This window comes from Staphylococcus schleiferi, from assembly GCF_025558325.1.
GTDB lineage: Bacteria > Bacillota > Bacilli > Staphylococcales > Staphylococcaceae > Staphylococcus > Staphylococcus schleiferi.
In genome coordinates this window covers 1,787,815-1,845,485 of the sequence record NZ_CP094712.1, presented here as the reverse complement: position 1 = coordinate 1,845,485, position 57,671 = coordinate 1,787,815, and the positions used below count along the sequence as shown (strand labels likewise).

At 35.6% G+C, this 57,671-nt stretch carries 47 protein-coding genes, 2 pseudogenes and 1 riboswitch (2 of these 50 only partly in view); of the genes and pseudogenes, 31 read left to right on the top strand and 18 right to left on the bottom strand.

The window, feature by feature from the left end; translation table 11 throughout:
* On the top strand, positions 1-806 hold the 3' portion of the coding sequence (gene menB / locus MUA40_RS08605) for a 1,4-dihydroxy-2-naphthoyl-CoA synthase (RefSeq protein ID WP_016424699.1). 13 nt of this gene lie to the left of the window's left edge; only the last 806 of its 819 coding nucleotides appear in the window; its start codon lies beyond the left edge, outside the window; it ends in the stop codon at positions 804-806.
* Between the two features lie 205 nt (positions 807-1,011).
* Here menB and MUA40_RS08600 read toward each other — a convergent pair whose 3' ends face one another.
* Both MUA40_RS08600 and MUA40_RS08595 read right to left on the bottom strand, forming a co-directional pair.
* Entirely contained in the window at positions 1,012-2,187 is a 1,176-nt protein-coding gene (locus tag MUA40_RS08600; RefSeq protein WP_016424700.1) for an aminotransferase class I/II-fold pyridoxal phosphate-dependent enzyme, read from the bottom strand.
* Positions 2,188-2,310: 123 nt separating this feature from the next.
* On the bottom strand, positions 2,311-3,318 hold the full coding sequence (locus tag MUA40_RS08595) for an acyltransferase family protein (protein WP_016424701.1): 1,008 nt from the start codon (positions 3,316-3,318) through the stop codon (positions 2,311-2,313).
* Positions 3,319-3,585: 267 nt separating this feature from the next.
* On the opposite strand from MUA40_RS08595, the gene MUA40_RS08590 reads away from it, so the two are divergent.
* The 3 genes and pseudogenes from MUA40_RS08590 to MUA40_RS08580 all read left to right on the top strand — a co-directional run.
* A complete protein-coding gene (locus MUA40_RS08590; protein ID WP_262569414.1) occupies positions 3,586-5,394 on the top strand; it encodes an acyltransferase family protein in 1,809 nt (602 codons plus the stop codon).
* A gap of 218 nt (positions 5,395-5,612) precedes the next feature.
* Entirely contained in the window at positions 5,613-5,993 is a 381-nt protein-coding gene (locus tag MUA40_RS08585) for a transposase family protein (protein ID WP_194513262.1), read from the top strand.
* A pseudogene (locus MUA40_RS08580) lies at positions 5,957-6,118 on the top strand (transposase); the annotation flags it as partial. The gene MUA40_RS08585 and the pseudogene MUA40_RS08580, both read left to right, overlap by 37 nt.
* A gap of 255 nt (positions 6,119-6,373) precedes the next feature.
* On the opposite strand, the gene MUA40_RS08575 reads toward MUA40_RS08580, so the two are convergent.
* The 4 genes from MUA40_RS08575 to MUA40_RS08560 all read right to left on the bottom strand — a co-directional run bounded on the left by MUA40_RS08575 (position 6,374) and on the right by MUA40_RS08560 (position 13,017).
* Positions 6,374-10,345, bottom strand: coding sequence for a GW dipeptide domain-containing protein (locus MUA40_RS08575; RefSeq protein WP_016424705.1), 3,972 nt, complete (start codon positions 10,343-10,345; stop codon positions 6,374-6,376).
* 224 nt (positions 10,346-10,569) lie between these two features.
* Positions 10,570-10,992, bottom strand: coding sequence for a GNAT family N-acetyltransferase (locus tag MUA40_RS08570; RefSeq protein ID WP_016424706.1), 423 nt, complete (start codon positions 10,990-10,992; stop codon positions 10,570-10,572).
* Positions 10,993-11,302: 310 nt separating this feature from the next.
* Positions 11,303-11,773 (bottom strand): DUF2538 family protein, encoded by a 471-nt coding sequence (locus MUA40_RS08565; protein WP_016424707.1) that lies wholly within the window; start codon positions 11,771-11,773, stop codon positions 11,303-11,305.
* A 17-nt stretch (positions 11,774-11,790) separates the two neighbouring features.
* Entirely contained in the window at positions 11,791-13,017 is a 1,227-nt protein-coding gene (locus MUA40_RS08560; RefSeq protein ID WP_016424708.1) for an LCP family protein, read from the bottom strand.
* 348 nt (positions 13,018-13,365) lie between these two features.
* On the opposite strand from MUA40_RS08560, the gene MUA40_RS08555 reads away from it, so the two are divergent.
* The 13 genes from MUA40_RS08555 (at position 13,366) to MUA40_RS08495 (ending at position 29,139) form a co-directional block, all read left to right on the top strand.
* Positions 13,366-15,030 (top strand): phospho-sugar mutase, encoded by a 1,665-nt coding sequence (locus tag MUA40_RS08555; RefSeq protein WP_126496153.1) that lies wholly within the window; start codon positions 13,366-13,368, stop codon positions 15,028-15,030.
* 395 nt (positions 15,031-15,425) lie between these two features.
* Positions 15,426-16,688, top strand: a complete 1,263-nt coding sequence (locus MUA40_RS08550) for a nucleotide sugar dehydrogenase (protein ID WP_037559217.1) — start codon at positions 15,426-15,428, stop codon at positions 16,686-16,688.
* 29 nt (positions 16,689-16,717) lie between these two features.
* Positions 16,718-17,530, top strand: coding sequence for an ABC transporter permease (locus MUA40_RS08545; RefSeq protein WP_016424711.1), 813 nt, complete (start codon positions 16,718-16,720; stop codon positions 17,528-17,530).
* Between the two features lie 21 nt (positions 17,531-17,551).
* Complete coding sequence (locus MUA40_RS08540) at positions 17,552-18,745, top strand: glycosyltransferase family 4 protein (protein ID WP_262569412.1); 1,194 nt, start codon at positions 17,552-17,554, stop codon at positions 18,743-18,745.
* Positions 18,746-19,318, top strand: a complete 573-nt coding sequence (locus MUA40_RS08535) for a hypothetical protein (protein WP_016424713.1) — start codon at positions 18,746-18,748, stop codon at positions 19,316-19,318.
* The gene (locus tag MUA40_RS08530; protein WP_016424714.1) at positions 19,315-21,897 is read left to right on the top strand and encodes a glycosyltransferase; all 2,583 of its coding nucleotides are present in this window, start codon (positions 19,315-19,317) and stop codon (positions 21,895-21,897) included. Before MUA40_RS08535 ends, MUA40_RS08530 begins: the two co-directional genes overlap by 4 nt.
* Positions 21,882-23,024 (top strand): glycosyltransferase family 4 protein, encoded by a 1,143-nt coding sequence (locus tag MUA40_RS08525; RefSeq protein ID WP_016424715.1) that lies wholly within the window; start codon positions 21,882-21,884, stop codon positions 23,022-23,024. Before MUA40_RS08530 ends, MUA40_RS08525 begins: the two co-directional genes overlap by 16 nt.
* Positions 23,011-23,370: a hypothetical protein gene (locus MUA40_RS08520; RefSeq protein ID WP_016424716.1), complete on the top strand. Its 360-nt coding sequence runs from the start codon at positions 23,011-23,013 to the stop codon at positions 23,368-23,370. Before MUA40_RS08525 ends, MUA40_RS08520 begins: the two co-directional genes overlap by 14 nt.
* 15 nt (positions 23,371-23,385) lie before the next feature.
* On the top strand, positions 23,386-24,105 hold the full coding sequence (locus MUA40_RS08515; RefSeq protein WP_262569408.1) for a hypothetical protein: 720 nt from the start codon (positions 23,386-23,388) through the stop codon (positions 24,103-24,105).
* On the top strand, positions 24,102-26,120 hold the full coding sequence (locus MUA40_RS08510; RefSeq protein ID WP_167732974.1) for a hypothetical protein: 2,019 nt from the start codon (positions 24,102-24,104) through the stop codon (positions 26,118-26,120). Before MUA40_RS08515 ends, MUA40_RS08510 begins: the two co-directional genes overlap by 4 nt.
* Positions 26,117-27,028, top strand: a complete 912-nt coding sequence (locus MUA40_RS08505; RefSeq protein WP_016424719.1) for an ABC transporter ATP-binding protein — start codon at positions 26,117-26,119, stop codon at positions 27,026-27,028. Before MUA40_RS08510 ends, MUA40_RS08505 begins: the two co-directional genes overlap by 4 nt.
* 49 nt (positions 27,029-27,077) lie before the next feature.
* On the top strand, positions 27,078-28,415 hold the full coding sequence (locus MUA40_RS08500; protein WP_016424720.1) for a glycosyltransferase: 1,338 nt from the start codon (positions 27,078-27,080) through the stop codon (positions 28,413-28,415).
* 127 nt (positions 28,416-28,542) lie between these two features.
* The gene (locus MUA40_RS08495; RefSeq protein ID WP_016424721.1) at positions 28,543-29,139 is read left to right on the top strand and encodes a PepSY domain-containing protein; all 597 of its coding nucleotides are present in this window, start codon (positions 28,543-28,545) and stop codon (positions 29,137-29,139) included.
* A 352-nt stretch (positions 29,140-29,491) separates the two neighbouring features.
* On the opposite strand, the pseudogene rihC reads toward MUA40_RS08495, so the two are convergent.
* The 6 genes and pseudogenes from rihC to MUA40_RS08465 form a co-directional block, all read right to left on the bottom strand.
* Positions 29,492-30,396: pseudogene (rihC, locus tag MUA40_RS08490) on the bottom strand (ribonucleoside hydrolase RihC).
* Positions 30,397-30,476: 80 nt separating this feature from the next.
* The gene (gene qoxD / locus MUA40_RS08485) at positions 30,477-30,767 is read right to left on the bottom strand and encodes a cytochrome aa3 quinol oxidase subunit IV (RefSeq protein WP_016424723.1); all 291 of its coding nucleotides are present in this window, start codon (positions 30,765-30,767) and stop codon (positions 30,477-30,479) included.
* Positions 30,764-31,372 carry a cytochrome aa3 quinol oxidase subunit III gene (qoxC, locus tag MUA40_RS08480; RefSeq protein ID WP_016424724.1) on the bottom strand — a complete coding sequence of 203 codons (609 nt, stop codon included), beginning with the start codon at positions 31,370-31,372 and terminating at the stop codon, positions 30,764-30,766. Before qoxC ends, qoxD begins: the two co-directional genes overlap by 4 nt.
* On the bottom strand, positions 31,365-33,350 hold the full coding sequence (gene qoxB, locus MUA40_RS08475) for a cytochrome aa3 quinol oxidase subunit I (protein ID WP_037559218.1): 1,986 nt from the start codon (positions 33,348-33,350) through the stop codon (positions 31,365-31,367). Before qoxB ends, qoxC begins: the two co-directional genes overlap by 8 nt.
* A 2-nt stretch (positions 33,351-33,352) precedes the next feature.
* Positions 33,353-34,453 (bottom strand): cytochrome aa3 quinol oxidase subunit II, encoded by a 1,101-nt coding sequence (gene qoxA, locus MUA40_RS08470; protein ID WP_016424726.1) that lies wholly within the window; start codon positions 34,451-34,453, stop codon positions 33,353-33,355.
* A 522-nt stretch (positions 34,454-34,975) separates the two neighbouring features.
* On the bottom strand, positions 34,976-35,308 hold the full coding sequence (locus MUA40_RS08465) for a DUF5011 domain-containing protein (RefSeq protein WP_016424727.1): 333 nt from the start codon (positions 35,306-35,308) through the stop codon (positions 34,976-34,978).
* A gap of 224 nt (positions 35,309-35,532) precedes the next feature.
* Here MUA40_RS08465 and MUA40_RS08460 point away from each other — a divergent pair, with 224 nt between their 5' ends.
* The gene (locus MUA40_RS08460) at positions 35,533-36,678 is read left to right on the top strand and encodes a globin domain-containing protein (RefSeq protein WP_167732972.1); all 1,146 of its coding nucleotides are present in this window, start codon (positions 35,533-35,535) and stop codon (positions 36,676-36,678) included.
* A 105-nt stretch (positions 36,679-36,783) separates the two neighbouring features.
* On the opposite strand, the gene MUA40_RS08455 is transcribed toward MUA40_RS08460, so the two are convergent.
* Complete coding sequence (locus tag MUA40_RS08455; RefSeq protein ID WP_262569401.1) at positions 36,784-38,301, bottom strand: glycosyltransferase; 1,518 nt, start codon at positions 38,299-38,301, stop codon at positions 36,784-36,786.
* Positions 38,302-39,025: 724 nt separating this feature from the next.
* Complete coding sequence (folD, locus tag MUA40_RS08450; protein ID WP_167732889.1) at positions 39,026-39,883, bottom strand: bifunctional methylenetetrahydrofolate dehydrogenase/methenyltetrahydrofolate cyclohydrolase FolD; 858 nt, start codon at positions 39,881-39,883, stop codon at positions 39,026-39,028.
* Positions 39,884-40,090: 207 nt separating this feature from the next.
* On the opposite strand from folD, the gene purE reads away from it, so the two are divergent.
* Genes purE through purD form a run of 11 tightly spaced genes read left to right on the top strand, consistent with a single transcriptional unit; the run spans position 40,091 to position 51,266 of the window.
* Positions 40,091-40,573: a 5-(carboxyamino)imidazole ribonucleotide mutase gene (purE, locus tag MUA40_RS08445; RefSeq protein WP_037559084.1), complete on the top strand. Its 483-nt coding sequence runs from the start codon at positions 40,091-40,093 to the stop codon at positions 40,571-40,573.
* Positions 40,560-41,693: a 5-(carboxyamino)imidazole ribonucleotide synthase gene (gene purK / locus MUA40_RS08440; protein ID WP_016424732.1), complete on the top strand. Its 1,134-nt coding sequence runs from the start codon at positions 40,560-40,562 to the stop codon at positions 41,691-41,693. Before purE ends, purK begins: the two co-directional genes overlap by 14 nt.
* A complete protein-coding gene (gene purC / locus MUA40_RS08435; protein ID WP_016424733.1) occupies positions 41,690-42,391 on the top strand; it encodes a phosphoribosylaminoimidazolesuccinocarboxamide synthase in 702 nt (233 codons plus the stop codon). The genes purK and purC overlap by 4 nt, the downstream gene beginning before the upstream one ends.
* A gap of 2 nt (positions 42,392-42,393) precedes the next feature.
* Positions 42,394-42,654, top strand: a complete 261-nt coding sequence (purS, locus tag MUA40_RS08430) for a phosphoribosylformylglycinamidine synthase subunit PurS (RefSeq protein ID WP_016424734.1) — start codon at positions 42,394-42,396, stop codon at positions 42,652-42,654.
* 1 nt (position 42,655) lies between these two features.
* Positions 42,656-43,327 (top strand): phosphoribosylformylglycinamidine synthase I, encoded by a 672-nt coding sequence (purQ, locus tag MUA40_RS08425; protein WP_016424735.1) that lies wholly within the window; start codon positions 42,656-42,658, stop codon positions 43,325-43,327.
* Positions 43,320-45,509, top strand: coding sequence for a phosphoribosylformylglycinamidine synthase subunit PurL (gene purL, locus MUA40_RS08420; RefSeq protein ID WP_016424736.1), 2,190 nt, complete (start codon positions 43,320-43,322; stop codon positions 45,507-45,509). The genes purQ and purL overlap by 8 nt, the downstream gene beginning before the upstream one ends.
* On the top strand, positions 45,488-46,909 hold the full coding sequence (purF, locus tag MUA40_RS08415) for an amidophosphoribosyltransferase (protein ID WP_016424737.1): 1,422 nt from the start codon (positions 45,488-45,490) through the stop codon (positions 46,907-46,909). The genes purL and purF overlap by 22 nt, the downstream gene beginning before the upstream one ends.
* A gap of 3 nt (positions 46,910-46,912) precedes the next feature.
* On the top strand, positions 46,913-47,947 hold the full coding sequence (purM, locus tag MUA40_RS08410) for a phosphoribosylformylglycinamidine cyclo-ligase (RefSeq protein WP_016424738.1): 1,035 nt from the start codon (positions 46,913-46,915) through the stop codon (positions 47,945-47,947).
* Positions 47,944-48,510 (top strand): phosphoribosylglycinamide formyltransferase, encoded by a 567-nt coding sequence (purN, locus tag MUA40_RS08405; RefSeq protein ID WP_016424739.1) that lies wholly within the window; start codon positions 47,944-47,946, stop codon positions 48,508-48,510. Before purM ends, purN begins: the two co-directional genes overlap by 4 nt.
* A 16-nt stretch (positions 48,511-48,526) precedes the next feature.
* Positions 48,527-50,005 (top strand): bifunctional phosphoribosylaminoimidazolecarboxamide formyltransferase/IMP cyclohydrolase, encoded by a 1,479-nt coding sequence (gene purH, locus MUA40_RS08400; RefSeq protein ID WP_016424740.1) that lies wholly within the window; start codon positions 48,527-48,529, stop codon positions 50,003-50,005.
* Positions 50,006-50,024: 19 nt separating this feature from the next.
* On the top strand, positions 50,025-51,266 hold the full coding sequence (gene purD / locus MUA40_RS08395) for a phosphoribosylamine--glycine ligase (protein WP_016424741.1): 1,242 nt from the start codon (positions 50,025-50,027) through the stop codon (positions 51,264-51,266).
* 526 nt (positions 51,267-51,792) lie between these two features.
* Here the strand turns inward: purD and MUA40_RS08390 are convergent.
* The 4 genes from MUA40_RS08390 to graF form a co-directional block, all read right to left on the bottom strand.
* Positions 51,793-52,584 carry an energy-coupling factor transporter transmembrane component T family protein gene (locus MUA40_RS08390; protein ID WP_016424742.1) on the bottom strand — a complete coding sequence of 264 codons (792 nt, stop codon included), beginning with the start codon at positions 52,582-52,584 and terminating at the stop codon, positions 51,793-51,795.
* Entirely contained in the window at positions 52,581-53,987 is a 1,407-nt protein-coding gene (locus tag MUA40_RS08385; RefSeq protein WP_262569395.1) for an ABC transporter ATP-binding protein, read from the bottom strand. The genes MUA40_RS08390 and MUA40_RS08385 overlap by 4 nt, the downstream gene beginning before the upstream one ends.
* A 12-nt stretch (positions 53,988-53,999) precedes the next feature.
* Positions 54,000-54,575 (bottom strand): ECF transporter S component, encoded by a 576-nt coding sequence (locus MUA40_RS08380; protein ID WP_262569393.1) that lies wholly within the window; start codon positions 54,573-54,575, stop codon positions 54,000-54,002.
* 133 nt (positions 54,576-54,708) lie between these two features.
* Positions 54,709-54,808, bottom strand: a riboswitch (TPP riboswitch).
* A gap of 220 nt (positions 54,809-55,028) precedes the next feature.
* Positions 55,029-55,160 (bottom strand): glycopeptide resistance-associated protein GraF, encoded by a 132-nt coding sequence (gene graF / locus MUA40_RS08375; protein WP_016424745.1) that lies wholly within the window; start codon positions 55,158-55,160, stop codon positions 55,029-55,031.
* Between the two features lie 498 nt (positions 55,161-55,658).
* On the opposite strand from graF, the gene auxA reads away from it, so the two are divergent.
* Together auxA and MUA40_RS08365 are read left to right on the top strand one after the other, a co-directional pair.
* Complete coding sequence (gene auxA / locus MUA40_RS08370; protein WP_126496401.1) at positions 55,659-56,990, top strand: lipoteichoic acid stability factor AuxA; 1,332 nt, start codon at positions 55,659-55,661, stop codon at positions 56,988-56,990.
* Between the two features lie 306 nt (positions 56,991-57,296).
* Positions 57,297-57,671, top strand: the 5' portion of a protein-coding gene (locus MUA40_RS08365; RefSeq protein WP_016424747.1) for a class I SAM-dependent rRNA methyltransferase. The gene runs 795 nt beyond the window's last position; the window shows 375 of its 1,170 coding nt (coding positions 1-375); the start codon lies at positions 57,297-57,299; the stop codon falls past the right edge of the window.

The window sequence follows — 57,671 nt, the reverse complement described above, 5'->3', positions numbered from 1 at the left end:
GGGAAACATTAAAAGAGTATAAAGAAATTAAATACGAATTTTTTGAAGGGATTGCAAAAGTTACAATTAACCGTCCACATGTACATAACGCATTTACACCTAATACTGTACAAGAAATGATTGATGCTTTCACACGTGCGCGTGATGACGAGCGTGTAGGTGTCATCATTTTAACTGGAGAAGGCGACAAAGCGTTTTGTTCAGGTGGAGACCAAAAAGTACGCGGTCATGGGGGCTACGTTGGAGATGACCAAATCCCACGTTTGAATGTATTAGATTTACAACGTTTAATTCGTGTCATTCCAAAACCGGTTATTGCGATGGTTAAAGGTTATGCTATCGGTGGAGGAAACGTTCTTCAAGTCGTATGTGATTTAACAATTGCTGCAGATAATGCACGTTTTGGACAAACTGGACCAAAAGTGGGTTCATTTGACGCAGGTTATGGTTCAGGCTACCTTGCACGTATCGTAGGACACAAAAAAGCACGTGAAATTTGGTATTTATGTCGTCAATACGATGCACAACAAGCACTTGACATGGGTATGGCGAATACAGTCGTTCCTTTAGCAGATGTTGAAGATGAAACAGTGAAATGGTGTAAAGAAATCATGCGTCATTCTCCAACAGCTTTACGATTCTTAAAAGCAGCAATGAATGCAGATACAGATGGTTTAGCTGGATTACAACAATTTGCAGGTGACGCAACACTCTTGTATTACACAACAGATGAAGCAAAAGAAGGCAGAGACGCGTTTAAAGAAAAACGTGATCCTGATTTCGATCAATTCCCTAAATTCCCATAAGTTGAAAAGAAGGAAAAGTCATCAAAAATAAAAACCGATGGACGTGAGGTAATCAATGTGTCCATCGGCTTTTTTAGTTTGTAAAGGAAATTATAGATGAGTGTTTTTAATTATCTTAAATCACTCTGATTTTTAGTGAATAAAGTATTTTTAAGCAAACAAGCTTATTCATTATTTTAATGATATGTCTATAATGGAGACTTTTTTAGTTGATTAAACGGTCTGCATATTTGTTTTGTAGGTATTGTCTTAAGCGCGCCATGCCTTCTTCTAATGACTTCATATCATAGGCATATGAAATACGAACATAACCTTTTCCATAATCCGTAAAAGAAGATCCAGGAACCATAGCGACGCCAACGGTTTCTAAAACATCGACACAAAATGCAAAGTCATCATCGGTAAAGTTTTGAATGTTAGGAAAGATATAAAACGCTCCTTCAGGTTGCCCTTCTAATTCAAAGCCCATATCTGTTAATGATTCAATCAAGAAATCACGGCGCTTCATATATGCTGCATTCATCGTTTGAGGCGCATCTGTAGCCTCAGTTAATGCAGCAATCGTAGCCATTTGAGCCGGAACATTGGCACAAATACAATTATAAGCGTGCATAAATGTTAAACGGTCTATTAAATATTGAGGGCCAGATAAAAAGCCAATACGGATGCCTGTAGCTGAATGTGATTTGCTTAAACCATTAATCAGCAATAATTGGTCCCGAATGGATTCAAAGCGTGCAAACGACGTATGTGTGGCGTGAAATGTATTTTCTGCATAGATTTCATCACTAATAATAAAAATCGGCAATGTTTTCAAAGTGTCGACGAGTGCCGTCACTTCTGCTTCAGAAAGTATGGCGCCAGTAGGATTAGATGGATAATTGAGCAGTATCGCACGTGTTTTTGGCGTGATATGTTGTTTGATGCGTTCAGGTGTCACTTTAAAGCCACTTTGTCGCGTATCCATGAATATAGGTTTACCACCGAGCGTCTGAATTAAAGGAATATAGCCAGCATAAACAGGACCCGGAAGTAGAATTTCATCACCTGGATTGATGATACAGCGCAGTACAGTGTCTAATGCTTCAGAAGCGCCATTAGTAATAATGATTTCTTCAGGGTCGTAATGGATATTGAAACGTGTTTGATAGTATTGAGAGACTGCTTCACGTGTATCCAATCGTCCCTTATTATGTGAATAGGTCGTCTGATTATTTTCAATAGCCGTTTGATATGCCTTTTTAACAATATCGGGCATATTAAAATCAGGTTGGCCAACTGTAAGGTTAATGACATCATCTAGCTGATTAATTCGACTTGAAAATTGTCGGATACTCGGGGCTCTTAAATATTGTGCATATGTATTGAGTTCTAATTTCATTTTTAAATCACGTCCTAAAAAAAGAGAAGTTAACATTTAGAATAACATGTGTACGCATGAGAAGCTATCTAAAATGATAGTCAACGATACATACACATGATTATGTTCTAAATGGTATCTTCTCTAAAAATAAGGTTTAAACTTTGATGGCCGTTGCAAATTAATCATAGGATTCGTCCATTTCGCGACAAAATCACTCGACCATAACCAAACGATAAAGCCTGAAAGTACTATATTATAAAGTAATCCTAAAATTGGCGTATCAATAAAAGGATAAAATTGGTGGCCTCGAATGGCACCGATAAATAAGCCATGTAATAAATAAACATACATTGTTCTTGATCCTATATAAGTATACCAATGATGATGTCTTGGCACTAAGTTAAAGAAAGAGAACATCGTGACAAAGATAATACCATATAAAGATAATCTTTTTAGCGGACTCATCAGTACATGCATGCCGTCCACGTGTTTGTATGGTGTACTTGCTAATAGCCAGTCCGCATCGATAGGATGAACGATATAAATTACAAAAAAGCCTACTAAAACTAAAATAGAGATAGGAATAAAACGTTTCATCTTAACGAAATGGCTAAATTCAATGTTTAATAAATACCCAACATAAAATATAGGGAAAAATACGAGTGTACGTGACCAACTTAAATAGTCTCCTACATTTGAAGAAAAACCTGCTAATAGTGCCACAATGATGGCGATAGGTAAAACGTATTTAGGTTTAAACTGCCGGACAATCACGATAATGACGTTAAAGAAAAACAGTGTTAATAAAAACCATAGTGCAAAAACAGGTTCAAATGGATCTAAGTCTAACTCACTATTTTTTCCTGTAATAAAGTAATAAATTGAAAAGAACGCAAAAAAGATGAGATATGGACCTAACAATTTTTTGCCTACTTTTTCTATGTAACCAGATTTACCCACATTATTGGCGAAATAGCCAGAGATGAATAGAAAGGCGGGCATGTGAAAACTATAAATAAGCAAATATAATGCATTAATCGCAATATGAGTATCAACATAAGGCCTAATTAAATGTCCTAAAACGACAAGAAATATTAAAACAGCACGTGCATTATCAAAAAATGCATCTCTTTTTTTCACATTTGTCATAAATAGGTGACTCCTTTTAACAATCTCATAGTTAATGTATTATAAATATCTTCAAAAATGCAATGAAAATGTATATATGATAAATTAATAGCATACTTATTTTATACAATGCCCAAACAAAAATAAAAAAGAACTTTGAAGCATAAGATTATTTTATTTTGCAAAACCTCATCGACTCACGGTTTAAAATCTACTATTTTTGTGGTAAATTGAAGGGCGTATATCTATAAATCGTTCCTTAAAAAAATGGAATAGGAGAAATCAGCTATGTCTCATAATAATTTTACTGGAATGAAACGATTGAAGCATCCTCCACGATATTTGCCGGGTTTAGATGGTTTGCGTGCGATTTCAGTTATAGGGATTATCATTTATCATCTTAATTCTCAATGGCTATCTGGTGGTTTTTTAGGTGTAGATACGTTTTTTGTTATTTCAGGTTATTTAATTACATCTTTACTACTATTCGAATATGAAAATTACGGTGAAATCAATTTAGTGAATTTTTGGATTAAACGGTTTAAGCGTTTAATCCCAGCAATGTTATTTGTTACTTTATTTACAGTACTCTACGTCTTAGCATTTGACCCTAAGCTTTTAGAGTCAATTAAAGGTGATGCGATAGCAGCTTTACTCTACATCTCAAATTGGTGGTATATCTTCCAAGATGTTGATTATTTTGATCAATTTAAACCTATGCCACTTAAGCACTTATGGTCTTTAGCTGTAGAAGAGCAATTTTATATTTTTTATCCTATTATTTTAATGTTATTTTTTAAATTATTTAGACGAAAAAAATGGGTCGTTGTCGTATTCGCTATCATTTCTATCGCTTCAGCAGCATTAATGTTTTATTTATCCGCACCAGGTGCGAATAACTCACGTACATATTTTGGAACAGATACACGATTACAAACGCTATTATTAGGTGTTATCTTTGCATTTGTGTGGCCAGCATTTAAGTTGAAAGCTAAGCCACCACAACTTGGGAGAAATCTGATTGATATTTTTGGTATCATCGCATTAGGTGCTTTATTATGGTTATTCTATGCTGTGAATGAGCAACAGTACTTTCTGTATAGCGGTGGCTTTTACGCCATTTCATTAATGACTTTAGTTATTATTGCAAGTGTAGTACAACCATCGGGCTTACTTTCTAGATTTATGGGTAATCCACTTTTCTTATATATAGGGAAAAGATCGTATAGTTTATACTTATGGCATTTTGTCATCGTTACATTTGTACACCATCACTTTGTAGCGGGTCAGTACCCATTTTACATGTATATTATTGATGTCGTATTAACGTTTGTTATGGCAGAAATTTCTTATCGATTTGTGGAAACGCCATTCAGAAGATATGGTTTTAGAACGTTCTTCCTTAAAGAGAAAATAGTGACTTCGATTATTCGTACACCACTTGTTTTAGCTGCCATTGTGTTAACTGCATTTGTATTAACTGGACATTTTGATGGTTATGCAAAACAAGAGCAAAAAGCAACGGCTTATAAAACAAATCATAAATCGACAGAAAAACCTAAAAAGCCCGAGCCTGAAAAGCAAGATAAAACAACTGATGAAAAATCTTTTGATCCTAAAAAAGAATCACCTCTATTTATTGGGGATTCATTAACAGTAGGAATGGGCTATTATTTAGATGATTATTATCAAAAACCAACCATTGACGCAGAAGTCGGGCGTTCTATGGGTGTTGCGCTCAACGTTGCTAAGAAATATACAGATTACAATAAAGCAGGGCAACCAGTCGTCATTCAAATTGGTACAAACGGTGATTTCAATGAAGCGCAGTTAGAAGAAATTGTGAAAGATTTTGATAAAGCGGATGTTTACCTAATTAATACGACAGTGCCACGTGACTATAAAGATCATGTTAATCAGTTAATGAAAAAAGTCGCTAATAAACATAAGCATGTCACATTAGTGGATTGGAATAAAGTCGGCGTAGGCCATACGGATTACTTTGCTTATGATGGTATTCATTTAGAACATCCAGGTATTCAACGTCTCGTGAAAGAATTAGATCAAGAAATGAAAGACAATCAAGGCGATAAATAAACAACGACCATTACAAATTTGAATATCTAAAGTAAATATTATAAGTGTTAAATAGGTCCGGTGATTCAAACACTGGTCCTATTTTTGATACAAAAAACGGTTCTTCATTTTTTATGGTGGGATGACATAAGTCATCCTGCTTTTTTGTACAAAAATAGCGCAAATGCCTCTATCATTTTAAGTGACTAAACCAAAAATAAAGGAGACATATTGCGCCTATGTGTAATGATATATTAAAGTTACTAAAAATTAAAGATAATAATATTAAAATCACTAAAGTTGAAGAAGATGTAGTTATTAGAGGTAAGAAATCTAACGTCATCTTTGGTACCCTTTCATACAAGCCTATGACTTGTCCTCACTGTTATCATACGAATCCAAACCGAATACACAAACACGGAAAACGTTTATCGCGAATTACTTTTTTAAGATTCCAAGAGATAGCAGTGTATTTAAATCTGTTAAAACAATGTTTTAAATGTATGGATGGAAAGTGTTACGCTTCTACAGAAAGTATGAGGATATCATTGCTTATACGATTGGAACCCCTCAATTCAATAATGGAGCGATTGAAGGAATTAATCAAAAAGTTAAACTGATTAAAAGAGTTTCATATGGCTATCGCAACTTTTATAACTTCAAAAATCGCATTTTTATTATTTTTAGACTGTATAAAAGACCAAAGAAAAAAGCAATGCCACTTTTCAATAGTGAAATTGCTTAAATAGATTGCGTACCGAGTCGAGACTCCCGAGGCATAGAGCCGAAACCGAAAATCCATTTTGGCTTCTTATGAGCTACAATAAAAGCCAAAATTAGTTGAGGTAAGGCGCCTGGGAAAGCGAGACTCGAAGAAGCATTCGGAAGTTTGCGACTTAATTATTATAGACACATAACCACCATATAAAGTGTACAGCCCAAAAAACAAACCCCAAAAGAGGTATTAAACACACTTTTGGGGCTTTTAATATGAGCAATCTTATTTACTTTGACGATATAAATCGATATCGAAGTATTTACCAACTTCACCAATTTGATCATAGAATTGTTTCATACGTTTTGCGTTAAAGTCTGCCCATGCGATATCTGTTGCATATTGATGTGTCGCTGGGTTTTGTGGATTCCAACGCATGCGGTATAACGTGTTTTGACCTGCGTGGATGTAATTTTGACCAATAAATTTCGCACCGCCGACGATTGCTTTTTTAACAGTATTCCAGCCATATTTTTCAGCTGTTTTAAAACCACCGCGAATGGCGTCAGAGTCAACTGCCCCGATACCAAACATATTGTAGAATTTTTTAGGACCGTTAGTGATCACTTTATTGTTTTTATCTACGTATCCACCATTTGCTAATGTAGATGTACCGTTTCCAGTTTCTAAAAATGCGTGTGAGATTAAGTAGATTTCATTAATATTATTTGCTTTTGCCGCTTCTGCAAACGCAGCACCTTGGCCAGCTAAGATACCTTTACCTGCGAGTAATCGGTTCAATGCATCTGCACTTAAGCCTTGATATTGATCGAGTTTTAAGAATTGATAAATGCCTGAAGCGCTGTTTTTAATGTTTTGTGTATCCATTGCTGCTTGCACTTCTTGGCGGTTTGCATCTTCCCATTTGCCTGGTACATGTTGAACTTGTGGTTTGTATGGCAATGCCATTTGTTTATCAACGGCTTCTTTTAAAGAAGCGTTAGCATTGTAATATTTAATAAGTAATGAGCGTAAGTCACCAGATTTAATCCAACCTTGTGTGCCATTTTCAAAAGTACCGTAAAGCCATGTCACACCTTTTACATTTTGTGTACTTGTCACTTTAAATAATGTTTCATAATACGGACTTAAAGAGCCTAAAACTTGTGCATTTGGTTTGGCATAGTAATAGCCATTTCCGTTATAAACAAAGTAATCTTGAGGTTGGCTTAATTTTGTTGCTTTAGTTGCTGAAGTCGGCTTAACTGTGTAAGCAGAAGCAACAGGTTTTAAATCTTTAAGGTTAATCCAGCCCATTTTATGGTTCACTTGACCGAATAAATAAGTGTCTGGACCCGCAACAACAGATTTAACAGCACTAAATGTACGATCTTTTACGTTGCCAGATAGGGCATCGATACGTTGTTTCGCAGTACCCCATGGGATTGAATATAATCCAGCTGTTTTGTTATTAACTTTATATTGACCATGCATTGGTTTTTCAGTACCAAGTGAACGTAGAATCACATCATTCGCGTTAAACCATCCTAATGGTGTGCGGCCGTCAGCGTTTTGTAATAAAACGTAATTGTGATTTTGGTTAGATGCTGTTTTAGCAATTTTATAAGTACGGTCAGTGAATTGGGCAGCATTTTTAGCTGTCTTATCATAAATCGAAGCTCTTATTCCTTCAGTTGATGATTTTAATTGACCGATTTGAGATACACTTTGTACGGCATTTTTTGTTGCTTTTTCTTGTGATTGTGTTAATAATGATTGGTCGATCCATCCAGATAATTGATTAACAGTACCATAAACGAATGTTAAGTTTCCAACTTTTTGAGATTTTGTTGCAGCAAAGTTTTGTGCGTTCTTACCAGCGACTTTACCTGCCACTTGTGCGCTAGTACCCCAAGGGACTTTGTAAAGCGTAGCGCCTGGTTTGATTGTGTAGTTTTGTTTCACATTTTTAGCTGCTTGACCTGTACGGTAGTCAACATCTTTTTGTTGAACCCATCCAACATAAGTGCCAGTCGCATAGTCAGATACGAGATAGAATGATTTTCCATTGAGCGTTGCTTTTTTCTGAACACTTAAAGTTTGATTGGTTGCTGATGTAGGTTGGCCTTTCGCATCGTATACAGTTTTATATAAGCCGTTATTTTTATTATTAATACGACCAAAACCTGAGTCACCTGTTACTTTTAATGGTGAAGAAGGTGCAGTTGTTGATGAAGATGGTGTTTTTACAACGTTACTTGCATCAATCCAACCTGTTAAATTGTTAACTGTACCATAAAGCCAATTTGTATTTGCGACTTTCTGTTCTTTAGTTGCTTTGAAAGTTTGTTTTTTGCTACCGCTAATTGTACCTGTAGCTTGTGCTTTTGTACCCCAAGGCACTTCATAAACAGTTGTACCTGGTTTAACTTGGTATGATTGTTTCACGTTCTTTTCAGGTTGTGCACTTTGATAAGTGACATCATTGCTGCGTACCCATCCGAGTAAACCATTGTTTTTCGCAGTGGATACAAGATAAAATGATTGACCATTCAGTGTTGCTTTTTTAGTCACTTTTAATGTCACATTTGTTTGATTTGTACGTACACCAGATTGGTCATACACAGTTTTGTATAAACCGTTGTTTTTAGATGAAATACGGCTATACCCTGTATTGTCAGTCACTTTTAAATTGTTGTTTTGCGGTTTAGGTTTTGATGATTGACCTGCAGTGCTACCAGCAGGGGAAGCATAGCCCATTTTCACTTGGTATTTTTCATTTATAAGATCATACAATTCATCATAAGAATAGCCATGTGCTCTTAAATAACCGTGTGGGTCTACGTGGTCTGTACCACCTAAATATCTAGAAACAGCGTCATGTGTCCAAACGGTACCTTTACCGTCATATTCTGCACTATCAGGTTTTAAGCCATAGTATTGTAAGTTAGTTGCTGCATAATCAGCAAAGTTGTTCATTTGACGTGCAAATGAATTATAGTCATGCACATGAACAAGCTCAATATGAATAAAACGTTGGTTCGCAATAGGGCCAGCACCCCAAGCTAAATAATCAGTTGGTTGCGTTTCAATTATTCGGTTACCATCGATAAATCCGTGAACAAAAGCACTTTGATAATTATTTTTCATGTATTGTATTTCACTTGTAATTGTTGAATTATCGTTAGCTGTGTCGTGAACAACGATGCCTTCAGGTTTTCCAACACCGTAGCGATAACCATAGCGTGGAATAAAGCTTGAATAGTCTTCTTCATATTTAGGAACTTTAAATTTTTGTTTTCGTATGTAGTCGTTAATTTGTGATTTGACTTGTGGTTGATATGCTTTAGGTGTAGCGGCTACTGCACGAGCTGAATAGTTTGTAGGTTCAAGTTTAACTGTTGCAGGCCCACCTTTACCTCCAACGCGAGGCGGTGTTGGTCCATTTGGATTAGCATTGATATCTACTTTTTCATTCGTTGATGTAGATTGTTGTTTTACAGCTGGTGTTTTTTCAGCTGAACGTGCAACGACACGTGCTAAGTTTTTCTCTTGATTAGATGTAGCAGCAGCTCTCTCTTGTGCGGAAATAGCAGTTGCTTTTGATTGTACTTTTTTAGCCGTTGGTTGCGTATTGTGAGTTGGTTGTTGCGTATGAGTTGTTGGTTGCTCAGTTGTCACTTGATTATTTTGTTGTTGTACAGCGATATTTTGTGAATCATCTTTCGGTAATGCTTCAGAAGGGGATTGCTGCGACTTTGTGACATTTTGTGGTGTCTCTTGTTGTGCATCTGTTTTTTGATCTTGTGCAGCATGATACGCTTCAGTTGATACTTCAGCTTCGTGATGTGGATCGATTTCTTCAGCAGCATAAGGTGATGCAACAGGTTGTTCAGCTACGTCTGCTTGTGCATGGTTATTTTGAGAAGTTGCTTCTTGTTCGGTAGCTTGTTGCGTAGCTGATGAAGAAGCAGAAGTTTGTTCTAAAAGACTTGAGTCTGCTTTAGGTTGTGTTGGTTTTTCAATTTCAACTTGATTTGGATCTTTATACGCTTGTGTTCCAGAAATCGTAGGAGCTTTCGTTTCGTTCTTGGCCTGGTTGGCTTGCTGAACTTGTTGATGCTCGTCTAAAATATTTGTTGGTGTTTCTTGCGCTTTTGTTTGTTCAGCTGCATGTGCTTCATGCGCAGTTAATGCAGACCCCGCTAATGTTAATGCAATGATAGTGGGTGTTTTATAACCTAATTTTTTAACCATTTCATTACTCCTTTTAGATAAGTTAATATAAAGTTGATTAATGCCATTATAGAATTAAAGATACAGGAATTGTGCATTTTAACTTGATTGTAATTTAACTTTAATAATTGTCCCCGTTATTTTATGTAGATAATGCACAATTAGAAATTATAGATTATTTCAAATAAAGTAATATATATAAAGTAAGCTGAGTTATGATGATGTTCCATTAAATGCTTTCGTAATTAAAGATGTTTCTCCATGTAATAATGGGGGATACCCGCATCTAAAAACTGATCGCCATACGCTTGATAGCCTAATGATTCATAAAAAGGAATCGCATGTGTTTGGGCACCTAATTTGAAATGACGAAAACCTTGGCGTTGCGCTTCTTGCTCGAGTGCGCGCATTAATGCCTTCCCCGTCCCTTGACCTCTTTCAGATTTCAAAACTGCAACACGTTCAATTTTCGCAATGCCATTCACATCTCGAAAGCGTGCAGTTGCGATGGGTTGATGGTCATCGTTATAGGCAATCATATATTGTGCGATTGTTTCAAATTCATCAATTTCTTCTTCAAGTGACACCCCTTGTTCTTCTACAAAAACGATCTTTCTGATGTCTAATACATCTTCATATTCACGTGCTGTTTCTACTTTTTTGATCATCGTTGCACCCCTTTTTTATCAGTATGATATCGATTTTATCATAAATGATTTTGAATAGACTAAGAATGAAGTAAAATATATAAAATGTATTATCCCAATTTAGACACGTGCAAACAATAGGGGATTCAAATTGTATACTTTCTATCGTGAGCACAATGCCAAAAAACAGGTTGACGTCTAACATGTGTTTAAGACATCAACCTGTTTTTGTATTTATCGTTATGAAGTCAAAATCATTATATAATCTGCGGATTGAGCGCTAATAAAATAGAAGCTATTACAACGTATTTCGCGTTGGTAGGCGCTAAAATTACATTGCATTTTGTCGTACTAATGCGGTATATTGCCAAAAAATCCGCATTTGAATAATATTCCAATTGTTCATTCCCATTGTATAGCCAGAAGGTGTGAAAATGTTAACATCAGTTACTTCTAATGCTGCAGCAACGAGATATTGAATAGGCACACTCAAATTTTGCATCTCTGGTGTTAAACCTTTTTCATCATAAACCCATGAAAATGGGAGGGGTGATTCAAAGACATCAATCGCATCAAAAATTTCAGGAAGTGCAACGATATAACACGCACCATTGATCACCGGGTTATTCTGGCTGTCTGAATAATAAAGTAGAAGTGCTTCATAATTCTCACGGTGTGCATGATTCACATAAAATAACTCTTGTCGAAAATGCGCCATGTCTTTACTGTGAATGATTTGTTGCTCTAACATGTTGAATATCCCATTGATTTGCATGATTTTGTCGTGTGTAGGGCGTGGCATGTATAGGCACCTCCTTATTAATAAAATGTATTGTTATTTTGAGATGGGTCTGGAACCCCTTGTGACTGTTGTGATGAATCAGGCTGTTGACTTGGTGCTTGTTCAGTAACAGCGGGCTGATTTTGATTTTGATCAACTGCTGGTGACGCTTGACTATCACCATTTTGTTGTTCTGATGATGTGTTATCTTTTTGTGATTTTTGGCGTCCTTTTAATAGCTGATCATCGATTTCTGTTAATGGAGGAACTTCACCGTAAAAGGACTTCGCACGTTGTATCAGAAAGTCACTTTTATTTTTAATGGGTCTTAATTCTAAATCTTCACGTAATAAGTTTGATGTCTTAATTAAATCATCGACGTCAGGATTAATGTAGTAAATGCCGTTAAGCAATTCATTTTCACCTTTAAGTTGTTGAGATTTGATTGTGACATCATTTGCTAAATAGTTTGTTGCGAGTGCACGAATTTCAGAGTAATTTAAGTTATGTTTAGAATTTTTTCCTACAATTTCAATAATATCATCTAATTTGTGTAAAGAATTTGTCTCTTGCGCTTTACGGAAGAGAATTTTTAAAACTTCCATTTGTCTTTCGCCACGTTTTAAGTCAGAGTCTTGTTTACGTGTACGTGTGATTGCGAGTGCTTCGTCGCCGTTTAATTTTTGCTTACCTTTTTTCAGTTTGATGCGACCTTTATCTTTAGTGTTAGGTTCGTTGAGATCGTATGGCACATTATATTCAATACCACCAAGCTCATCAACTGTATCAGCAAAAGCATCCATATTAATACGAACATAATAATCAACAGGGACATTAAGCTCAGTTTCCACCGTATCCATTGAAGATTCTGGTCCTCCATATGCATGTGCATGTGTAATCTTGTCAAAGTAACCGACTTTTGGAATGTAGCTCAAAGTATCACGTGGGATACTCAGTAAACGGATTTGATGTTTATCAGGATTTAAAGTGGATAAAATCATTGCATCTGTACGTGAATGTTCTGTACTTTGTCCGTTTTCTCTTCGTGAACTACTGTCATCAATACCTAAAAATAAAATTGAAACAGGCTCCTTTGCAGCATTGACTTTACTATCTCTTAATTTAGATTGACGCTCATCAGAATGAGAAAATGAGTCGTCAAAAGCATGTTTCGATGAATTAAATAGAATAAACGCAAAAATTGTAGGAACAATTACAAGCATTAAAGCAAGTAAGTACAACAGATATTTGAGTCCTTTATTCATAATAAATTGCTCCTAAAAAGATATTTTTAACATATGATTATATATTGTAATGCAATTGATTGTAAGATTTCAATCATTTCAGATGCACCGCTTCGAAATAAATTGTTTTTTCATGTGTAGGACTTCGTGTTGGTGTATAATAGAGTTAATTAATGAAAGAAGTGGGACATCATATAATCTTTTTTGATGATTGTATCAAAATCGATACACGCGCTGTTGATGACTGGAAGTTGTGCACTTTTATACATAGCTTTCCTCAAGCGTTGTATCCTGTTGCAACATTGAGGTTGTAAAATCGATTTGATCCTGTCCCACTTCCAATGATAAAGAGCAAAATAAGGATGGTGGATGTTTTTGAAGGCACAATGGATGTCACATCTTGATGAAAGTTTAGTTAAACCCTTTTATGAAGAACAAACAAAGGAAGAACAAGAAGCGGGTTTTGAAGATGTTTTAACTTTTGGTACCGCTGGGATTCGGAGTACGTTTGGTCTCGGTCCAGGTCGTTTAAACAAGTTTACAATACGTAAAGTGGCATTAGGACTCGCACAATATTTAAAACAAAAAAATGAGCATCCAACAGTTGTGATTCACTTTGATACACGATTTTTATCACAAGAATTTTCTCAAGAAATTGCACGTGTATTAGCAACTGAAGGCGTTAGCGTCGTATTAGCGGATACTTATAAATCAACACCGGAGTTGTCATTTGCTGTACGCGAGCTAAAAGCAACAGCAGGTGTCATGATTACGGCAAGTCATAATCCAAGTCATTATAATGGTATTAAAATTTATGGTGCAGATGGTGGACAATTATTACCTGAGGCATCAGAAGACTTGAGCCAATATATTAATGCAATTGAATCTCCATTAGAAATTGAAGCACGTGATTTCAATTCGTTAAAAACAGAAAAATTGATTACGTCTTTGCCTACTGAAGTGACTGAGGCGTATAAGCAAGGCGTGAAAGATTTAGTTGGCGTAATTGAAGAAAACAATGCACGTGTTGTTTTAACAAGTTTACACGGAACAAGCTTACCTATAGCTGCAGACATACTCACAGAGCTTGGGTTTGATAACTATGTTATTGAAACAACACAGTCAGAACCTGATGGCAGATTTCCAACTGTTAAAAGTGCTAATCCAGAAGAAGAAGCTGCGTTTGAATATGGCAAACGTTTAGCAGAACAAGAAAATGCGTCACTTATCATTGCTACAGATCCAGACGCAGACCGATTCGGGTTTGTTGAGCGCTATGAAGATGGCTCAACACGTTATTTTAATGGTAATGAAATTGGCTTAATCTTACTTAAATTACGCTATCAACAGCTGCAAACATCAGGCAATGCGTTCTATATGGTTAAATCAATCGTTACGGGCGCTTTGAGTGAGGTATTAGCATCAGCGTTAGATATTAAAGTTGTAAACGTTTTGACGGGATTTAAATACATTTCTGAAGAGTTAGAACGTCGTCAACAGCAAAATGATGACGCACAGTTGGTGTTAGCGTTCGAAGAGAGTCATGGGTATTTAGCGAAAGATTTATCAAGAGATAAAGATGCAATTCAGTTTATTCCTTTACTCGTTAAATATAAACAACTGTTGCATCAAAATGGACTCACATTTAAAGCGGTACTTGAAGATATTTATAAAGAAATCGGTCGCTATGAAGATTTAACGCTTTCGCCGTCTTACGAAGGACCAAAAGGTAGACAAATAATAGAGGCCATGATGGCTCATTTTAGAAATGATACAAGCGAACACATTGCAGGATTAAAAGTAAAAACAAAAGAAGATTATTTAACGCAAAAGGCAACACATCTTTCAACAGGTGAAGAGACTGCAATCACGTTGCCACAAGCGGATTTAATTCGTTATACATTTGATGAAGGCTTTATCGCATTAAGACCTTCAGGGACAGAACCAAAAATAAAAATTTATTTTTCACTTAATGTGCCTGATTTTAATGCGTTAGTCAACAACTTTAAAGCGCTGTATTTAGCTGAATCATAATATTGTGTTGTTTAAGATGAAAAATGATGAAGGTAGCGTAATTTCGCACATGCACCTTAGCCTTTATAAGGTTGTTATAAACGCTATAATTAATCTTTTATCACCTCATCTATTGACAAATGATAAACCTCGAAAGGAATAACGCATCGTTATTTCATTTGAGGTTTTTTTGTGCTTAAAAATTTGATCTGTTTATAAAAATATTAAAGAAATGTAAAGAATGTTAAAAAGAATTTTAGCCCAGTCTAAGATAATGTAAATTTAATAATAAATTTGTATTTTTAATTGAAATCAGACCGAATTTACTTAAAGATTAATATAGATTTAATAATTTAAATAAAAATCAGTTAGATGTGATGGAATGATTAAACTATAGAGAAGAAAGGTGTATGAGCGTGAAATTAACTACGATTGGTTTAGGTTATATTGGTTTACCAACATCTATTATGTTTGCAAAACACGGGGTGGAAGTGCTTGGTGTAGATATTAATCCTCAAGCAGTAGCAAGTTTAAATCAAGGGCAAATTCATATCGAAGAACCTGGATTACAAGAAGCATATGAGGCTGTATTGGAAAAAGGGAATTTTAAAGCATCTCAAACCCCTGAAGAAGCGGATGTTTTTATCATTGCGGTTCCAACACCTAACAATGATGATACGTATGAATCATGTGATATTTCAATTGTGATGCGTGCACTTGAAAGTATTGTGCCTTATTTGAAATCTGGCAACACAGTGATTGTGGAATCAACAATCGCACCGCGCACAATTGATGACCATGTCAAACCGTTTCTTGAGCAACAAGGCTATACGATTGGTGAGGATTTGTATTTAGTCCATTGTCCTGAACGTGTACTTCCTGGAAAAATTTTAGAAGAACTTGTACATAATAATCGGATTATAGGGGGCGTCACGCCTGCATGTGTGGAAGCGGGCAAAAATGTTTACCGCACTTTTGTTCAAGGAGAAATGATTGAAACAAATGCACGTACTGCTGAAATGAGTAAGCTAATGGAAAATACGTATCGTGATTTGAATATTGCATTAGCCAATGAGCTAGCAAAGATTAGCAATCATTTAAACATTAACGTACTTGATGTCATTGAAATGGCAAACAAACATCCAAGAGTTAATATTCATTGGCCTGGACCTGGCGTAGGTGGTCACTGTTTAGCAGTAGATCCTTATTTTATTATTGCGAAAGATCCTGAACACTCTCCATTAATACAAACAGGTCGTAAAATTAATCGTTCGATGCCACAGTTTGTCGTAGATCATGTGAAAAAGATTTTACAAACAGTGAACGGTCAAAAGGTTACTGTTTTTGGTTTAACGTATAAAGGTGATGTGGATGATATACGTGAATCGCCTGCATTTGATATTTATGAATTATTAAAAGCAATCGAAGGATTAGATGTTGTTGCGTATGATCCTCACGTCCAATTGGACTTTGTTGAAAAAGACATCGCAAAGGCTGTAGAGGGCTCATCCCTTGTCATTGTCTTAAGTGATCATTCGGAATTTAAAATACTTAAAGACCAAGACTTTAGTTCAATGAAAGATAAGTTGATACTTGATACAAAAAATGTCATACCGAACACTTTTAATGAAGTTAAATACTTCAACTACGGTAATTTATACGAAATAGAAAGTATGTGAAGACTTTATAAAGATAGTAGGTTATAAGTGTGAATATATTATTTAAGATTTTAAAAGAACAAGTTGGAAATTGGCAAAAAATAATTCAATTGGCAGCATATAATATGAAATCTCAGTATTCTAATCACTATCTTGGTGTGTTTTGGAATATTTTACAACCTATGATGCAAGTCGGCGTCTATTATTTAATCTTTGGATTAGGTTTAAGAGGTGGAGGAAACCATTTAGTGGATGGCGTGCCTTTTATCGTCCATTTAATTTCTGGTTTATTTCCTTGGCTATTCATTTCTCAAAGTATTAATTCGGGCGCCAATGCGATTCAATCTAATTTAGAGTTAGTGACGAAAATGAAATTTCCATCCTCTGTCTTATTATCGATTTCATTCACCAATACGTTGTTTAATCTGTGCTTTATGACCATGATTTTATTTGTCATATCGGTCGTCAATGGTTATGTTGCGATTTGGAAGTACTTTATATTTCTTTACTTTATTTTCGCTGCATTTCCAGCAATTTTTGGGATTTCTTTATTGATGAGTTCACTTGTCATTGTTGTCAGAGACACAAGAAACCTTTTACAAAATATATTGAGATTAGGTTTCTTCATGACACCTATATTTTGGAGTCTCAATTCTGCACAGCCTATTTTACAAAAAATAGCTAAGTTAAATCCTTTTACTTATTTAGTAGAAGTCTATAGAAGTGCTTTTTTAACAAGTCCACATTTGCTATATGGGACAATGGCAGATCATTTTTATTATTGGACGTTTACATTGTTGATGTTAACTTTAGGGGCTTTAGTACATCAAAGATTTAAAGACCGATTATTAGATTTTTTATAGCACAATGCAGAAGGAGCAGGTATGAAATACAAAATTTTATTAATCAGTCAAAATTTTTATCCAGAACTTGGATCAGCAGCTAATAGGATGAAAAATATATTTGAGCAACTCCAGAAAAGGGGATTTAATCCGATGATTGTGACAACGGATCCATCTTATCCCAATAGAGAAATCTTTAAAAGCGAGCGTTATTTCGATAATGATGCTTTAAATCAACTTGAAGGCACACAAATCCATCGCATCCATATGAGATTTGATAAACAACATCCGAATTTAGTTTATCGCTTACTTTACTATCTCGAGTTGACAGTTAAATTAAAGTATTATCTTAAAAGATTAGATGGTTTTGAAAATATATTTGTCAGTAGTCCTAATATATTTATGGCTTGGGCCACTCTGTTTTTCAAAAAGAATAAGAGAGCGAAATATTTTCTAGAAATTAGAGATTTATGGCCTGACAGTTTTATAGATATTGGGAAGTTTAAACTTAAATATTCAAAGCCAATTCTAAAGTTTTTAGAAAAACAAATGTATAAACAAGCGGATGATGTGGTGATTAACAATCCTTTTTTTGAGACTTATATTAAAAATATGATTGGTAACGATAAGCATTTTATTTATATGCCAAATGCTATTACAAAAAGTGAAGTTCAACCTACCCATAAATTAGAGGCATTTTCAGTCATCTATACAGGTAATATTGGTTATGCACAAGATGTGGAACAATTAATCTCGATTGCGCGACAGCTTAACGCAAAAAAAGTTCATTTTACAGCTATTGTTTATGGTGTGAAAGCAGACCGATTTAGAAGTGCTGTCAAACAAGAGTGTATGCATTATGTTCGACTCATTCCTCCGTTAAAAAGAGAAGAATGTTTAGCAATGATTTCAACTCATCATGTTTCGTTGTCTATTTTAAAAAATACACCTGTATTTATGAATGTAATGCCTGGCAAAATTGTTGATAGCATATGTTCAGGTACACCGGTCGTCAGTAATTTAGGAGAAACGGTGTGTGACTTAATACAACAAAGTGGCGTTGGCTTTTCAAAGGAAAATGCCTCATTGGAAGAAATCGTTAACTATATTTTAGAACTGAAAAATAATCCACAATTATTGAAACAAACCATCGATAATACGCAAAGTTTAAGAGATGCGGATTTTATATGGGAAAACAATATCGAACAGTTAACGCAAAGGTTGAGGAGGGGTTAAATGGAATCGAGTTTTAAACAATTCATCTCTGAAACATCGTATGAAGGTGCTTATGTAAGATTAAAGTCTGGGAAGGTTCCAATCTATCAAGACGAAGCGATGACAATACCATTTGAATTAAATGACCCAACCTCAAAGTTATATCAAGTGTTATATGAATATGAACAGTCAACTAAGCTTGCTTTGAAACAGAGCGAGCTTGAGCTTTATGTGAATAAAAATGATGTACAGTTAATGTTATTTTTACACGTTGATTCACAGTTAAATGAGATTCATCTTGCTTATTTTGATCAAAAATGGAAGCAAGTTTACCTTGAAAATCAAGATGAGCCGTTTGATTATCAAGTCAATGATGTAGGGTACTTAATCGCAAATCATTTGAATATCCTCATGGCCATTCAAAGAAAGCAACAACTTAATGTTGTAAAAAAATTGCTCGGAGATACGATTGAAAAACGACAATCGATTGCACAATTGATGGAACAAAATAACACATTAAAAGATCGATACTTGAAGTTGCGCAATTCAAAATTGGGAAAACTTCAGATTAAATGGTGGGAGAGGCTGAAATGAATTTTAGAGAGATAAAGTATTTATTATTTGGCAATCCTAAACCATTCCGAATGACGAGAGAAAAGATTGATTTCAAAGAAGAAGAACTCACAACGCTCCAAAATATTGCGGACGTCATAGAACAAGATGAGGGTAAAGGGCTTTACGAAATCTATCGATCCCATGCGTTAAAACCTTACGTTGACTATATTCGTACTTATCATCAAGTGGGAAAAGGGGATCAAAATGCATCTTTTGACTTAGTGAACACGACAGAACAAACTTTATTAAATCAAGAGAAATTGCCTTTAACAGTAGGCATTGTCGCAGATACATTTTTATATGATGCTTTAAAAGGAGCTTGTAATTTAATTTACATTAATGAAAAACATAAGGATGAACATTATGATTTTGTCATCATTGCATCGACTTGGAAAGGTATAGATGGTTATTGGGAAGGCAATACGAACGTTCATAGTGAAAAATATGAAGAACTGAAAAGGCTTGTTAAAAATTTCCAAGATAGAGCAATTCCTATCGTATTTTTCAATAAGGAGGATCCTATTAATTTTGAGGTCTTTCAATCTCATGCACAATGGTTTGAACATGTGATAACGACGGAACAAGATTTTGTGTTAGCTTATAAAGAAAAATTAGGCATTGCAAAGGTGAAACAGATGCGGTTTCCAATCAATCCTCGAATCCATCATCCGATAGCGTCCAGCCGAGATGTTGCGGATAAAAAAATTGTTTTTGCAGGTTCTTGGCTAGATAAATATGAAGAACGTGCGGCGGATATACAAACAATTTTGGAAGGCGTCATTCAAAATAACTGGGATTTAACCATTTATGATCGAAATCTATGGACAAATAAAAAGAAGTATCAGTTTCCAGCAGCATTCTTACCCTATATTGCTGCACCGTTAAACCATATGAATACGATGAAAATGCATCGTGCCTATCCATTTGCTATTAATGTGAATACTATTAAATATTCCCAGACTATGTGTGCGAACCGAATTTTCGAGTTACAAGGCATGGGCGTGTTCATGCTATCGAATTATAACACATTTGTGAATGCACATTTTCCACAGGTACAGATGGTTTTTGAGCCTCAAGATGTGAAGAAAATTAATAGATTAGATTCCGTTTTAATTAAAAGAGCACAATCCATCGGTATTCAAAAGGTCATGCTTTCAACAGCGCATCAGTTGAAGTGGTTGAACGATGTCAGTCAATTCATTGGATTGTCTAGTCAAAGCTCAAATCTTCCTGAGCTCACGGTAGTTATCGAGGAAGCGGATACGAAAGCAATGGAAATGTTTGAAGCTCAAACTTATGAATGGAAAACATGTGTTTCCTCCACGGACGACATTCATACAGATTACTACACGTTCTTCTCATCTGATTTCAACTATGATCCCGAATACTTGAGTGACTTTGCAGCAGCGTTTATGTATACCGATGTCCGATTTATTACCAAAAGGACGGAGGGATATCGATGGGTGAGTGGTTATGACAGCCGCTATTTAACAGCATTTAATCAACAACATGACAATAATCAACGAGGTTTTGCATTAGACATCACATTTGTAGATAGTCAGAATCAGATTGAAGCAGTTCCACCTGTGAAACCTGAACTCAGTGTGATTGTGCCTGTCCATAACAATGGTACACATTTAGAGCATAAATGTTTACGTTCAATCATAAGTCATCCTTTGTTTCCAAAACTAGAAGTCATTCTTGTTGATGATGGGTCAACGGATCGTTACACCAGCAACTTAATGAAAATGTATAGTCAATGGTACAAAAATATTGAAGTGATTCATCTAGATGAAGCTTCAGGGAGTGCTTCGACGCCAAGAAATATAGGGATTGATTATGCGAAGAGTGACCTGATCACTTTTCTAGATCCTGATAATGAATGGATTGGAGAAGGAATTGACCGTTTGTTCGAGGAAATAACACAAAATGATGAGATTGATGCTGTAATTGGCAACATGTTAAAAGTAGACCAAACTGAAACGAAAAAACATGATTATTATCAACAGTTTGTTCATGTCGTGCATGCGGATATGACGCGACAGACTCACCAATTTTTACATGATATGAAACTTAAGACAGCCAGTATTCAAGCGCTCATTGTTAGGAAGTCTTTATTAAAAAAACATCAAATTAAAATGGTGCCGGGTGCTTTAGGACAAGATTCATTGTTCTTTTTAACAATGATTCATCATGCCCAAGCGATCAAAGTGGTTGATGCTACAGTGCATGTCTACTACGCAGGGATTGCCAATTCGATGACAAATCAAATTTCTGAACAATTTTTTAGAAAATATTATTTAGTTGAGCGGGAAAAGGTGAAATTTCTAAAACAGCATGGCTATTTATCAACATATATGAATCATCGTTTTAATTACTATGTTAAGCATTGGTATATTTCAAGGATAAATAGAACGACAGAGAAAGATCCAAATGTGTTGAAAGCATTTTTAGCAATCATTGATTTATATCAACATTTTGATCGTCCGTATGATGCGGAATTAGTAGATGAAATTGAAATGATGAAGAACGAGGTGAAAGAATGGGGTATTTACTGATAACCAATGCATATCCAAACAAAGATAAAATATATGCGAATGCTTTCATTCATCGAAGAGTTAAAGGCTACTTAGCACAAGGGCTCGATGTAACGGTTGTTGTTTTTACAACTAAAATCAAAAGAGATGAATACTTTGATGGTGTAAAAATCATGTATATGGATGAGGCACAATTATACAATCATCTATTATATTACCGTTACGATAAGCTGTTATTCCATTTTATTAATTATAAAATGTTTAACGCAGTAGAACGCTTAAAAGTAAAGCCGAATGTCGTTGTCTGGTTACACGGTTTTGAAGCTGAGGCATGGTATACACGTTATTATAATTACTTATCATCACCGGGGTCACTAAAAGCGCAACTACAGAAAAAAGAGCATTTTTATCCAGTTCAAAAAGCTTTTTTGAAAAAGTTAATGACACGCCAAGATATGAACGTACAGTTTATTTATGTCTCTGAAAGATTTAAGACATTGTATGTAGATCCATTTGTAGGTGTTGAGCCTGAAAACTTTGAAATCATACCGAATATGATTGATGCAGATTTATTTCCTTATCACGAAAAAACAGAAGAGGACCGCTTTCATATTGTATCGATACGCCCCTTTACTGCTAAAAATTACGCAAATGACCTAACAGTAAAAGTCATACAACAATTAGCTAAAAAGAAATACTTTAAGAAACTCAAATTTTCAATCTATGGGGATGGGCCACTGTTTGAAAAAATTACAAAGCCGCTTCAAAATAAGAAAAATGTTAATTTGAATAAGATGTTTATTCCGCAAAATGAAATCTCAAGCATCCATCGAGAGCATGGCATATATTTAGGACCTAGTCGCCATGATTCTCAAGGCGTATCAATTAATGAAGCCATGAGTTCAGGATTAGTACCCATTTCGAATGAGATTGGTGGCATCCCCAATTTTATTCAGCAAGCAGTATCTGGGTTTTTAGCACCACGAAACGATGTTGATCAAATGGTTGCTTATATTGATTATTTAATTCAACATCCAAAAGTATTTTTAGAAATGAGTAGAAACGCATCCAAAATGATACAAAGTATAACAGGTTCAGATGTTGTACTTCAAAAAGAACTTGAGGTGATTACAAATGGGGAATATTAATTATCAAGCCGCATATGAATATCTAGAATCACAATTAGAAGACATCATGCTTGAAACAGCATACTTACTCGATCATAATCCAGCAACTTTGAAAATCGATGATATCGTAACTCATCAGGAAAAAGAAGGCGAAATTGATGTAACAATATGTAGTTCGGGAGAAAAAATGAAATATGCGCTCTATATTTATAAAAAGGGTGAATCAGTAGCGATTGATAAAATCATGTATCAAGTTCAAAACCATTTTCAACTCGAATTAGAACCCGGTAAATATAGAATCAAAGCCTTTGTACAACAAAATGATCAGCAAAAAGTATCAGAATCAAAGGAAATGAGAGTCTATTAAGAAAAGAGGATAGCGATGTCTAAAAATAAGTGTATTTTTTCGTGGGATTTTAATACAAATACGCATAAACTCGAAATTCATTTTAAGAACAATCATTGGACACATAGAAGTGAAACGCAATTTAAAACAGCTTTAGAAAAAGTGACGGAAATTCAGTGCCATTTTTATGAAGTAATAGATGCGCGCACAATCGCAAATTTTAAAGCGTTATTAGCTGAGATACCGCATGTATTGAAATTTAAATGCATATTTCACGTCCTTGAGACAAATGAAACGACAATCATTAGCCTCTTATCTCAGATGCCTGAAATGTATATGCTTAACATTTACAACTTCAAGCATCAAATTCTATCTATAGATTTTATAGAAAATGAGGGGACACAGGCGCTAGTTGCTACGCATAACCAGCAATTAATTGAACAATTAAAGCTAGCAATCCAACAACAAATAGGCAGAAATACAGTGAATGAACATCAAATTAAAAATGCTTTAACACAGCTAGAGCATGACTATCAAGACTTGTACTCAGAATATATAAAGCAACATAAAAGGATGCAGTATGCATTTAGAGAATTACATCGTTTTAAACGGAGTGCTTGGAAATATAAAAAAATCTATTTAAATCATGAAAGGTTGATTGATCTTCTAGAAAAGGCAATTACTTATCAGAAAAAAGTGAACAAGAAAAATGTCAAAAAAGGGATGAAATGGTTTTGGAGGGAGGTTGTAAAATGAATGCATCGCCAGAACAATATTCACCGGAACAATTAGAAGCAATGCAAAAACCTATTGCAAGAAAACCTCATTCCTTTGCCAATTCGTTGATTAATAGTGGTGAGGTTCAAAATAACAAAAGGTTAAAAAAGGGAATTTCCTATATCTTATTTTTAAACAATCACTTAGATCAGGAAACTTTCCTACAACTTCAAAATCGCTATGACCAATTGATTTTAATATTTAAATCAAAAGAAGAGCTTTTAAATTTTAATGAGATGGCAATTCAAAAGCGTTCACAAATCTTTTGTCATTTATTCGAAAATGACTTTAACGCTTCGTTTGAATTTGCAATAAAACAGATTGAATACAGCCATGTTCTTATCACGCTGTTTCATGAGGAAATGATCAGTACATTGCCTATTGCTAATCATACATTATCACGCGATATGATTTATTTAATCGGTTCAGAATGGCTTTATCCGACACATGCGATACAAAATATCTATTTAAAGTATCCGCTTGATAGCTTTATAAAGTCATACATTAATGAAAGATGTAGTGAGTATATAGGTACTTCACAATGCAAAATAGAAGTATCGAATTTAACACAAAACCGAAAAACGAACATCGAAACGACAGCAGAAGCTTACCAAGCATTAAAAACGATTCAAGCTATTTATTCAGAGAGTCTCCTCACGGACGTTACTTATCATTTTGAAGCGAATGATTTAATCGTTAAACTTAAGGCTTTTATGGAAACGCAATCTTCAGAAGTCAATGCGCGATTAATGATGTATATCAGGGAACATTTCCAACCTTTCAATTATCATTTGTTGAATAATGGGCATGCCAAGACATTAGTGGTGGCCTATTGTTTTCCACCATTTATTGATACGAGTGGGAACGTCATGGCAAAGCGTATTCGAGATCAGGAAGAGATTGTAGATATCATATCAAATAACATGTCACGCATTAGAAACAAAGATCCGATGTTGAATACGCTAGCTGAACATTTAGTAGACACACATTACTTACTTGATGTTAAACAAGCCTTTTCTAGTTGGGAAAGTATTAGCGGATTTATCGAAGAAGGATTAAAAGTGTTAGAGGAAAATCCAAAATCTTACGAGCACCTCTATTCTCGAGCCATGTTTCCACAATCTCATTTTTTAGGATATGAAATTAAAGTTAAAAATCCGCACATCTTTTGGCGAGCTGAATTTTCAGATCCATTGCACACGACTGTAACAAGTGACTTAAGATTTGCACCCATTGAAGATGAACAGTATATATATCAAATTAAGAAATCTTTAAGACCCGAACTTGTGTCATTAGTTGACGATAATGTCTTTAATGTTTGTGAGTTACTTGCTTTATCTCATGCAGATGAATTAATTTTTACAAATGAAAATCAAATGGAGTACATGATTGAGCGATTTGATGACAATATTAAAGAAAGTATTAGAAACCGTGCAGTCATATCGAGACATCCTATCCCTCGAAAAGACGATTATTATAAAGTGATGACTACTTATGAAGTGGATGCTGAATATATCAACTTAGGTTATTTTGGTAATTTTTATGCTACGAGGGGTTTTAACGAGATTGAATTGGTATGCAAATATTTAGAATCTAAAGGGGAAACAAACTTTAGAATACATTGTTTTACAAATATTAGAGGTAATGTCTTGAATATGTACAAAAACAGTGATTTTAAAGAATATATTATTTTACACCCGCTGGTAGGTTATTTTGAATTTTTAAATCTTACTTTGTTATTCGATGGCTTACTTATTTTTGACGCACATACGATTGGTATTAAACAGTTGAATCCTTATATTCCTTCGAAGCTTAGCGATTATAAAGGCAGCGGTAATATGGTTTGGGCATTTACAGAGGAAGGAAGTGTAATGGATCAAGATCAATCGATTATTAAAACACGAATGGGAGACTTTGAAGATTACGTGAATTGCTTTCGCGAAATTAAAGCAAACGCACGAAATAACTCACATCTAAATCAGGTGATAACATGACTTATAAAGTAAAGGTAGAAAATGTCTCAAAAATATATGATTTAAATAACAGTAAAATTAGTAAAATGATTTCTTTATTTTCATTTGGTTATTTTTACAAACCTAAACCCTACTATGCGCTTTATGATATTTCATTTGAAGTCGAAAAAGGAACGTCAGTTGGACTCATTGGATTAAATGGTTCAGGGAAATCTACTTTATCAAATATTCTCGCAGAAGTATTAAAACCTTCGAGAGGGAAAGTAACGATTAATGGTAATGCTTCACTCATTGCGATTTCAGCAGGCTTGAAAAATGATTTTACGGGTGAAGAGAATATACGTTATAAATGTTTAATGCATGGTATGTCTACTAAAGAAATTAATCAAATATTCGATGATATCGTAAAATTTTCTGAGCTCGATGAATTTATTTATCAGCCCATTAAAAGTTATTCGAGTGGGATGAAAGCAAGATTAGGTTTTTCAATTGCTATTCATACAAATCCAGATGTTCTCATTGTGGATGAAGCGTTATCAGTTGGTGATGAAACGTTTGCGAATAAATGTATCGCCAAAATGAAAGAATTGCAGCAACAAGGAAAAACAATATTTTTTGTATCTCATTCAGCAGCTCAAATTAAAAATTTATGCGATAAAGCCATCTGGATTCACTATGGAGAAATGATTGAATATGGCGAAGTCAATCATGTTGTTAAGCGATATAATACGTTAATTCGTGGTTTTAAAGCACGAGATAAAAAAGGACAACTTGCTTATAAAAAGAAAATGCTTGGATTACAACAACAGAGAAGTGATTCAATTGAAGCGTCAGAATTATCACCTGTACATTGGCATACCTTTTTACCTTTAGGTGGTAGTTTCATTTTATTTTTAATCGCAATTATATGGCAAGTGGGTGGTTTTTAATATTTTAGACAGTGTTACATTTTAAAAGATATAAGAAAGGACGTTATAGATGAAAAAAGTAGGTATGTTCGTTTGGAATCACTTTACAAATGATGCGCGTGTGCATCGTGAATGTACCGCATTAGCAGATGCAGGTTACCAGGTTGATTTGATTGCGATTAATGATCCGAAAAATCCCAATATCCACCCTTATGAAAAGATTTCAGATCGTTTTAGCGTTCATCGCGTAAAACGTTATCCCACACTATTGCAAGCTTATTCAGATCATGGCAAACGCTTTTTAATCGTTGTCGGAGGTGTATGTACAGCTGTGGCAGTCGGCTTGTTTTATGTGAATTATATGTTATTAAGCAGCTATTTAGCATTATTATTAATTAGCATGGGGGCAATGAAATCCCGTTGGCTACGCAAGTGGGTAATTAATAGTGCGATTATTTTAAGAATGATTGTTAAAGGTTATCGCCTCAATCCAGACGTTTATCATGCAAACGATTTGAACACATTACCCCAAGGAATTGTGTGTGCGAAGTTGCGTCTCAAACCAAAACCGCTTGTCTATGATAGTCACGAAGTTCAATCCGATCGTACAGGGTATCGTCCTGATTTAATTAAGCGTATTGAAAGATTTCTATTACAATTTGTTGATGAAATGATAGTAGAAAATCATACGAGAGCAAAATATAATGAACACATTTACGGATTTTATCCGAAAACACTTTATAATTATTCTGAGCTGTATGATATTGAAACAAAACCTAAAATAAATTTACATCAAAAGCTTAATTTAAAACCAGATGAAAAAATATTACTCTACCAAGGGGGGCTTCAACAAGGTCGAGGTCTTGAAAAATTAATTGAAGCGATGCCTTTAATTAAGGAGGGCGTATTGGTTTTTGTCGGAGGCGGTAAATTGACAGAGACGTTGAAAACACAAGCGCAACAATCCTCTGCACGAGATTGGATTTATTTTTTAGATAAAGTCCCATTTCAAGAACTGCCAAGTATTACACGCGAAGCTTTCGTTGGTTTTCAAGTTTTACAAAATGTTTGTTTTAATCATTATTCAGCCAGTTCAAATAAATTATTTGAATATATCATGGCGCATGTCCCGGTTATTGGGTGTGATTTTCCTGAAGTTAAACGTGTTATTGTAGAAAATGAGATTGGTATTGCAATTGACCCTCATAACGCTCAGCACATCGCAAAAGCTGTTAATCAAATGATTGATGATCCGTCTTTTTATGCCCAATGTAAGGAGAATACCAAAAAGGCCAAAGTCATTTACAATTGGCAAAATGAAAAATCGAAGTTATTAGATGTTTACAACCACTTAGAGAAAGCACCACACATTATAGGCGCTATAAAAAATCGATTGCAATTACGATAGACAGCTACATCTCTCGACGGATTTTTAATATATGAAACAATAAATTGTAGCATTTCTGCATAAAAGTCTGTATAAAGGGAATGTGAAGTTTAAGTAAAGATTATGTTAAAAATTCGGAGGTTATACAATGAGGTTCAAAGTATTATCACTATTATTATCAACAGGGATTGTCCTAGCGGCTTGTGGTCATGATGATCACGACGATCACGATGACCATCAAGAGCATGCACAGAAAACTGAACAAAAATCAGACAATCAATCTAACGCATCATCTCAAAATATGACGACTCAAAATGTTAATAAAGTGAAAACACAACCAGAAGAAGCCATTAAAACTGCACAAAAATCATTTGATGGGGACGTTAAAAAATTAGAATATAAAAACGACCATGGCGAATGGGTTTATGAAATCGGCTTATTCAAAGGAAATAAAGAAGCAGAAATAAAAGTATCAGATAAAGATAATAAAGTCATACACAAAGAACAAGAATCAGAACACGAGATGGATAATGAAAAAGCGATCCAATATCAAGATGCAATTTCATTTAAAGAAGCTGTTAAAAAAGCACAGAAAAAATATGATGGTGAATTAAAACAATGGCAATTGAGCCAAGACGATGGTCAATTTGTTTATGAAATCGAATTATCAAGCAAGCAAGGTGAACAAGAAATCACATTGGATGCGAAGTCTGGTGACGTGCTTAAACAAGATCACGACAATTAAAATAAGTGATTGAAGTTAGGTTAGGTATGCATCTAATCCTACTTAAATTATCATTATCTATTCCCATAGAATATGTCCAATTCAGTGTAGACGATTGACTATAATTTAAATAAAAGAACAGTGTCTAATAGGTTTTATTTACACTTAGAAAGCTTGTACAGTTCTAGCCATATTGTTTATCTTTAGACTAAATAAGCGCTAAGACGACTTTTTCAATCAAAGTCATCTTAGCGCTCTCTTTATATCATTGTTATTGCTTATTATGGATTCACACTCGTTTGAGCCGGAATATTGATTTCCAATCTATCGCTATAATGATTTTATCCACATTTCGCGGTTCGTCTAAGTTATATTAAGGGCAGTAGGATAATAATGAGAAGAAAGAGTCAAGAAAATCTTCATATTGAATCTGCATCACAATTTGCGCATTCGGCTGAGAATGTTGGAAATCCATAATGGTCATGCCCGTGTATGTTCACCTTTGAGTTCAACATCGACATGAGCTGGACGTAGTGTAAATAAATTTGGATGGATTAAATACATGATGGTGTAGGCATCATATACATTCAAGCCTTGTTGGAAGTTTTCACCTCTATAATGGCGGAAAAGCTCAACAAGCATCGCGCCAGTTTGATTCGTATTTTGAATCTTTGGCAACTTTTCTAAAGGAAGATTCGTTGTACGCACAACATCTAAACCAATTACGGTGATAGGTACACCACTATCAAAGACAATTTGAGCAGCTTCTGGATCAGCATAAATATTAAACTCAGCTGCTACAGTCACATTTCCTCGTGAAGCACTGCCGCCCATTAACACAATTTCTTTGATTTGATGTTTGATGTCCGGATGATGCTTTAGCAATAATGCGATGTTAGTTAAAGGACCAATTGGAACTAAGGTAATAGGGGAATGACTTTCAACAATGACGGATTTCATTGCTTCGACCCCATTGTCAGATTTCACCGTTCGTGTGAGAGGAGGAAATTCAAAGCCATCCATACCCGTTTCCCCGTGTACATGTTCTGCATAAATTGGAGGCTGAATTAAAGGGACAGCTTGACCACGACTGACTGGGACATCTTTATTGAAGTATTCTACGAGTGTTAACGCATTTCGTGTTGTTTTATCTATAGATACATTACCATGGACCGTGTTAATCAATTTGACATCGATTTCTGGATGATGAAGTGCGAAGCTGATGGCCGCAGCATCATCAATACCAGGGTCTGTATCAATAATAATAGGGATAGGCATCTCTATTGTCGCTCCTTTAAAATAATATTGTAAAAAAAGCACTAACACGCATGCGTGTTAGTGCTTTCGTTATGCATTGCTTAGATGTGGTGACCGTGACCACCTTGCATAACCCAATATGTTCCGATAACAATAACTAAAGTAATGATAATCGCAAAGAGTACTTTTGCAAGTTGAATACGACCATTTTTACCTTCAGTTAAATGCATGAACATTAAGAGTTGTAAGAACGCTTGGATAAATGCAAAACCAAAAATAATAGTAACTTTGGCGTTAAAAGACAGTGATGTGTAAAGAGTCACGAAAACTGCAAGTAACGTTAAAATGATTGAGGCAATAAAGCCTATCGTATGTTTAACAATTGTATTCATCCGCTATACACCATCCCTATCATATATACGGCAGTAAAGATGAAAATCCAAACAACATCTAAGAAGTGCCAGTATAAACTTACTATAAATAATTTTGGTGCGTTGTATTTATTAAGCCCGCGCATTGCAACTTGGATTAATAAGCAGATAATCCAGAAAATACCTAAAGTTACGTGGGCACCGTGCGTTCCTAATAGAATAAAGAAACTAGACCAGTAGGAAGCAGTTTGTGGTGTTGCACCTTCATGAACGTAGTGCGAGAACTCGAAAATCTCGAATCCAACAAATCCGATCCCTAGTAACACTGTAATAATCATCCAAAGTAATAATAAATTCTTATTTTCTTTACGCATGTAATAAATCGCGATACCGCAAGTATAAGAACTTGTTAAAAGTAAGAAAGTCATGATTAATACGAGTGGTAATTCAAACAAATCAGTTGTAAGCATGCCACCATAACTACCACCATGTTGGAGGGTTAATAGTGTTGCGAAAAGCGTACCAAAAAGTGCAAATTCAGCTGTAAGGAAGATCCAAAAACCGAGTTTATTTATTTCGCCTTCATGTGTACGAGCATCAATAGTATCGACAACCTTATTACTCATGATTTAGAGCCTCCCTTTCTTTTTGACGTGCCTTTCTTAAGCGCGCTTCAGTTTCAGCGACTTCACTTGCAGGAATAATATAACCGTGATCTTCTTGGAAACTTCTCCAAATCATTAATCCGAAAATACCAGCAAGTGATAAAATCGCAGGTAATAATGTTTCGAATACTAAGAAGAAACCACCGATGAAGAACAAGACACCCATCCAGAAACCAATGTGTGTATTATTTGGCATGTGAATGTCACTATAATTATGATTGTCAAGATAGTGTCTACCTTGTCGTTTCATTTCAACAAATGTATCAAGATCGTCCCACTCTGGTGTGATGGCAAAGTTGTATTTAGGTGGAATTGCTGAAGCAGTTGACCACTCTAAACCACGTCCTAAACCATCCCAGTTATCGCCAGTTGCTTCACGTGGTGCTTTAATGTGACTGTAGATGATGTTACCAACGAAAATTAAGAAGCCGATAGACATCAACGCTGCACCAATTGAAGAAATAAAGTTCAATAAGAACCAGTGATCTTCAGGCATATAAGTGTAAAGACGACGTGGCATACCATCAAGACCTAAAATGAATTGTGGTAAGAATGTAACGTTGAAACCAATCATAAAGATCCAGAAGAACCATTTATTTGGTTTCTCAAATAATTTGTATCCCATTGCTTTTGGATACCAGAAAATCATAGCTGCGAAACATGCGAATACAACACCAGCAACAATTGTGTAGTGGAAGTGGGCAACTAAGAAATATGTGTTGTGGTATTGGAAGTCAGCGGATGCCATCGCAAGCATGACACCTGTAACCCCACCAATTGTAAAGTTAGGGATAAATGCTAATGAGAATAGCATAGGTGATTCAAAAGTAATTCGGCCTTTGTACAATGTGAATAACCAGTTAAAGATTTTCACACCTGTAGGAACAGCGATTAACATTGTTGTAATTGAGAAGAATGAGTTAACTAATGCACCATTACCCATTGTGTAGAAATGGTGAACCCAAACTAAGAAACTCAAGAATGCGATACCAGCTGTTGCCCACACCATACTTTGGTGTCCGAATAAACGTTTACGTGCAAATGTTGGAATAATTTCTGAATAAATACCGAATGCCGGAAGGACAAGGATGTATACCTCAGGGTGCCCCCATACCCAGAAGAAGTTTGCCCATAACATCGGCATACCGCCATTGGCTACTGTAAAGAATGCAGTGTCAAAGATTCTATCAGCAGTCATTAACGCAAGTGCGATTGTTAATGCAGGGAATGCCAAGATAATAATTAACATTGTAATAAACGTTGTAACAACAAACATTGGCATTTGCATAAATGTCATACTTGGTGTTTTTAGCTTAATGATAGTAACGAAGAAGTTAATACCTGTTGCTAAAGTACCAATACCTGAAATTTGAATCGCGATTAAGTAGTAGTTTACACCTGGTCCAGGACTAAATTCACCAGCAAGTGGTGCGTAGTTTGTCCAACCTGCTGCAGGTGAACCACCGACGATAAATGAAAGGTTGAATAAAAGCATACCTGCTACAAACAACCAAAAACTAATGTTGTTAAGTAATGGGAATGCAACGTCACGTGCACCAATTTGTAATGGAATAATGATGTTCATTAAACCGATAACAAGTGGCATTGCCATGAAGATGATCATGATTACACCGTGCGTTGTAAAAATTTCGTTATAATGGTTTGATTCTAAGAATGGGTTATCTGGTACTGTTAATTGAATACGTAATAGGATTGCATCAATACCACCACGTACAAACATTAAAACAGCACAGATTAAGTACATTAAACCAATCTTTTTGTGGTCGACTGACATGAACCATTCCTTATATAAATATCCCCAGAGCTTAAAGTAAGTAATGGCAGCAACAACACCAATAACAAGGAATGGTGCTGCAATTTGAGCCAATGTAATCATCCAGTTACCGTTTACTAAAAGCTCATTCCACGGAAAGTTCAACATTAATGTCCACCTCCACTTTTATGATCTTTATGTGCCTCAGCATCTTTGGCACCTTCATGCATTGATTCCATTTCGTCCATAGTATGCTTTTCATTTTTCATGAATGCACGATTATATGGCTCGTCGTTTTTCAGAATGGCAGCTTTCATACCATGTCGTTCGTAGTTCGCATTTGTAATTTGTGGTTTACGTGCTGGCTTATTCGGTTCACTTAGTACGCCTTTTGTATCATCATAGAAGTTTGGATCTTTTGGTACGTAGTTGAATCGTTTATAAGCATAGAAAATGTATTCTGGATCAGCAGCAGGATCCACAAATGCCATATGTGTGCCACTAAAAGTAAGTTCTTTATTTTTAGTGGTAGGTAAAAGTTGTTTATCAAACGTATCTTGATCAATTTTTTTCTCAGATTGCGCTTCTTTTACCCATTTGTCATATTCACTTTGACTGACAGCTTCTACGTTAAATGTGTGACGAGAGAAGCCTTCACCGTTAAAGTTTGAGTTACGTCCACGATATGTACCTTCTTCGTGAGCTTGGTAAGTCCACTCCATTGTCATGGCAGTCATAGCATATTTTTGACCACCTAATTGAGGAACCCAGAAACTTGTCATTGTGTCCATTGCTTGAAGTTTGAAAGTAATTGGTCGGTTAGTAGGAATTTTAATGTGGTTAACCGTTTCAATTTTTTCATCCGGATAAGCAAAGAACCATTTGTATCCACCACTCACTGCATAAATGACAATTGGGTCATCTTCAGCTTTAGGTGGCTCCTCATATTCATATAAGGCTCTAACAGTTGGAATCATTAATGCAATTAAAATGATCACAGGGATGATGAACCATACTGTCTCAAGAATAACGTTGTGGTGCATTTTTCCTGATTCGCTTGTGTTTTTGTAACGATACTTAAACGTAAATATCGCGAATAGGATAAGTACCACAGCTACAATGGCAACCATAAAGATGATTGAATAAATAATCAAAAACCTTTGGTCGCTGGCCATTGGCCCTTTTGCGTTTAGAACTTCTACATCAGAACAGCCCGCAAGCAAAAACAATGTTCCGAAAGCTAGAAGCAAAGACTTAAATTTTGACACTTTTTTTGACCTCCTAATACTACAATTGTAGGGCTTATACTAATTTTAAAATAATATATGATATTTACAAGTGCCATTTTGAAAAAATAATAAATGAAAAAACATGAAAGCCTTGATATTCAAGGCATGATAGGGCTTCAGGGCATTATTAAAATTATGTGTACATTTTGTGAAAAGTCTCTATTTCTACTTATTTAATTAAGATTTAATTAAGAAAAAGGTAATGTTTATTTTTTCACAAACTTTTCGAGCTATTTTTTTTGGATTTAAAAAAGGGGATTTGAAGAATAGATGTAGGGAAAGTGCTAATTAAAATTTGTGAAAAAAAGTTTAAAATACGAAGTAGTTGATATGAAAAAAAGAGAAAGATTTATAAACACAGTTTTTATGTGTCTATTTTATCTCTCTCTTCTTTATGGGAATGGCATAGCACATCAATATTATTTTTAGTGCATAATAAATTTTGCATTAGGAAAAAGTGTTGATGCTTCCTTTGGTTGGTCGGAACTAATGATACAAATGTTATTTTAAGGGTGCATCTACAACTTTAATCACTCTTGAAGAAGTTTCAATCGCACCGTCTGAATCGGCAACTTGGTATTGAAGTTCGTATGTACCTTGTTTAGATGTATCGATATGACCATTCACTTTAATTTTATCAGTTAAGTCGCCGTCTTCTTTATCAAAAGCGGTCACACCTTCAAGGGGGTTGTATTTTTCGCCCACTTGAATGACCGAGTCTTTTATACCTTTAAAAGAGGGAATCGTGTTTGTTGTAGCCTCTGCATTAAGATGTGGTGTGACAAGTGTTGCTGATACACCGATAGCTGATAATGATTGAAGTAGTTTATTCATAAGATTTTGGCCCTCCGTTCATTGAACTGTTATGGTATTCACATTAAGTATTATACATTCTTCAGAGAATTTTGCTATCCATCTATGGACCTAATTATCATCAATGAGAATATGTTATATTTTTCTAGAATGGCTGTATCAAAATGTACGATTGATTTACTTTTGACATAAGCCAAATGTTTGAGTAAGGAATCTATGCAAATATTAAACAGGAGTGAGGATTTATGTTAACACAAGAAGAAAAAGGAATTATTTTGCAAACTGTACCGATTTTAAAAGAGAGAGGAACAGAAATCACATCAAATTTCTATAATAGAATGTTTAACCAACACCCTGAATTGCGCAATATGTTTAATCAAACGAACCAAAAGAAAGGATTTCAATCGACAGCGCTTGCACAATCTGTCTTAGCAGCTGCAATGAACATTGAGGACTTTACACCGATTTTACCTATTGTTAAAGAAATCGCTTATAAACATTGTGCTTTACAAGTTTTTCCAGAGCATTATCCGATTGTAGGTGAAAATTTACTTGCTGCCATTCAAGAAATTGTTGGGCTTGAAGAAGATGATCCAGTTATTCAAACTTGGGCAAAAGCATATGGCGTGATTGCAGATGCTTTCATCGGTGTAGAAAAAGAAATCTATGAAAACATGGCTTGGGACGGTTTCAAACCATTTAAAATTACGCATATTGAGCAAGTGACACATAATATTAAAGCATTTACAGTGACTTCAGAGACACAAGATTTAAGTCAGTTTGTACCAGGACAATACATCACAGTAGATATTGAAAGTGAAAGATTACCTTATAGAGCAAAACGTCACTATTCTATTGTAGATGGTGGTAAAGACTTCTTGACATTTGGGGTAAGACATGAAGTGAGTGATACACATGAGGGTGAAGTATCGACGGTATTACATGAAGAATTTAAAGAAGGGGATACGATTTTATTATCTGCACCGGTGGGAGGATTTAAAGTACATCATTCTGAAAAGCCTCAATTATTTATCGGTTCAGGCGTAGGTGTAACGCCTTTAGTCTCTATGTACCGACAAGTGGTTGAATCACAAGGTACAGCACAAATGATTCATGTCGCTGCGACAGAAAATGACGTTGCTTTTAAAGACACATTAGAAGCGTTAACAGCAAAATCGTCTCATGCGCATCTTCATCTTCATATTAAAGATAAAGAAGGTTATTTAGAAGCGGATGAACTTAAAACCTACCTTACAGATGAAACAGAAGTTTATGTATGTGGAGGAACACCATTTTTACAATCCATCATTAAAACATTAGATGATTTAGGCGTAGACCAAAATCGAATTCACTTTGAAACATTTGTACCACGTTTAAGTGTTAATGTATAAATAATAAATAATGAAAAGCGATGAAGAAGGGCTTAGTGGCTTGCTTCTTCATCGCTTTTTTAGAAAGAATAAAAAATAATCGTGAGTTAATGCGATTGAACTATATTATTTTTTATCCGTATAGCCAAGGGAATTAAAAAGGGTTTTATAATTTTCAATGGCTGTAGATTGATATAATCTACTTGTCAACTGCACATTTTGTAATGGCTGATTAACAATATCTTCCATTCTAGAAGCAAATTCTTCTATATTTTGTGGTGTGACTAGATAACCATTTGACTCATGATCAATAATTTCTCTAGGTCCATATTTCACATCATATGAAACGACAGGACATCCTGTTTTGATACTTTCCATAATTGTAAGCCCAAATCCCTCGTGCAGGCTTGTTAGTAAAGAAGCTTTTGCACGTGAAAATACGTCTAATGGATTTGATGTGAAGCCATTAATTTCGACACTTTCTTCTAAATCTAATTCTTTAATCAAAGATTTAATCATTTTTAGTTGGTCATCTTCATCTTTACCATAAAGGTGAAGTTTATCTTCGTAGCCCTTATCTTTAAATAATTTGTAAGCACGAATAAGATGCGTCAATTGTTTCTGTACGCTAAATCTTCCGATAAAAACAAAGTCTTTACGAGCATGTTCAATGTTGTGGGAATCCGTGTGGTCAATAGAGTGAGGGATGACTACGAATTTATCATTTGAAATACCATATTTTGCTTGAATATCTTCTTTTTGGTGATTTGTAAGGATTAGATATTTGAATACAGCGTTACTATTTTCTAATGCAAATTGATAAGATTTGAGTACGCTTGTATCATCATTTTGTAAATGCGTATTATGGAAAACGAGGATGTTTTTAGTCTTCTTTTTATTGAATAATAAAGGTCTGTCCAATAAACGCGCATCATTGAAAACAATGTCACCGTCTTGGAACTTACTTTCAAAATAATAACGAAATAATGCTTTTTCATTATCAAAAAAGCGATAAGGTCGACCTTCTTGATCAACAAGTTTGATGAGACTTAGTTTAGGTTTTGCATCTGAAGTATAGTATTTGACGCAATATGGGTAGCCTAAACCATCATAAAATGTTTCAACTTGCTTACCGAAAGTCTTAGGATGATAGACGATTTTTTGATGAATATAGCCGTATTGATTGTACTTACGTCTTTCAATGCGACGCTTGGAGATGTCATCCATAAAATCTTCTAATTCTAAGATGTTTGATTTTGCATAGTATTTTCTATAAAGGACATAGCGTTCTTGATCGTAGTATCGAACAATGTCATTATCTTTCTTAGAAACTTTAGATGTCAGTACTTCGATTTCTCGAGGTGACTCATTTATGAATGGCCTTGATTTGAAACGACTCCGTTTAACGGCATACAGACGATAACCAGATAACCAATCATAGATGTTTTCATGCGTAATAGAGGAATCAAGAATGCCTTTTTCGAAAAATGTTTTTTGAATTTCTGGATATTCAATATTGTAGTTTGTTGTCAAAATTACATTATCGATGTTTAATTGCTGTTTGAGTAGATTTATTCTTTGTAACAATGACTTAGTACGACCACCATGTTCTTTTGGTAGAGTAGAAGTAATTGTATAAATCATATTAAGAAAAGCCCCTTTAGTTAAAATAATTATATTAATGTCCTTGAAAATATTCTAACTATAATTTGCTTAGATGTATATAGTTCTAGTAAATTGTAATAAATTAATTTGATATTTGAATGATTGAGACTTTTAATATGTTATATTTATATAGTAAATAACTGGTATTAAATTAACTATAAAACGAATTGAATAATTATAACGAAATATAATATGTATTTTACATACAAGAAAGAGCCTGGGACATAAATACCAAAATAAATAGCTCGAAGACGATTTTTATCAAAATCATCTTCGAGCTTCCTTTTATTATCATGCTTCGTATTATATAGGCTCGCTTTCCGAGGGGACAGCCTCAGCCTGTAGTCTTCGGCTCGTCCTGTTCCCTCAGGAGTCTCGCTATAAATACTTCGCTTATATATGTAATCATTCACCATTATACTTAAAAAAATAAGTCACTTTCGTATAATTTAATTCATCACAACAAAAACTAAATTAACGAGGTGCCTAAGGAAATTAGTCGCATCTAGTGCGGCTAAACTGATGATAAAAGGAAAAAATCCGAGATTTTTCGTTTTTTACGAAAACCTCGGATTTCATCGATTATTGAGACAATTTTGTCTCAGGCTCTTTATATATCAATATTTGAATTGTCCTAGGTAACTAACTAAGAAAAAATATACCGTTAACAGACATATCTTTAGCATGCATCAATGTTGATAGTTTATTCCAAGCCACGACGCATTTTTTCAGCAATTAGAGTATTATTTAAAACCATTGTGATTGTCATCGGTCCTACACCACCAGGAACAGGTGTGATTGCGCCTGCAATTTCTTTTACTTCGTCATACTCTACATCACCTTTAAGCTTACCGTTTTCATCTGGTGTATTTCCGACATCAATCACTACAGCACCGTCTTTAACGTCATCACGTGTCACCATGCCAGGACGACCTACCGCACTTACAATGACATCAGCTTGTTTTAAATGTTCACTAATATTTTGACTGCGTGAATGTAAAACAGTGACAGTTGCGTTTTGTTGGATTAATAATTTTGCCACAGGTTGACCCACAATATGACTACGGCCTATAACTACTGCGTTTTTACCTTCTAAATCAATATCCGCATGTTTCAATAATTCCATCACGCCAAGTGGTGTACATGGGATTAATTTTGCTTCATCTAAATATAAACGACCAATGTTGATAGGGTGGAAACCATCAACATCTTTGGCTGGGTCAATGGCATCTAATACTTTTTGTTCGTCCACTTGTTTCGGAAGCGGAACTTGTACTAAAATCCCACTTACGCTGTCATCTTGATTTAAGCGATCTAACTCTTTTAACACATCTGCTTCAGAAGTATCTTCATCTAAATGAATAACTTCAGAAATCATGCCAATTTTTTCAGCTGCCTTCTTTTTTGAACGGACATAGCTTTGGCTTGCGCCGTCATTTCCAACTAAAATAACAGAAAGCTTAGGTGTATACCCTTGCGCCTTTAATTTTTCTACTTCATCTTGCAAACCTTGTCTATAATCTTTCGCGATTTGCTTCCCATCTAAAATTTTTGCACTCATAAAAATAGCCTCCTCATAATAATTCGAACAATAACGAATTATTGCAATGTAATTATACCAATAATCGAACAAAATACGAAATATAGATTTAAAAAAAGTATTAAAGTTCGATTTTTACGTTGAAAAAAGCATGTGAGCTTGTTATGCTATACCTGTAATATACAACTATTAAGATTAATATTTCAAATCTTTGAAAGGGTGTTCATAGTGAAGGTAGCAGTCATAATGGGGAGTTCTTCTGACTGGGAAATAATGAAAGAAGCTTGCGTCATGTTAGATGAGTTTGAAATTCCATATGATAAAAAAGTCGTTTCAGCACATCGCACACCACATATGATGGTCGAATTTGCAAGTCAAGCACGACAAAATGGATATTCAGCCATTATTGCAGGTGCAGGTGGTGCTGCACATTTACCGGGTATGGTCGCTTCTATGACGACATTGCCCGTCATTGGCGTACCTATTGAATCTAAAAGTTTAAAAGGTTTAGATTCATTACTTTCTATCGTTCAGATGCCTGGCGGAATACCTGTAGCTACAACGGCAATTGGTAAAGCAGGTGCAAAAAATGCAGGGATTTTGGCTGCAAGAATGATAGGTATGACAGATGAACAAGTTCAAGCGCGTTTAACCGCTTATGAAGCATCGCTTGTAGAAAAAGTAGAGGTGATGCAAAATGACCTTCGATAAGTTACATTTTGGACAAACAGTTGGCATTATTGGTGGCGGACAACTTGGAAAGATGATGGCACAATCTGCACAAAAAATGGGGTATCGTGTAGTCGTGTTGGATCCAGATGAAAATTGTCCTTGCCGTTATGTTGCACATGAATTTATACATGCTGCCTATGATGATATGTCAGCATTAACACAATTAGGAGAAAAATCAGACGTTATCACTTACGAGTTTGAAAATATTGCGGGCAAACAACTTCAAAAACTTGTAGATAATTACAACGTTCCTCAAGGTTATCAAGCCATCCAACTTCTTCAAGATCGTTTAACAGAAAAACAAACTTTACAAAATGCAGGCGCAAAGGTCGTCCCATTTGTTCAAGTCACATCAGCACAAGATTTGAATGTGGCAATACGAACATTAGGATATCCTTTTATGCTTAAAACACGTTTTGGAGGTTATGACGGTAAAGGTCAAATCCTTGTACAATCAGAAGTGCAACTCGAGGAAGCATTAGCTTTAATTGAAAATCAAGAATGTGTCGCAGAACAATTTTTGGATTTAGTACTCGAAGTTTCACTAACTGTAACGATAGGGAACCATGGACAAAAAGTTTATTTTCCGCTTCAAGAAAATGAACATCGTCATCAAGTATTGTTTAAAACAATTGTACCTGCGCGTTCAAGTAAAGAGGCAGAAGCACGACAAGAAGTTTCGAAAATTACAGAAGCAGTACATTTCGTAGGGACATTTACAGTTGAATTTTTTATTGATCAACAAAATGAACTATACGTCAATGAGATTGCGCCACGTCCTCATAATTCAGGACATTATTCAATTGAAGCGTGTGATTTTTCTCAATTTGATACACATATCCTAGCTGTGACGGGGCAACAATTGCCATCTCAAATCGAGTTATTGAAACCTGCAGTCATGATGAACTTACTAGGTAAAGATTTAGACTTATTAGAAGATCAATTCAGTCAACATCCAGAATGGCATGTGCATATTTATGGTAAAACAGTGCGAAAACCTGAACGTAAGATGGGACATATGACCGTTTTAACAGACGATATTGAAAAAACTGAAAAAGCTATGTTGAAACAATTTGAAGGGAGAGACCAAATCAAATGAGTCTACTATATGAAGGTAAAGCCAAACGTGTATTCGAAACGGAGCAACCGTATGAATTACGTATCGAATATAAAGATGAAGTGACAGCAGGAAATGGCGCTAAAAAAGATGCAATGGTTGGGAAAGGGCGCTTAAACAACCAAATTACAAGTAAGATTTTTGAATATATTAAAAAAGAAGGCGTTGAAAGTCACTTCATTCGTCAATTGTCTGAAACGGAGCAATTAGTAAAAGCGGTTAAAATCATCCCGCTAGAAGTCGTAGTCAGAAACATTGCTGCAGGCTCTATTACAAAACGTCTTGGTTTTGAAAAAGGACATCGTTTTGATTATCCTTTCGTTGAGTTTTTCTACAAAAATGATGACCTTAACGACCCATTGATTACAGATGATCATGTTAAGCTCCTTCATATTGCAGATGACGAAACGATTGCTGCACTTAAAGCGGAAGCACTCAAAGTGAATCAAGCGCTTGTGAAATTAATGGATGAAATGGGACTTGATCTCGTTGATTTTAAGGTTGAATTTGGGCACGATTCATCAGGGAAACTTGTGCTCGCAGATGAAATTTCCCCTGATACATGTCGTATTTGGGATAAAACGACACACGAAAATTTTGACAAAGATGTATATAGAGAAGATACAGGTTCTTTAATCGATACTTATCAAACTTTCTTAAATAAATTGGAGGCACTTTAATTATGAAAACAATCGAATTACACATCACTTTACAACCCCAAGTTTTAGATACACAAGGACAAGCGTTGAATCGTGCAGTACACGATTTAGGATATCCACAAGTTAATGATATTCGTGTAGGGAAAGTGTTATATATGACAATTGATGAAGCAACGGATGAAGCGGTTCATAATGTCATCACAACATTAAGCGAAAAGTTATTTGCGAATACAGTGATAGAAGAATATAGCTACAAAGTATTGGATGAAAAGGAGAATGCATAAAATGAAGTTTGCTGTCCTAAGATTCCCAGGGTCTAACTGTGACCGTGATATGTATAATGCAGCGATCAAATCAGGTGTAGAAGCTGATTATGTGGATTATCGTGAAACGTCATTAAATGGCTACGACGGTGTTTTGATTCCTGGTGGTTTTTCATTTGGTGATTATTTGCGCTCAGGTGCTGTAGCGAGTGTCGCACCGGTTATTAAAGAAGTTAAAAGACTTGCAGAAGAAGGCAAACCTGTCCTTGGCGTTTGTAACGGTTTTCAAATTTTAACAGAAATTGGACTTCTTCCTGGTGCATTGTTGCATAATGACTCACACTTATTTGTAAGTCGCAACGAACGTTTGAGAATTGTAAATCATCAAACACCGTTTACAAATAACTATGCTGAGGGTGAAGAAGTGGTTTACCCGGTTGCACATGGTGAAGGTCATTATTATTGTACGGAAGAAATTTATCAAGACTTAGTAGAAAATAACCAAATTATTTTGAAATATGTGGACAATCCAAATGGTTCACACGATGATATTGCAGGGATTGTGAATAAAGCAGGAAACGTTTGTGGCATGATGCCTCACCCAGAGCGAGCATTAGAAGCAATTCTTGGTACTGATAGTGGTGTGAAATTATTTGAATCTATGGTAAATAGTTGGAGGGAACAAAATGCCTAAATTTTTAGAGCCGTCTGCGGAAGAAGTTAAATCAGAAAAATTGTATCGTGATATGGGGTTAAGTGATACAGAGTTCGAAAAAGTAACTGAAATTTTAGGACGCACACCTAATTTTACTGAAACAGGTATTTTTTCAGTAATGTGGAGTGAACACTGTTCTTACAAACACTCTAAACCATTTTTAAAACAATTCCCAACTACAGGTGAACATGTATTAATGGGACCTGGTGAGGGGGCAGGTGTTGTGGATATTGGTGATAATCAAGCAGTCGTGTTTAAAGTTGAATCACACAACCATCCATCAGCAATAGAACCGTATCAAGGCGCAGCAACAGGTGTTGGTGGCATTATTCGTGATATCGTATCTATCGGTGCACGTCCAATTAATTTATTGAATAGTTTACGCTTTGGCGAACTGACTGAAAAAACGAACCGTCGATTATTAAGTGGCGTAGTTGCAGGTATAGGTGGCTATGGTAACTGTATTGGAATCCCTACAACTGCAGGGGAGATTGAATTTGACGAACGCTATGATGGTAATCCACTTGTCAATGCGATGTGTGTCGGTGTTATTGATCATGACATGATTCAAAAAGGAACTGCTAAAGGCGTAGGTAACTCTGTCATTTATGTTGGCTTAAAAACAGGACGTGATGGAATTCACGGTGCGACTTTTGCATCAGAAGAGTTAACAGAAGAAAGTGAAAGTAAACGTCCTTCTGTTCAAATCGGTGACCCATTTGTCGGTAAAAAGTTAATGGAAGCGACTTTAGAAGCAATCACTTTTGAAGAACTAGTAGGAATTCAAGATATGGGTGCTGCAGGTTTGACATCTTCATCTTCTGAAATGGCTGCAAAAGGGGGCAGCGGTATTCATTTAGAACTAGATAAAGTCCCTGTACGTGAAAAAGGAATTTCACCATATGAAATGATGCTTTCAGAAACACAAGAGCGTATGTTACTCGTTGTTAAGAAAGGAACTGAACAAAAGTTCTTAGATTTATTTGATTATCACGAGTTAGATAGTGCAGTCATTGGTGAAGTAACAGATACCAATCGTTTTGTTCTCACATATGAAGGTGAAGTTTATGCAGATATCCCTGTTGAACCGCTTGCTGACGAAGCACCAGTTTATGTATTAGAGGGAGAGAAACTTCAACATGAAGCGCCGGCAAACAATTACGACAATATAGATGTTGAAAATGTATTCGATCAATTACTGACGCATCCTACAATTGCATCAAAACATTACTTGTATGATCAATACGATCAACAAGTCGGTGCGAATACCATTGTGAAACCGGGATTACAAGCTTCAGTTGTACGTGTCGAAGGTACGAATAAAGCTGTTGCATCAACAATCGATGGTGAAGCTCGTTACGTATTTAATAATGCGTATGAAGGTGGAAAAATGGTCGTTGCAGAAGCATACCGTAACTTAATCGCAGTTGGTGCAAAACCGCTTGCGATGACGGACTGTTTAAACTATGGTTCTCCTGAGAAAAAACACATTTATCAACAGCTTATTGATTCTACAAGAGGAATGGCTGAAGCATGTGAAGTATTAGCAACACCTGTCGTATCTGGTAACGTATCACTTTATAACGAAACACGAACATCTTCAATTTTCCCAACACCTGTTGTAGGTATGGTGGGATTAATAGAAGATATCGATTATTTAAAATCATATCAACCATCTGTTGGCGATACACTTTATGTTGTAGGTGAAACGACAGATAGCTTTGGTGGAAGCCAAATTGAGAAACTTTTACATGGCGGTGTCAATCATGAAGAGGCGCATATCGATCTATCTAAAGAAGTCCAAAGAGGCGAAGCAATCCGTTCAGCGATTCGCAGTGGAAAAGTTTCACATACACAAACAGTCGGTAAAGGCGGTTTATTACTTACATTAGCTAAAATGAGTGCGCATTACAGCTTAGGTATTGATGCAAAATTTGATTTAACGAATGCACAGTTGTTTAGTGAGACACAAGGGCGTTATATTGTCGCTGTTAAAAAAGGACAAAGCATTGATATTGAAGATGCAACACTAATTGGTTCTTTCACTGACACTGACGACTTTAAAGTAGAAGGTAAAGAAAGTGTAATCGAACGTCGTACATCAGAACTTAAAAGAAACTGGGAAGGGGCTATTGAGGCATGTATGACATCCGTGGACTAAATGAAGAATGCGGTGTTTTTGGAATTTGGAATCATCCACATGCGGCACATTTAACATACATGGCTTTACACAGTTTACAACACCGTGGTCAAGAAGGTGCTGGAATTGTATGTTCGAATGGTGAGCAACTCTTTGGCGCACGTGGTATGGGATTACTTCCCGAAGCGATTTCAGAACAACAACTTAACTCACTTCAAGGTTATGCGCACGCTATCGGTCATGTCCGTTATGCGACAACGGGTGCAAGTGAAATTTCAAATGTCCAACCCTTTTTGTTTAAACATTCAAAAGGGGACTTAGGATTAGCGCATAATGGGAATTTGACAAATGCAGGTCAAATTCGTAAAGCGATTGAGTCTGAAGGCGGCATATTCCAAACAACAAGTGATTCAGAAGTTTTAGCACACTTACTCATTAAAGGTAAATCGAAAAATATTAAGACGAATCAAAAAGCTGCGTTGAACCAAGTGAAAGGTGCCTTTAGTTGTGTCATTTTAAATGAACAGCAATTGACCGTAACACGAGATAATCGTGGGGTACGTCCTTTAATGCTTGGTAAAGTGGACGGAGCATATTGTGTAGCTAGTGAAACATGTGCTTTTACAGCAATTGGTGCAGAGTATATTCGTGATATTGAACCTGGAGAATTAATCACATTTTCAAATGAAGATGATGTGGACTACGATATGTATACGCCTGATGTAGATCATAAGATGTGTTCTATGGAATATGTATATTTTGCACGTCCTGATTCTGAATTTCGAAATCATTCTATTTATAATGTCAGAAAAGCTTTAGGGCGCAAGTTAGCTGAAGAAATGGGAGTAGATGCAGACATCGTTATTGGTGTGCCTGATTCTTCTCTTCAAGCTGCAAAAGGTTTTTCTGAATACACAGGAATTCCGAATGAACAAGGATTATTAAAAAATCGATATATTGGCCGTACTTTTATTACACCTGATCAAACAGTCAGAGAGCGTCAAGTCCGAATGAAGCATTCTCCAATTCGTGATGTGATTGAAGGAAAACGTGTCGTGGTGATAGATGACTCCATTGTGCGTGGAACGACAAGTAAATACATTGTGAAAGCATTAAAATCAGCAGGTGCTAAAGAAGTGCATATGGGTATTTCTTCACCTCCATTACAAGATCCATGTTATTACGGGATAGACGTTTCTACACATGCTGAACTGATGGCAGCACAACATAGCGTCGAAGAAATCCGAAAAATGATTGGTGCAGATACATTAACGTATTTATCTGTAGATGGGATGCATGAAGTGTTCGGAGCGCACGGTTCTAAAGGTGAATGTAACGCTTGCTTTACAGGTGAATATCCAATTGAAATTGTAGATCATCAATTGCCAGAAGCGAAAGAAATGAAAAGAAGAGGAGTGTAATAAATGGCTGAATCGTATAAAAAAGCTGGGGTGGACATTGAGGCAGGTTATGAAGCGGTCAAACGTATGTCCAGTCATGTTGAAAGAACAATGCGCAAAGAAGTACTCGGTGGATTAGGTGGCTTTGGGGCAACTTTTGATTTATCACAACTGAACATGAAAGCGCCTGTCCTCGTATCAGGTACAGATGGCGTCGGTACAAAACTAAAACTTGCGATTGACTATAATCAACATGACAGCATCGGTATTGATGCAGTAGCCATGTGTGTCAATGACATTTTAACGACAGGTGCAGAGCCATTATACTTCTTAGATTACATTGCTACAAATAAGGTCGTACCTGAAGTCATTGAGCAAATTGTCAAAGGAATTAGTGATGGTTGTGTTGCTACAAATACAGCGTTAATCGGTGGCGAAACGGCTGAAATGGGTGAGATGTATCACGAAGGTGAATATGATGTCGCTGGTTTTGCTGTAGGTGCTGTTGAAAAAGAAGACTATATCGATGGCTCAAAAGTTGAAAAAGGAGATGTCATCATTGGACTTGCATCCAATGGTATTCACTCAAATGGTTATAGTTTAGTACGTCGCTTAATTGCACAATCTGGCATTAATGTCGAAGATGAATTTGAAGCAGGGAAAAGCTACTTAGATGTATTTTTAACACCGACTGCACTATATGTTAAACCTGTACTTGAGGTGAAATCACAAGTACAAATTAAAGCGATGACACATATTACAGGGGGTGGCTTCTATGAAAATATTCCTAGAGCACTTCCACAAGGTAAGACAGCCGTTGTTAATACAGAATCTTTCCCAACACCTAAAGTATTTGAATGGTTACAACAAGAAGCACAAGTTGATAGTGATGAAATGTATCACATCTTTAATATGGGCATCGGTTTTACACTTATTGTTCGACCTGAAGATGAAACAAAAGTGCATCAAATTTTAAAAGCAGCGGATGTTCAATCTTACACAATAGGTACAATTACTGAAGAAGATGAAGCCATTCGCTTAACGGAGGCGGCACTGTGATTAAAATTGCGATTTTTGCTTCAGGCTCAGGGACGAATTTCGATAATATTATGACACGCATTCGTGAAGGTGAATTGCAAAATATAGAAGTGACAGCGCTATATACAGATCAACCAGAAGCCGCGTGTATTGCACTAGCGCAACAACATGGAATACCCGTTCATGCTTTTGTACCTAAAACGTATGAAAATAAAGCGGCGTATGAAGCGGATGTGCTTAAACATTTGAAAGCTGAACAAGCAGAATGGATTGTTTTAGCGGGTTATATGCGACTCATTGGTGAAACGTTATTATCAGCATATGAAGGTCGTATGCTTAATATTCATCCTTCATTATTACCGAAATATAAAGGTAAAAACGCAGTCGGACAAGCATTAAATAGTGGCGATGACCAAACGGGTTCAACTGTACATTATGTTGATGCAGGCATGGACACTGGACAAATTATTGAACAACGTACATGTCCGATTTATAAAGATGATACGATATCTACATTAGAACAACGTATTAAATCATTAGAATATGAATTATATCCAACCGTAATAAAGAAGATTATTCAATAAGGAGTTAAATTAAACCATGAAAAAAGCAATTTTGAGTGTTTCTGATAAAACAGGTATTGTTAAATTTGCCAAATCATTAGTCGATGCAGGTTATGCATTATATTCAACAGGTGGCACATATCGTGCAATTGATGAAGCAGGAGTGAAAGTGGCATCAGTGTCTGAATTAACACAGTTTGAGGAAATAATGGATGGACGTGTTAAAACACTTCACCCAGCTGTTCATGGCGGTATTCTCGCTGATAGAGATAAACCGGAGCATTTAGAACAATTAAAAAAACAAAATATTGATTTAATTGATATGGTGGTTGTTAATTTATATCCATTTAAAGAAACAGTAAAAAATCCAGATGTGACAGAAATGGACGCAATTGAAAACATTGATATCGGTGGGCCGACAATGTTAAGAGCTGCTGCGAAAAACTTTAAACATGTTACAACGATTGTGGATCCAACTGATTATGACACAGTGATTGAGCGTATTCAAAATGGTACTTTAGATGAAGCTTATAGAAAGTCATTAATGATTAAAGTTTTTAATCATACATTTGAATATGACCAAGCGATTGTTGAATTTTTCAGTGACAATAAAGAAACTTTACGCTATGGTGAAAATCCGCAACAGTCTGCGTCATTTGTTCGTACATCATCAGCTCCGAATACCATTGCAGGTGCAAAACAACTGCATGGTAAGCAATTGAGCTATAACAATATTAAAGATGCGGATGCGGCATTAACACTTGTTAAAAAATTCGATTTACCGACTGCAGTTGCAGTTAAGCATATGAACCCATGTGGTGTAGGTATTGCTTCAGACATTCATCAAGCGTATCAACATGCATATGAGGCAGACAGTCAATCTATTTTTGGTGGTATCGTTGCATTAAACCGTCCAGTTACAAAAGCGCTTGCTGAAGATTTACATTCTATTTTCTTAGAAGTTGTGATTGCGCCAAAATTTGAAAAAGAGGCGCTCGACGTATTGCAACAAAAGAAAAACATCCGATTACTTGAAATTGAAATGTCTGAAGAAAAAGATGAAGTTGAATTTGTCTCTGTTTCAGGTGGCTATCTTGTTCAAGATAAAGATCACTTCGATGTTAAAAAAGAAAACATGACCGTTGTTACAGAAGCGAAACCAACAGAAGAACAATGGAATGCATTATTGTTAGGTTGGCAAGTTGTTAAGTCAGTGAAAAGTAACGCGATTGTATTAGCTAATGACAAACAAACTGTGGGGATTGGCGCGGGACAAATGAATCGTGTCGGTTCTGCTAAAATTGCTATTGAGCGTGCAATCGAAATGAACGATCAAGTCGTATTAGCGTCAGATGGTTTCTTCCCTATGAGTGATACAGTTGAAACTGCTGCAAAAGCAGGTATTAAAGCCATTATACAACCAGGGGGTTCTATTAAAGATCAAGATTCAATCGATATGGCGAATCAATATGGTATCGCTATGGTAACTACAGGCATGCGCCATTTCAAACATTAATGAAGGAGGAACGCATACTATGCATGTATTGGTCGTTGGTGGTGGCGGGCGTGAACACGCACTTGCACACAAATTAAATCAATCTCAGCTCGTTTCAAAAGTTTTTGCAATCCCAGGAAATGTTGCAATGAATCATGTAGCCGAAGTGCATTCAGAAATTGCTGAAACGGAACACGATCGCATTGTTGAATTTGCAAAAGACCATCAAGTAGAGTGGGTAATCATTGGACCAGAGCAACCTTTAACTGGGGGATTAGCTGACTTATTAAGAGCGGAAAAAATCAAAGTATTTGGCCCTAATCAAGATGCTGCACAAATCGAAGGATCAAAATCTTTTGCTAAGCGTCTTATGGAAAAATATGATATCCCAACAGCAGATTATCGTGAAATTAATGATAAAGAGGAAGCTTTAGCTTACATTGAAACATGTGAATTGCCAGTGGTCTTGAAAAAAGATGGTTTAGCAGCTGGTAAAGGCGTAATTATTGCAGAAACGCGTGAGCAAGCGCAAGAAGCAGTTGATATTTTATATCCTGAAAAAGAAAGCAAAGTGGTTTTTGAACAGTTTTTAGAAGGTGAAGAGTTTTCACTCATGACATTTGTTAATGGTGACTATGCCGTACCTTTTGATACGATTGCGCAAGATCATAAACGTGCTTTCGATCAAGATCAAGGTCCTAATACGGGCGGAATGGGTGCTTACTGCCCAGTTCCACATATCAGTGACCAAGTTTTAAAAGAAGCTAATGAAAAGATTGCTCAGCCTATTGCAAAAGCGATGCAGGCAGAAGGTTATGACTTCTTTGGTCTATTATATATTGGCGCGATTTTAACGAAAGAAGGTCCTAAAGTCATAGAATTTAATGCACGCTTTGGCGATCCCGAAGCACAAGTTTTATTAACACGCCTAGAAAGTGACCTTATGGCACATATCATTGCATTAGATGAAAAGCAACCTATTGATATGAAATGGAAAGAAAATGCTGTAGTCGGCGTGATGCTTGCTTCAAAAGGTTACCCAGGTGACTATGACAAAGGTTTAGCTGTTGCAGGGTTTGAAAATGATTTAGACCATTATTTTGTAAGTGGATTAAAATATGAAAATGAGCAATATGTGACTTCTGGTGGCCGTGTGATTTTAGCAATCGGTGAAGGCGCAACTATTGAATCAGCTCAGGCGCAAGCGTATCAACGTGTAGCTCAAATAGAAAGTGATGCCTTATTTTATCGAAATGATATTGCAAATAAAGCATTGTCATAATGGATAAACTTTACATGAAGAGACGTCGTCACTTCAATGATAGAAATTGAAACAGAAATACAACCTCCCCAATTACGCCGTTCGTCAATTGAGGAGGTTGTATTTTCTTATATTAGAAGAAAGAGTATCTATGTGTAATTGAGTATAACGTCTCATATTGTAGCTCATCCAAAAAAGAGGTTAAGCCATGTTATGCGGCTTAACCTCTTTTTTGCGTAACTGTCCGATTCGACAGAGCGCAAAAAAATCCTCATAAAAAAAGAGGCATAAGCAGACTATATTGCGCGTAAGCTTTATAAAAAACTTTCGTCAATATACGTCTACTCTGCCAAAGGAAAGGCATTGTATGGGAATGCTGCCTTACATCATCGATGGTTCGTCACTTAAATCACAGTGTTATTCTGTGATTTAAGTGACGTGCCGATTTCCTTTGCAGATGGAATTATAAACGGGATTAAAAGGAAATCTGTGCGATGCCTTTTCATATCATCGAGATCATGAAAACGCAACAGATGCGTGACTCGTGTTAGCGCGCATCTGTAATTCCAGTTAATGGTAACGTACCTGCTAATATGAAAGACAGCATTACAATACCCAATGTAATGACGATTAAAACGATATCTCTATAACTGAACGGCACATGATAGTAATATGTGCGTGGTCCATCTTTAAAGCCTTTTTTCTCCATTGCTACCGAAAGACGATGCGCTTTTCGGATATTTTGACTTAATAAAGGAATGAGTAAATGTTTCAATCGCTTAAAGCCTGAATAATTTTGATTATCGATCATTTGGTAACGCATCTTTAATGAATTTCTTAATTGGAATAAAGCATCAATCATTAAAGGAATCATACGAAACGCAGCCATAAATGCATATGCGACTTTAGGTTTGACTTTTAGATGTTGCATAAAACTATAAAAAATCATAATGACTTGCGAAGTAAACGCAATAGACAAGCCAAAATAACTGATTGTCATTGTTCGAAAAGAGAGGTGAAGGCCTCTGACTAAACTTTCAGTACTTATTTTGACGAAACCAAACGAAAATAAAACGTGCTTCCCATGGCCATAAAAAATCATAAAAAGAGATGAAGTCAGCGCAAAAAATGTCGCAATAAGCGAAAAGGTTAAAACAACTTTCCATTTAGTTCCACTAACAAGCCACATAAATATAAACATGATTGTGGCGAGGTAAATCATAAAATCAAAATTATGAATAAAAATGATGAAAAAGAATAACGCGATGCCTAAAAATAGCTTCGTTACAATGTTCACTTGATCCATAAACGTATTACGTATTTTCCATGACTCTATCATTCACGCACCACCTCGACTTCATGTAATTGTTTGCCTCTAACTTCTAAACGACTTGATGGATAACGTTGAATAATATGTGGGTCATGGGTTACCATTAAAATCGTTTGTCCTTGAGCGACACGTTTTTGAAACAATTCAATAAGTTTAAATGTATTGTGACTATCCAAACCAAATGTAGGCTCATCTAAGAGAATGATATCCGCTTCAGTACTTAAAGCTGTTGCCACGCTTAAACGTCTTTTCTGTCCCATTGAGAGTTCAAAAGGATGTTGCTGTGAGACATGCTCTAAATCAAGAAGTGCGAGCATCTCAGACGTGCGAGATTTGGCATTTTTAGAATCCATATGGTGGTAATTAATATAGATTTCATCGTATACACTATTTTGAATAAATTGTAGCTCCGGATTTTGATAAACCAGATACATGTGTTGCGCAGCATCTTTAATTTTAGTGAGTTTTTTGCCATTAAAAGTCATCTTGCCTTTATAACGAATCAACTGCATAATCGATTCTAATAGCGTCGTTTTGCCTGTACCATTTTTCCCAGTTAAAGTTATCCATTCTCCAGAACGAATGGTCAAGTCTTCAACTTCATATAAAGTTTGACGATTTCTTTGGACAGCCCCTTGATGAAACGCCAATTCAAATAATGATGCCTGCTCAGAAAAGGGAGCTTTTTGTGGTTCAGGGGCATGCGACCATGCTTTAGGGTGCCATACGCCATATTCAGTGAGTAGAGATTCATAATTTTTCATAATATCGCTTGGTGTCCCTTGTTGAATGATTTCACCCTGATGATTCATTAAAATGACACGATCAACATGGTCCCAAATATGTGCCACTTTATGTTCAACAATTAATACCGTTTGGTCTTGCCATAGCGTTTTCAACAAGGTCCATAAATTTTCAGTAGCTTCTGTATCAAGCATTGCTGTGGGCTCATCTAAAAACAAAGTATCTGCACGTTGTAATAAAGTGCCAGCAATGGCTAGCTTCTGTTTCATCCCACCGCTAAGATGATGGATCAATTGTTTAGGATTAATATCAAGGCCCACTTGTTTTAAAGCCCATTGAATTTTTGCATCCATTTCATGACGGGGGACTTGCTGATTTTCTAAAATGAAAGCAAGCTCTTCATTCACTTGTGGCATGCAAAATTGTGAATCAGGATCTTGAAAAATAACACCTGAGTGCTCAGCAATTTGCAGTTCATCATATTTCATAGGTAAATCAATTAAATTCGGTACGATACCACTTAATACATTGAGTAATGTACTTTTACCTGAACCTGAAGGGCCAAGTAAAAGTACTTTTTCTTTATCTTTTATTTCAATATCGATACCATCAAAAATTTTATAGGGTGCGCTTGGATATTTTAAGCGTAAATTTTTAACTTTTAACACAATGAAGCCACCTTACAATGTATCGTAATCATCTTTAGATGCAGGTCGAAATAGTTTAGTGACACCGGTCTGATCCAGGGCTTTGACTAAGATATAAGGAAATACACCCGCTAGAACTGCACCACTGATAACACGGAATGAAATAAGTAAAATAAGATTCCATGTGGCAACTTCATTTAAGTAACCATAGTACCAGTCAATCGGTAAACTAATGATTGCAGCTGCCATACCTGCAAGAACAGCTACCATTAATGCACGAGATTTATATCTGAAAATAGCAAATACAATCTCACAAGCAAGACCTTGTAGCAATGCATAAATAATCGTAGGAATATCAAAACGTCCCATGAGAATCGTTTCCCCAGCTCCTGCAGCAAATTCAGCTAAAAGTGCAATCCCCATTTTTGGAATGATAAGATATGCAACGACAGCGGCACTAAACCACATACCATACAAAAGTTGATCTAAATGTAATCCTAAAGGTTGAACTGTATTATTCACAATCCACCATAAATTATAAATCACTGCAAAAATGACTGAAACCAATACAGTGACCAGAATATCTGATAATGTTAAGCCTTTCTTCATCTGTATACCTCCCAAAATTAAAAAAATACGCATATCTCTTACACTAGAGACAGACGTATGCTGTGATAATTTATATGGGATACAAGTCATCTTAATTGAAGCATGTGCTTTTCTCCTATAACAAGGCGTATCCATTATAAATGAAACACTTTCCTACGCTAGTATCATCTAGTTCAGGTTCAAAGGGTTCGAGGCTTATCCTCATCTCAGCTTTCACACCCCTAGTGCGTGCGTATTTAATTGTTAATGTCAATGTACACCTAGCCCATTCAAAAGTCAACACTCTTCAACATTCTTTTTAATGGCGAGATGGCCGACAATTTCAATACTATGCTTTGAATGATATGCCTAATGAGATGTCTGTCAAACACAAAAGAAGGGATTAGAACATGTTAACGTTCAATCCCTTGTTAAACTTCTATAAATGCACAGCATTCAAATAAAAAGGTCGCATTATTCAAAAGTTTTTTGAATATCGTCTTTTGTTTTTTCAGCGCCTTCTTTAGCATCTTCTTTTTTATCTTTTAATTCTTGCTCTTTATCTTTTGCTTGTTCTGCAGCTTTTTTAATATCTTTTTCAGACATTTAAAACGCCTCCCTTTCGTTTAAAGCTATAATAATACATAACCCATATTGAAAAACGCTAAACATAATTGTTTCAAACAAGATTTTAAAGGATGTATATCAATGCGTGTTTTGGCTGCGATGAGGGGGAGATGAGACATCCAAGGGGTTTGATATTTTAAACTTATGTATTGAAAAGTGCTTTTCTTTTCAGATCATTTGAGTCGTATTGATGAAGCGGTGCTAAAATTTGAATGATATACGAAGGTTAGTTTGTCATTTTAAGCATGAGTGAAATGGTTAAGGTGCTGACTATCTTTTGGTATACTAAACCAATCAAGTATTTTTTGAAGTTTTCAATTGTATATACGTGGATGCTTGCTGTACGCAATAGTGGGGAAATCGAGTTAAAATTTTGATGCGATATAAGTATTGAAAATTCTCATTCTAAAGACTGAATTTGATTAATTTTACAGACAGGTATTCATAGTTCGTATATAATAACTTTGAGGTGAGAGGATGTCTTTGTTTAACAAATACACCGAGGTCATTTATAGCTATATTATCGGTGCACTGTCAATTTTATTAAGTGTGATTATTTTTATAAATATTCCACTCATTCATGAGTTAAAGGATGGCAAGCACCATATTTCTAAGATTGATAATTTATGGGACTTCATTATGGCCTTTTTCAATGAAATTATCCGCGTGATGAGTAAGTATATTGGTGATATCCCGCTAGCAAGTGGCATTATTATTCTTCTTTTTGGTATTTTAATGCTCTTCATAGGTCGAACACTCACAAATACGACACGATTTGATTACGACATATCTATTTTATTTTTACTTATCGGAATCATTTTCTTCGTTTTAACACTCATTTTTATGTCACAAGTGTATGGATGGATTGCGTTTGTTTTCATCATTCCATTTCTAATTCATATTGGTTATATTGCGTATAAAGATGAGCTGAATCCATTACATCGTAAAGAACATTATTTATGGATTATTTTTAGTTACGGCATTTGTTATATCATTACACAATTGGCACTTTATACAAGAATTGAAAGTCGTCAAATAGCACCAATCGACGTTTTAAGTATCAATACATTTTTCGTCGTATTATGGTTGATTGGACAAATGGCAATATGGAATTTCTTATTTCTTCGTCGTTCACTACCTGTATCGCAAGAAGAGATTACAGGTGAAGAAAATCCATATTCTAGAAGTAAAAAGTATCAATTTACGAACACCTCTAAAATTCATTTCAAGGATTTTCAAGATCGTACAGTTGAATTCACACATGATATTTCGCATCGTACACGTAGAAGTATTGATATCGAACGCTTACGTGCTAAGCGTGAAGCGATTGTAGAAAAATGGTTTAAATGGGCTAAATTGGAAGAAGATGATATCCCTACGTTTCTAAAAAAACGTCCAAAATGGCTAAATAAAGGCTACGTAACCATTGCTTGTGGTGTAATTCTATTGTTCTTTATTTTATTAGAATTTAACAACCGCAATGCCTTATTTTTATCTGGAGATTGGGAACTTTCACAAACACAATATGTATACGAGTGGATTAGTCTATTTCTTCTTTTAATTGTTGCTATTTTATTTATTTTAACGTCTGTAACACGAATGCTAAGAGGTAAATATTATTATTTACAATTATTTATGATTAGTATTTTATTCTTTAAATTATTGACAGAGTATATCGTCATTGTCGTACATGGATTGTTATTATCCATTTTCATCACGCCAATTCTAATTTTAATGTTAGTTCCGACTATTATTGCTTTCGTCTTACAATTGAGACAACCAGGTCCCGTACCAAGAAAACCGCAATAATTGAATACTAGCTTGGAGAGACTGGGACACCAATCCCAAAATCAATCGCGCTAAGATGATTTTACTAGAAAATTGTCTTAGCGCTTTCTTTTAATGATAAAAATCCGTATGCAATGCCTGTGTTGAGGCGTGAAAAAAGTATTAATACCTCTTAAAAAAGAAATCACACGACCTAGTGAGATTACATCAAAATTAAAGCGAACATTTTCATGTTGGAAAGTCCACATCGGTACTACGATAACAATGTTACTCCCATATTTTTCGTGTTAAGATGGTGGTAATGACAAGAAGGGAAAGGCTGATTATATGAAAACCGCAGTATTAAATAAAGGAAAAGAAGATAAATATCTTAATCAATACCCTTTAATAGAAGAAGAGGACATCTATCGCCACGATCGACTAGAAGAGGGAGATTTATTTCAATTATTAACATCTAAAAATTCATTTATCGGTGTCGGCTACGTTGGACGACAACATAAAGGGTTAGGTTGGATATTATCATATGAAAAAGATGATGAAATTAATCAAGCTTTTTTTGAGCAGTTATTTGAACAAGCTCTAGAAACACGCCAATACTATTATCAAATTGAAGGAACTAATGCTTTTCGTCTATTCAATGGAGAAGGGGATGGAATAGGTGGTTTAACGATTGATTCCTATGATGGTCACTTATTGATTCAA

What these genes read in the sequence shown, in the direction of transcription:
- MUA40_RS08600 (WP_016424700.1), bottom strand. Translation starts at nt 2,187, where the DNA reads ATGAAATTAGAACTCAATACATATGCACAATATTTAAGAGCCCCGAGT.
- MUA40_RS08595 (WP_016424701.1), bottom strand. Translation starts at nt 3,318, where the DNA reads ATGACAAATGTGAAAAAAAGAGATGCATTTTTTGATAATGCACGTGCT.
- MUA40_RS08590 (WP_262569414.1), top strand. Translation starts at nt 3,586, where the DNA reads ATGTCTCATAATAATTTTACTGGAATGAAACGATTGAAGCATCCTCCA.
- MUA40_RS08585 (WP_194513262.1), top strand. Translation starts at nt 5,613, where the DNA reads ATGTGTAATGATATATTAAAGTTACTAAAAATTAAAGATAATAATATT.
- MUA40_RS08575 (WP_016424705.1), bottom strand. Translation starts at nt 10,345, where the DNA reads ATGGTTAAAAAATTAGGTTATAAAACACCCACTATCATTGCATTAACA.
- MUA40_RS08570 (WP_016424706.1), bottom strand. Translation starts at nt 10,992, where the DNA reads ATGATCAAAAAAGTAGAAACAGCACGTGAATATGAAGATGTATTAGAC.
- MUA40_RS08565 (WP_016424707.1), bottom strand. Translation starts at nt 11,773, where the DNA reads ATGCCACGCCCTACACACGACAAAATCATGCAAATCAATGGGATATTC.
- MUA40_RS08560 (WP_016424708.1), bottom strand. Translation starts at nt 13,017, where the DNA reads ATGAATAAAGGACTCAAATATCTGTTGTACTTACTTGCTTTAATGCTT.
- MUA40_RS08555 (WP_126496153.1), top strand. Translation starts at nt 13,366, where the DNA reads ATGTTTTTGAAGGCACAATGGATGTCACATCTTGATGAAAGTTTAGTT.
- MUA40_RS08540 (WP_262569412.1), top strand. Translation starts at nt 17,552, where the DNA reads ATGAAATACAAAATTTTATTAATCAGTCAAAATTTTTATCCAGAACTT.
- MUA40_RS08535 (WP_016424713.1), top strand. Translation starts at nt 18,746, where the DNA reads ATGGAATCGAGTTTTAAACAATTCATCTCTGAAACATCGTATGAAGGT.
- MUA40_RS08530 (WP_016424714.1), top strand. Translation starts at nt 19,315, where the DNA reads ATGAATTTTAGAGAGATAAAGTATTTATTATTTGGCAATCCTAAACCA.
- MUA40_RS08525 (WP_016424715.1), top strand. Translation starts at nt 21,882, where the DNA reads ATGGGGTATTTACTGATAACCAATGCATATCCAAACAAAGATAAAATA.
- MUA40_RS08520 (WP_016424716.1), top strand. Translation starts at nt 23,011, where the DNA reads ATGGGGAATATTAATTATCAAGCCGCATATGAATATCTAGAATCACAA.
- MUA40_RS08515 (WP_262569408.1), top strand. Translation starts at nt 23,386, where the DNA reads ATGTCTAAAAATAAGTGTATTTTTTCGTGGGATTTTAATACAAATACG.
- MUA40_RS08510 (WP_167732974.1), top strand. Translation starts at nt 24,102, where the DNA reads ATGAATGCATCGCCAGAACAATATTCACCGGAACAATTAGAAGCAATG.
- MUA40_RS08505 (WP_016424719.1), top strand. Translation starts at nt 26,117, where the DNA reads ATGACTTATAAAGTAAAGGTAGAAAATGTCTCAAAAATATATGATTTA.
- MUA40_RS08500 (WP_016424720.1), top strand. Translation starts at nt 27,078, where the DNA reads ATGAAAAAAGTAGGTATGTTCGTTTGGAATCACTTTACAAATGATGCG.
- MUA40_RS08495 (WP_016424721.1), top strand. Translation starts at nt 28,543, where the DNA reads ATGAGGTTCAAAGTATTATCACTATTATTATCAACAGGGATTGTCCTA.
- qoxD (WP_016424723.1), bottom strand. Translation starts at nt 30,767, where the DNA reads ATGAATACAATTGTTAAACATACGATAGGCTTTATTGCCTCAATCATT.
- qoxC (WP_016424724.1), bottom strand. Translation starts at nt 31,372, where the DNA reads ATGAGTAATAAGGTTGTCGATACTATTGATGCTCGTACACATGAAGGC.
- MUA40_RS08465 (WP_016424727.1), bottom strand. Translation starts at nt 35,308, where the DNA reads ATGAATAAACTACTTCAATCATTATCAGCTATCGGTGTATCAGCAACA.
- MUA40_RS08460 (WP_167732972.1), top strand. Translation starts at nt 35,533, where the DNA reads ATGTTAACACAAGAAGAAAAAGGAATTATTTTGCAAACTGTACCGATT.
- MUA40_RS08455 (WP_262569401.1), bottom strand. Translation starts at nt 38,301, where the DNA reads ATGATTTATACAATTACTTCTACTCTACCAAAAGAACATGGTGGTCGT.
- folD (WP_167732889.1), bottom strand. Translation starts at nt 39,883, where the DNA reads ATGAGTGCAAAAATTTTAGATGGGAAGCAAATCGCGAAAGATTATAGA.
- purK (WP_016424732.1), top strand. Translation starts at nt 40,560, where the DNA reads ATGACCTTCGATAAGTTACATTTTGGACAAACAGTTGGCATTATTGGT.
- purC (WP_016424733.1), top strand. Translation starts at nt 41,690, where the DNA reads ATGAGTCTACTATATGAAGGTAAAGCCAAACGTGTATTCGAAACGGAG.
- purS (WP_016424734.1), top strand. Translation starts at nt 42,394, where the DNA reads ATGAAAACAATCGAATTACACATCACTTTACAACCCCAAGTTTTAGAT.
- purQ (WP_016424735.1), top strand. Translation starts at nt 42,656, where the DNA reads ATGAAGTTTGCTGTCCTAAGATTCCCAGGGTCTAACTGTGACCGTGAT.
- purL (WP_016424736.1), top strand. Translation starts at nt 43,320, where the DNA reads ATGCCTAAATTTTTAGAGCCGTCTGCGGAAGAAGTTAAATCAGAAAAA.
- purF (WP_016424737.1), top strand. Translation starts at nt 45,488, where the DNA reads ATGTATGACATCCGTGGACTAAATGAAGAATGCGGTGTTTTTGGAATT.
- purM (WP_016424738.1), top strand. Translation starts at nt 46,913, where the DNA reads ATGGCTGAATCGTATAAAAAAGCTGGGGTGGACATTGAGGCAGGTTAT.
- purH (WP_016424740.1), top strand. Translation starts at nt 48,527, where the DNA reads ATGAAAAAAGCAATTTTGAGTGTTTCTGATAAAACAGGTATTGTTAAA.
- purD (WP_016424741.1), top strand. Translation starts at nt 50,025, where the DNA reads ATGCATGTATTGGTCGTTGGTGGTGGCGGGCGTGAACACGCACTTGCA.
- MUA40_RS08390 (WP_016424742.1), bottom strand. Translation starts at nt 52,584, where the DNA reads ATGATAGAGTCATGGAAAATACGTAATACGTTTATGGATCAAGTGAAC.
- MUA40_RS08380 (WP_262569393.1), bottom strand. Translation starts at nt 54,575, where the DNA reads ATGAAGAAAGGCTTAACATTATCAGATATTCTGGTCACTGTATTGGTT.
- graF (WP_016424745.1), bottom strand. Translation starts at nt 55,160, where the DNA reads ATGTCTGAAAAAGATATTAAAAAAGCTGCAGAACAAGCAAAAGATAAA.
- auxA (WP_126496401.1), top strand. Translation starts at nt 55,659, where the DNA reads ATGTCTTTGTTTAACAAATACACCGAGGTCATTTATAGCTATATTATC.